A 57,671-nucleotide genomic window follows, 5' to 3' on the forward strand; every position below is an offset into this window, starting at 1 on the left:
AATCGTCCTGAAAACTCACTTCCGCGCGTGACAGCATCGCCATTGTAATCAAAACCAATACACTGGACCATCGAAAGAACATAACACACCTCGTTTGTTTTATCATATTGATAGGAAATCGCTTTTTAGGCGATTCGGAGACACCCCCGAAAAGGTCGGTTTCATGTGAAAATTATAGTGAAAGATGTAGTGGGAGACTTGTTTTTTTGTCAAGACTGGCATCAGATCACTCAGCAAGGCCGATCGGATCGGCCCGCAGGCGGGCGATGCCACAAACGCGTTTTCGAACACCAAACCGTCCTTCGCCAAAGACGCCATCATCGGCGTCCGAACCTCGGAATTTCCATAAACGGAACATTCCGCCCGCCCATGATCATCCGCCAGATAAATAACGATGTTGGGCTTATCCGCTCCGAATGCCGACGAGACATACCATAGTGCAAAAAGAATTTTGGTATACATACGCATGAGAGTCATCCTTCATTCCTGTTTGAATTGAAACACCAACTAAAAGAATAGAGCGTAACATACAATTTGGTGTAAATCTTGTCACACAAACTAACGACAAGCCACCAAGGCTGTTCACCTGATCAAGCAGAGAATTAATGGCCTTCCGGACTTCGGGTGAGTTGACGAGGTTGTTCTTTTCGCCAGGATCACGATCGAGGCGGTAGAGGGCATGCGGCTTGCAGGAACCGTCAGACTGATCAACCGCAATCAGCTTGTTACCTTCGCGATCAAGCACCCCGTTGTTACGCATAAAATAACGACTCGGCTGACAAACACCGCCAGCGCAGTGACCGTTGGTAAAGAGCGTCCCCTCACCCTCCAGTTTCTGAATGTTCGGGGTCTGTAACCGATGTGCTCCAGCTTGATATCGAAAAAACGAAGATACGGCTGGTCGTCGCCAATCTAACGGTCACGCATCAAACACCGATGATTGATCGGTGGGGCGGTTGGTACGTTACTGGTCGAACGGGTAATGATGATCATCAAGGCAATCTACCCGACGATGACGCAGTACGAACGGATGCCCGTTTTCCACAATCGTCGCGTCAGACAGACCCGATCCATCGAACCAATGTACTGCGGGATCGTTTTGAAGATATTGCGAACCTGATGGCGTCAGCACGACCGAGACCGGCTTGATGATCGTATTCGCTGAAGCAATAGCCGCAATCAAACCCACGAAGAACAATATGCATACTTTTTTATTCATACCTATTTCCTAATTTACACCGAATCAGCACAATACCGTAGACCACTGCCAACCCTATTCGCTCAATAAAATTCCTGCTAATGTAGCACGATGAAGGGATTGAGCATATACTGCCTTTATTCAACCCGTTGACCGGCCCTCCACGCACCACCGACCATTCAACCGGAGAGTCGCGCGCCGCGCGACCGGGCAGACAGCGTCGGCCCCTCCACGCACCGCGAAAATAAACCGGGATATCTCCCGACCGAAAACAAAAAAAACACCGGCTCAAATGAACCGGTGTTGTCATCATATTCTTAGAATACGATTAGATCATTAAACGGCGACGGATGAATAAAATTGCACCGCCAAATGCTCCAAGCAGACCGAGTGTAGCCGGTTCCGGAACGGCGACCATTCTGATTTCAGAAAATGCCACAATAGACTTCGTTGCATCAAAATTGTCGAGCGCCATACGGATATGAGTAACCCCGGGAAGGCTCGTGCCGAGCGTTTGTTCTTGACCAACGATTTGTGCTATTACATTCGGGGTTTCCGCGAACGAGAGCGTTTCAGCGGAAAAAAAGTTAATTCCATCCGAAGACCAGGAGATTGCTGCGTTTTCAACACCGCGAACTGTTGAGCCAATGTTTCCGTAGTTCCAAAGAATCATCCCGCCAACTTCATAGGTTCCACCAAGATCAAACGTGAGTTCTGCAAGGCCATCTGTCGAATAACGAATCCTGGCCATACGACTAAAGTTTTCCCCATATTGATGCGTTGGTAAAACAGCGGGGACTGTATCTCCGTTTTCAACAATCGTCGCGTCAGACAGACCCGATCCATCAAACCAAGCGTCTCCGCCGGCTGTTTCAATGACATTGTCATTTCCATTATCCGTAAGTACCACGGAAATTGGAGTGATGATCGTATCCGCCAAAGCGGCACCGGCCACCAAGCCTGCCGCGAGTATCATGATGTATCTTTTCATTTATTTCTCCTTATTTAGGTTTACTATACCTGCTTCATGAGAACCCTTTCCTCATGTTCTGAAGAAACAGTAACTGAGGACGACGTCTTTGTCATGTCACCTAAACACATTACACCGCCTGGTAGACTGTAAATCTAACTGTCCGAAATTGGAGAATGAAGAGCCTCATGCCAAAATGAACCTTTTCTCCATCTACCAAAAACAAAGAAAAGGGACATCGGTATGAGGCAAACTAAAGATATCAACCAGACACGGAAGAACAAGCATTTGAATTGGGAAGAGCGCATTCAGAGAGAGATACGTCAGCGAGTGGGGCTCTCCACAGTTCAAGTCGGAATGCGTATTGGCCGTCCCGCTCGTACCATCCACCGCGAGATCCGGCGCGGCTGGATACTCCATCGCACGGGCAAGTATACCGTGCAGGAGCGCTATAGCGCTGACCGGGGCGCAAAGAACTCATAAACCGGCGGACGCAAGGACCGCCGCCGACTTAAAGTACCCGGCTCTCCCGGTGGTTCCTATGGGAGAGTCAGCTGGTAATAGCCGTGTGAAAAGGCCGGATCGAGTGGAATGGAATTGCTGAAGCTGCCGGCCTCGTTGATCGAGTCCGACTCGATGATTGTCCAAAGATCGACTGACTGGTTGAGGTTGGTCGATCCGACCACCGTATACGCGGCGCCGACCGTTCCGGTGCCCGTGATAATGAACGCACTTCCCTGCACATTCACTGATGTGATCATCGCATTCGCTATTTTCGGGAATATCCTGATAGCCGAAATCTGTCCTTCTGATCTATCTGGAATACCTCCCAGATCTGTTGAGTAATAAGTGTAAAATAGGGACTCGCTCCCATCGTTATCGGCAAAATATGACGGCTGACCCAAAGAATTCGGGTCAGCGTAGAGAACCGGGTCAACACCTTCCGGATGAGCAGCCGCTACGGCAGCGTTGATCTGGTCAACAGTAACAACGATGTCGAACATGTACTCGCCCGATCCTTCGTCGATAGCCACTGTCCAATCCTGAAAATCATCTTCGCTGAGATCCAGCACTATGCGATATATATCAGCGAAACGATAACTCGGATCATGGCTGACATAGAAGTATATCTCCAGCAGTTCCTCGTCGGCAAGCAGGTTAACCGACGTATGATTCATACGTTCAGGAGGGATATATATACCTGTCGCTTCCAGTATGCCGGCCGAATCGGTGGTGCCAATAGACAGTATCGGCACTCCAGGGTTAAGGTTATTGGGATGTCTTTGAAACTCCGACGAGGCCAGGAATGTGCACGCCGGTGAAAGGTATGGGGGCTCATTGTATGTGAACCAGTCGTATGCCAAATAATTGTAAATGGCATCATTCAAATAAAGGGAGGATTCTGTATCTTCCACCAACCATGATAAATAGTAGGCTGGCTCATATATATCTGTCAACACGTCGTCTGCATTAGTAGGCTTCCAGGGATCATCTGGGTCTTCTGCTTTACACAGAACTCCACGTTTTGAAACCGAATAGTACTCTCCCTTGTATTCAAAGACAGGATTCATGGCTGATGCGCACGGCGAGGTAACGCCTTGCAAATAAAATAAATACCATTTTATGCGGGACAATTCCGGCGCATTTCTTTTTACTCCCGGCATGAAAAAGAACATTCAAATGCCGGATTCCCGCGAACAACAGATCCTTGAGGGCCTGGAAATTCGTCTCACCCGAAAGGATGAGCAAGATTGCTATGAGCAGTTTATCGATGAACAACACTATCTAAAAAGCGCCCAACTCGTAGGCGAACAGCTTCGCTACGTGGTTGAGTATGAAGGTAAATGGCTGGCACTGCTCAGCTGGAATGCGGGAAGCTACCATCTGGCAGATCGGGATAAATGGATCGGATGGAGCGATGCGCAGCGGCGCATCCGCCTTCCGTTTGTTGCCAACAACAGCCGATTCCTGATCCTTGAAGGAAAGGGGTGCCCCAATCTGGCCAGCCGCGCCATGAAGCTATGCATGCAGCGGCTCGGCCACGACTGGAACGAGGCCTATGGCCACGGCCTCCTCGTGGCGGAAAGCTTTGTCGATCCCCAGCTTTTCCGTGGCACGGCCTACAAGGCGAGCGGCTGGACGTTATTGGGGGAAACCAAGGGCTATGCCCGCGCCCGCAAAGAATACTATACCGAGCACAACAGTCCCAAGCAGCTCTATGCCCGGGCGCTGCGCCCGGACGCCCTCGAACTCCTTTGCGCGGATCAAATGCCCGAACCGTGGTGCGACGGCGAACTCGAACCCAAGGTGCGCTGCCGCACGAAGAGCGCCGAACTCTGCTCGATCCGCGACATCTTCGAGGAAACCGAAGACTACCGAACCGGCGCCAACTGGAGCTACACCATTTCCGGTCTGCTGACTCTGATCCTGTGTGCAACCCTTGCCGGCATGGCATCCGGGCAGCGCGATCTCGCTGAATACGCACAGGATCTCTCCCAGAGCCAGCTCCGGGCCCTGGGCTTTCGCCGCAACCGGAAAACCGGGAAAATCCCCGCGCCGAGCGAGACCTCCTTCTTCCGCCTGCTGAAGAACATTCCGCCTGATACTCTACAGGAAAAACTGCTCGCCTGCCTCGACCACCTGCTCGGCCCCGCCGCCCCCCGGCTGATCATTATCGACGGGAAAGAACTGCGCTCTTCGCAAGGCCTCCAGCTCGTCAGCGCCTTCTGCGGAGAAACCGGTCGCTTCCTCGGAGCCCAGGCCGTAGAGAAAAAAACAAACGAAATCCCTGTCGCCCGGGAACTCATCAAGGAGTGCGCCGAAGATGGCGCGATGCTTCTTGTCGATGCGCTTCATTCCCAGAACAAACTGGCAAGAACCAGCGTTCAGGAGTGCGGGGTCGATTACTTCATGACCGTGAAAAAGAACCAACCCGCCCTGCGCGAAAGACTCAAAACCACCTTCGAGTCGCACAGCGAATCTTTTTCCCCCTAAGCTCGACATCAAACAAACCACCGAGAAAAACCGGGGGCGGATCGAAGCCCGGGCCGCTGCGGCCTTCGAGGTGGCAAGCGAGAAGGTCTGCTTCCCCCATGCCCGGCACGCCGCCATGCTCATGCAGGCGACCGACGAAAAAAAGGCGGATCCCAAATCAGCGGACGATCTAACCGTCTACCTGCTCACCAGCCGGGGCGGACTCGGAGCCGAAGAAATGCTCTCGTTCAAGCGAGCCTACTGGGATATCGAAAACGGTGCCCACCAGCGGCTCGACTGCTCCCGACTTCAGGAAGACAAGTCGCGCGTCCGGACACGGAGCAACGCCCACAACCTCGGCCTGTTCCGCCGAACCGCTCTATCGCTCGCCCGCCACTGGATCGAGCACCAACCCAACGCCCGCAAGGCAACCACCAACGGATTTATCGCCGCCATGCGCAAAGACAACTCCGAACTCGCCTTCCGGTTGGTAACGGCAAAAACCCCAAAGTGGTTGCCTTCAATCACAAAGGAAACCACATGAATCAGCCATGGACAGGATTCAAAGACACGCTGATACTCTTGACCTAAATTAACTTCGCGCGTATATTAATCGATAGCCACACTCTCCGGCCCATACCCGGCTACACCGCCGCCTTCGGCCAATATCGCAGCGTTCGTGAAATTATAGGAGGTCAGCCCTACCACGCTGACGTTGGGGCCATCGGCTAATTTCAGTTCATTTCCAAACACACGCGTGAGCGCGGGGAGCGACACGCTTCCATCCGTCTCGCTATAGATCATCGGCGCAGCCAGGCCACCCATGCCATCGGCGAGCGCGTCGATATCGTTGTCGTCCGCTCGGTCGAAATTGTCCTGAAAACTCACTTCCGCGCGTGACAGCATCGCCATTGTAATCAAAACCAACACGCTGGACCATCGAAAGAACATAACACACCTCGTTTGTTTTATCATATTGATAGGAAATCGCTTTTTAGGCGATTCGGAGACGCCCCCGAAAAAGTCGCCCTAAAGTCGGTTTCATGTGAAATATTATAGAGGAAGATGTAGTGGGAGACTTGTTTTTTTGTCAAGACTGGCTTCTGCTCCATCCGGGGCATGCCCGGGATGGAACAGAACGGCGGGTGACTAGCAAATCAGTCTCGTTATAGACAAACCTCCCCTATCGCGAACGCTCAGGCGTTCGCGCAAAGGTCGTAGTCCATAACCGGTTCCATGCTGCCACGTGACAACAGTGGTCACGGGATAGTCTGGGAATGGATCTTCGGGAAACAACTCCATCATCCCCTCGCCCGTCGACGGGGCACGGGCGGGATTCAGGCGGGTACCCTCTTCCCACAGGCTCAGGTAACACAGGATGCGTTCAATGACCTCGCGTTCGTCGATGAGGGCGACGATGGCATTTCGCACGAACATTTGGGGCATAGCATGGGATCGGCCTCCCTCACTTTCTTGATGAGCTCGCGCCACTTCTTTGAGGGCATGCAGCGGGGGCGGTGTTCGGAGACGTCGAGGATTTCCACCTCACTGCCGGGCGGCTCCCCTGCCCCGTTTTCTACCTCGGCCAGCAGAGAATTAATGGCCTTCCGGAATTCGGGTGAGTTGACGAGGTTGTTCTTTTCGCCAGGATCACGATCGAGGCGCTAGAAGGCATGCGGTTTGCAGGAACCAACAGACTGATCAACCGCAATCAGCTTGTTGCCTTCGCGATCAAGCACCTGCAGACAGGGCTGCTCCATAGCCAGTGAAACAGTAAACAAAAATGCAGGTTCTCGACCAAATATGTTCTTTTCTTCATGCTTTAGAAGCTATCGTCGAAACAGAAAATATGGCATATCACCAAAACTAATAATAAGCGCTGTAGTTACTTTAGGTGACGTGACAGGCGGGATATTACCTGCTTAACTGCGCTTTTAAATAATTATTGGAGATATCAACCATGCACCGTATTGCCTCGATTTTATTACTATTGGCCACAACTACATTTGCCGGCTCCAAGGATTGGAAACCGGCGGAAAACACCATGCTCACCCCGTGGGGTGAGAAACTGGACCCTGACCATGTCTGGCAGGAATATCCCCGCCCACAGATGGAACGGGTTAACTGGAAAAACCTGAATGGGTTCTGGGATTATGCCGTTGCAGGAAAGGACGCATCCCAACCTGCTGCATGGGATGGCGATATTCTTGTACCTTTTGCTCTGGAAGCGCCCCTCTCCGGAGTGGGCCGCAAACTTCAGGCGTCTGAAGCTCTTTGGTATAAGCGCTTGTTTACACACAACGTCTCAAAAAACAGCCGACTGCTGCTTCATTTCGAGGCGGTCGATTATAAGACTGAAGCCTGGGTGAATGGTGAGAAAGTCGGAGAACATATTGGCGGCAGTCTGCCCTTCAGTTTCGACATTTCCGATGCGGTAACATCCGGCAACAACACCCTCATCGTCAAAGTGCTCGATGCCACCGATCAGCTCGGCACCTATCAGCTACGCGGCAAACAGGTACAGAAGAACCGAAGCATCTGGTACACCCCCGTCTCCGGAATCTGGCAAACAGTATGGCTTGAAACAGTTCCGCATCGTTATATACAGTCCCTGAAAATCGACACCAAAATATCCGGAAACATCTCCATTAAACCGACTATTTCAGGTAAAGGGACCATTAAAACCACCGCTTACCTAGACGGGAAGGAAGTTGTTTCAGGAACAGAAACCCTGAACGTTAAATCTCCACAGCTCTGGTCTCCCGGATCTCCGACACTCTATGACCTTAAGGTTGAATTGGTCGATGACTCGGGCAAGACCTTGGATGTGGTTACATCCTATTTCGGCATTCGCGAAGTCGGCAAAAAGAAGGATGCAAACGGCAACTGGCGCCTGACGCTGAACGGCAAAGAAATTTTCCACTTGGGTCCGCTCGACCAGGGTTGGTGGCCCGATGGATTGCTGACGCCGCCCTCGGAAGAAGCCATGCTGTTTGATATGAAATATCTCCAGGATGCCGGATTCAACATGATCCGCAAACACATCAAGGTTGAACCCCGCCGCTATTACTATCATTGCGATAAAATGGGCATGCTGGTCTGGCAGGATCAGATTTCCGGTGGAGCCCAAGGTGGTGGCAAAAAAAATAAAGCTGAATGGCCGAAATGGAAACGACCCACCCAACCCAACTCTCCGATCACGAAGCTTGATCAGGACTGGCCGGACTGGGCCCATGAACAATGGATGGCTGAGCTCAAAGGGATGATTGATCAGCTCTATAACCACCCTTCCATTGTCGTATGGGTTCCGTTTAACGAACGTTGGGGACAACACCGTACGATGGCAATTGGTGAATGGATCGAAGCCTATGACCCAACCCGCACGATCAATATTGCCAGTGGCGGAAACTTTTTCCCGGCGGGGGATATTGCTGACCATCATGAGTATCCCCATCCGATATTCCCGATGGATGATCCGGAATTCGATGACTACATTAAAGTGGTCGGCGAGTTTGGGGGACACGGCTGGCCAGTCAAAGGGCACCTGTGGAATATCCAGACCCGTAACTGGGGCTATGGCGGCCTGCCGAAAACGATCGATGAATACAAGGAGCGCTACGCGAAGTCCATCCGCATGCTGGGCGAGCTGAAAGAACAAGGCGTTGGCGCCGGAGTCTACACGCAGACCACCGACGTCGAAGGGGAAATCAACGGACTCATAACCTACGACCGCAAAGTCATCAAGATTCCAGCAACAAGCCTAAAAGCCATCCATGCCCAAAACAGGCTGCTTGACTAGCCGCTATTTAAATCCTGTGAACTTGGCGACCGCTTCGGAGCGGTAATAAGCATGGAACTTTTCGTAGATGCGCCGGAAGTAGGCGTGTAGGGAGGAGAAGCGGCCGCGGTTTCTAACCCCGTCAACAGTCCTATATAAGACTAAAGATCGTAAACGGGTAGATGTGTCGGATAAACGGCTCAGCCTAGAGATACTATTTAACAAATGGAATTCGCCGTGAAGAGAGCCGAGATGCCCCAAATAAAAAAGTGGACGATAAAGTCGTGCTGGAGGTTGTCGTACCGCCCAACACCACAGCCACCATCGAATTTCCGAGCGATCGTAAATCAGAAACCGTAGTGGCGGGAGCCTATCAGTTTGAGTTGGAGATGTAGCCATTCGAAATTCGACGGGATATTTTGACGGAAGTTTTTTGGTGAAACGATAGGCTACTCAAGGAGATTGTTATGAGTTGGAATAAATGGATGGGTTCGATGTCAGCTGTTTTGCTGTTTGGGGTATGTGCTGCACCGGCCGCCGAGCGACCGAATATCCTGCTCATCCTCAGTGATGATCAGTCTTGGACCGACTATTCATTCATGGGACATCCGGACATCAAGACGCCTCACATCGATAAACTGGCCGAAGGCGGTGTGCTTTTTCGTCGGGGGTATGTCGCGACACCGCTGTGCCGCCCGTCCTTGATGAATCTTGTCACCGGGCACTACGGTCACCGTAACGGGATTACCGGGAATGATCCTTCAAAGGAGCGCTACAACACATCGCCGGAAGCCTACAGAAAGGCGAAGGCTTCCCTGATATCCAAGATCGACGAATTCGATACGCTGCCTGAGCTGCTGGTTCGCCAAGGGTACCTGACGCATCAAAGCGGAAAGTGGTGGGAAGGCAATTACAGGCGTGGCGGTTTTACCCACGGCATGACCCGCGGATTCCCGCAAAAAGGGGGGCGTCATGGCGACGACGGACTGAAGATCGGCCGTGAAGGAATCCAGGAGTGCACCGACTTTATCGATATGGCCTTGGCCGAAGAAAAGCCCTTCTTTATGTGGTATGCACCCTTTATGCCGCACTCGCCGCACACGCCGCCTGAACGACTGCTGAAGAAATACAAAGCTGAGCACCCGTTGTCCGTAGCCAAATACTACGCTATGTGCGAATGGTTCGACGAAACCTGCGGCGAACTTCTCAGCTATTTTGAGCAAAAGGGCATTCTGGAAAACACCCTGGTCGTCTATCTCAGCGACAACGGCTGGGTTCAGCGCACGAACAGCAATAGCTATGCGCCACGCTCCAAACGCACACCCTACGAAGCCGGTGCCCGTCAGCCGACCATTTTCAGCTGGCCAGCCAAACTCAAGCCGCAGGATCGCCCGGAGCCGATTATCAGCCTCGATATTTTTCCGACGATCCTCGCTGCGGCCGGTGCCAACCCGCCTGCCATTCCTGTTCCGGGATTGAACCTGCTACCTGAAATGGAAAAACAGAAGCCTATTAAACGTAAAGCAATCTTTGGAGAATGCTTTGCTCATGATATTGCGGATATTAAAAACCCCGAAGCTTCGCTACTGTATCGCTGGGTCATTGAAGGCGACTGGAAACTGATGCTTACCTACGATGGCAAAGGGCGGGACAACCGTAATCACAAGGCCAATATGCTTGGCCCGCAACTCTTCAATCTTAAGAATGATCCAAACGAAAAAAATAATCTAGCCAGTGGTAACTCGGAAAAAGTCAGCCATCTCTCCACGCTTATTGAAGGCTGGTATCCGCTCAAAGAACGGAGGGTGAATTCATGGTAAAACGCTTCATTGCTGTCTTGACTGTTTTGTTGCTTCTCGGTGTAGCTCAGGCAAAGCAACCGCCCAATGTAGTGCTGATCGCCATCGACGATCTGAACGATTGGGTCGGTTGTCTGGGCGGGCATCCGCAGGCCATAACGCCAAACATTGACCGCTTGGCCGAGCGCGGCGTGCTCTTCAATAATGCCCACTGTCAGTCGCCGGTATGCAATCCATCGCGCGCCAGCATGATGAGCGGGCTCTACCCGGAAACGAGCGGCATCTATTTTCTGAATCCGCCTCCCGCGGAATCGCCGGTCATTATGAAAAGCACATTGATGCCGCAGCGTTTTCTGGACGAGGGCTATCATGTGACGGGAGCCGGGAAGCTGTTTCACAGCGGCAGACAGAACGAGGCCTACACCCCGAACTATGGCGGTGGTTTCGGCGGTTTCGGGCCACTGCCGGAAAAGAAGCTCAGCCCCTTTGTTGGTAGTCCGCTCTGGGACTGGGGTGCCTTTCCCGCGCGCGACGAGCAGATGCCTGACCATCAGATTGCGAACTGGGCCGAAGCGCAGCTGAAGCAGGAACATAATGAACCGTTTTGGCTGGGGGTCGGGTTTTATCGTCCCCATGTGCCGCAGTATGCGCCGCAAAAATGGTTCGATCTCTATCCGCTCGAAACCGTACAACTGCCCGCAGTGCGTGAAAACGATCTGGAGGATGTGCCTGAGTACGGCATCAACCTGACTCGACTGAAACACATTGCCCCAACCCTGGAATGGGCGAAAGAAAACAACCAATGGAAACCGCTGGTGCAGAGCTATCTGGCATGCGTTAGCTTTGTGGATCATCAGGTTGGCCGCGTACTGGATGCGCTGGATGCTAGTCCTTATGCGGACAACACCATTGTCGTGCTCTATACCGATCATGGGTTCCATCTGGGCGAAAAGGAGCGCTTTGCCAAACGAACCCTTTGGCAGGACGGCGCGGGTGTGCCGCTTATCATAGCCGGCCCGGGAATGGCTAAAGCTAAAATCTGCGGCAAGCCCGTACAACTGCTTGATATCTACCCAACGCTGCTTGACTTGACCGGGCTTAAAGCCGACCCGAAACTCGAAGGGCATTCGCTGAAACCGTTGCTGGAAAATCCGAGTGGAGAATGGCCGCATACGGCGCGAAGCAGTTTCGGTCCTGGCAACGTCGCCATCGTTTCCACGGAGTATCGCTACATCCACTACAACGATGGATCCGAAGAACTCTACGATCGACTGGCCGATCCGAACGAATGGAATAACCTGGCCGGTAATCCGGAAAAGAAAAATGTACTGGAGCAACATCGTGCTGCGATACCGATCACCTTTCACCCGATTCTCGGGAAAAATTCGACTGGACACAAGGCCTACACGGCGACTGAAAAGAGAAGTCAACCATGACGGAAGAAAAGCAAGAAAAACATGGTGAGTTCGAGCGAGAGCCCGTTCCTGTGTCGAAGACCCGGGGACTCAAGGCCTTTGTGGGCATGTATGCCGGCGAGCATTGCGCCGGCACGGAGTTAATGATTGGACCTCTCTTCGTCGCGGCAGGCGTGAGCGCCTTCGATGTGCTCGGCGGTTTGTTTCTGGGAAACCTGCTGGCGGTGCTGAGCTGGATGTTCCTCTGCGCGCCGATCGCGGTGCGCGCGCGGCTGACGCTCTATTACCAACTTGAAAAAATCTGCGGTCGCAATCTGGTCACGCTCTACAACCTCGCCAATGGCGTCATGTTTTGCTTCCTGGCCGGATCCATGATCACGGTGTCGGCGACGGCCCTGGGCGTCTGGTTTAATTTTCCGATGCCGGGACTGAACGATTTGCTGCCCAATAGTGTGGGCTGGGTGCTGGCCGTGCTCGGCATTGGGACGATCATCTCCGTGGTTGCTGCCTGCGGCTACGATACCGTATCGAAAGTGGCCAACATAGCCGCACCGTGGATGGTGCTGGTATTCTTCGGCTTTGGCATCATTGGCCTGCGCCAGTTTATTGAAGTTACGGGCGCGGAAGTAAACTCGCTTTCCAGCCTTTGGGAACTCTGCACGACCTCGATCTGGACGGGCGGCGATCCGCTGCCGGGTCAGATTAAGTTTACGTTCTGGCACGTCACCTTCTTTGCCTGGTTCTGCAACATGGCGATGCATGTCGGCATGTCCGACCTCTCGGTGCTGCGCTTTGCTAAAAAATCATGGCACGGCGTCGCCTCTGCCTCGGGCATGTATGTCGGCCATTTCATGGCGTGGCTTGCGGCGTCGATCCTGTATGCCCTGCAGTTGCATATGGATCCAACGAACACCAACGTATTGCCCGGTCCGCTGGCCTATCGCGCTGCGGGCGTCGCCGGGCTTGTCTGCGTGATTGTTGCGGGCTGGACGACGGCCAACCCAACGATCTACCGCGCGGGGCTCGCGTTCCAGGCGATCATGCCGAACAAGTCGCGCTTCGCCGTCACGATCGGTACCGGGCTGCTGGCCACGCTGGCGGGCATGTTCCCGGCCATCGCCATGCGGCTGCTTGGTTTTGTTGCAATCTATGGATTGATCCTCATGCCGATGGGTGCCGTGATCTTCGCTGATTTCTGGATTTTGCCAAAGCTGGGGTTGAAACAATACTATGCCGAACATCGGAGTCTGAAGATGAACTGGGCGGCGGGCATCGCCTGGATCGCCACATTGACGATCTGCGTCGCGTTGGTTCTATCCGGTAAACCTCAGTTCCAGATTTACTTTGTTTCGCTGCCCGGCTGGTTTATTGCCTCGGCGCTCTACATCGGTCTAAGCAAGCTTCAGCAAAAGGGAGAGGCCTAATGAAAAAAATAATGGAAATTATCTCTTACCTAGCGCTTGTGCTGCTCGTGGTCGCGCCGCTTCTTTTCTATGCGGAAAAGATCACGCTTGAATTGAACAAAACGCTGATGCTCGTCGCGACCATCGCCTGGTTCGCCAGTGCGCTCTGTTGGATGGGGCGGAAGAGCGAAAGCTGAAATGATTAATTAAGAAGATAAAAAAAAGGAAAAAAACATGAACAAAATACACTTAATTAAAACTGTGGTTTTATCAACTACGATGTTATTCGCCGCTTCCTGTAGGGCCTTAAGCAATCGTGTTGCTGAAAAGCCAAACGTTATCATCATTTTCACCGATGACCAGGGCACGGTTGATATGAACATCTACGGTGCCAAGGACCTGGCGACGCCACATATGGATTCGTTGGCTAAACGCAGCGTGCGCTTCACGCAATTCTACGCCGCCGCACCGGTCTGCTCGCCTTCGCGTGTTGGGCTAATGACCGGTCGCACACCACAGCACGGCGGACTGAACGGTAACGTGGGCCTCGACAGTGTCGGTATGCCGTCGTCCCAAGTGACGATCGCGGAAGAACTCAAGAAAGCCGGCTATGCCACGGCCCAGATTGGCAAATGGCATCTCGGGCATTCGGAGCAGACCGTCCCTAACGGGCAGGGGTTCGATCACGCCTTCGGACATCTGGTCGGGTGCATCGATAACTATTCGCACTTCTTCTATTGGAACGGCCCGAACAAGCACGACCTCTGGCGTAACGGCAAGGAAGTCTTTTATCCCGGGCAGTTCTTCCAAGACCTCATGGTCAAAGAAGCTAGCGAGTTTATCGACAACAACAAAGACAAACCATTCTTTGTCTACTTCGCGATAAACGGGCCCCACTACCCTTACCAGGGAACACCTGAATGGCTGGAATACTATAAAGATCTTCCTTATCCGCGCAATCTCTATGCGGCGTTTCTCTCAACTACCGACGAGCGAATCGGCGCGTTACTCAAGAAAGTTGATGATCTGGGACTCACGAAAGATACCATTGTGATATTCCAGTCCGATCACGGAGCATCTAAGGAGGTTCGCGCCCACGGTGGCGGCGGAAGCTCCGGTCCGCATCGCGGTGAAAAATTCAGCCTTTACGAAGGCGGACTGCGCATTCCGGCCATCATCTCATGGCCCGGACATCTGCCCAAAAATAAGGTTCGCAACCAAGTGGCTACGGGTTGCGACTGGTATCCGACGATCCTGGAGCTGTGCAAACTCCCACCTGCAGACCACAAAATTGATGGCAAAAGTCTGATGCCAATCATCAAGTCTGCGGATGCGCCCTCCGCTCACAAGAGTTTTAACTGGAAATCAGGAAAGACCTCGGCCGTCCGCGAAGGGAAATGGAAGCTGGTTGTAACAGGCAAGAAGACTGAACTCTACGATATTCCTAACGATCTGGGTGAGGCAAAGAATCTGATCGAAGAATACCCTGAAGTCGTTGTTCATCTCAAGAAGGTGAGTCAGCAATATTGGAAGAGTGTTACCCAGAAGAAATAATGCACCTTATTAAATAAACGTAAAAAAATGACCAAAATACACTTAATTAAAACTGTGATTTTTTCAACTACGATATTATTTGCCGCGTCCTGTACGGCCTTAAACAATCGTGCCGCTAAAAAACCGAACATTATTTTCATTCTAACCGATGATCAGGGTTGGACACACACTTCGCACCGAGCTGACCCCAATATCCCGGAGTCGAAAAGCGATTATTTCGAAACGCCAAACATGGATAAACTGGCTGAGTCAGGAGTATTGTTTATTAACGGTTATGCACCGAATCCAATCTGTGCGCCTAGTAGAAATAGTTTAATGTTCGGGCAAAATGCGGCAAGGCATATCTACAATAAAGATTCCGATTGGTACAAAAAAACAGCGGACTGGTTAACGATTCCACGAGCCATTAAAAAAGCTGATTCCAATTATAAAACTGCTCATTTTGGGAAATGGCACATTGCCATGCATCCCAAAGATGCCGGTTTTGATTACGACGATGGAATGACATCTAACAGCGGTGGCGAGATTTTCGGCGATGGATTTTTGAATATTAAAGAGTATACGAAAGCTACCGATGAATACATGAAAGAGAACCATATTGGAAATCCTTCAAAGAGTAAAAGCGGGGGTAAACCCAGTGGGCATTGGGACGATAAAAATGCCAAGGATATTTTTGGAATTACAAGCCGTGCAAAAGATTTTATGAAAAAGAGTATTGCTGAAGGGAAGCCCTTTTACGTTCAGCTTTCGCATTACGCGGCACACCTTTCTTTGGTTTCACGAAAAGAAACTTACGAGTATTTCAAAAACAAAAAACAGGGTGAACGACATACCAATCCTGAATTTGCAGCCATGCTTAAAGATTTGGATACCGGGGTTGGAATGATTATGGATTTTGTAAAAGATCAGGGGATAGAAAATGATACTTATATATTTTTAATGGGGGACAATGGAGGAAGGTTATCGTTAAACCAAATTGCCGTAATCGACGAAAACAAAAAATTGGTTGAAGCTTATTATTCAACCCAGCACAACCGGAATATTCCTCTGCGTGACGGAAAACACTCCTTTTATGAAGGTGGCTTGCGGGTTCCGTTTATGGCTGCCGGCCCCGGAATTAAAGAAAATAGAGTAAGCAGAATACCAGTGTCTGGATTAGACTTCCTGCCAACATTTACCGAACTGGCAGGCGGAAAGGTTGAAATGACAGAAGTAATTGATGGCGGTAGTATGGTTCCATTACTTCTGGATGAAAGTATTGAAAAAGTAGAACGAAATAGCGAGTACTTCATTTATCACCAATCATCGCATCGATTACCCCGAAGTGCTATTCGCAAGGGAGATTTTAAATTAATTAAATACTGGTCGAAAGAAACAAAATATAAAACCACACCTAAAGTAGAGCTGTTCAATATTGCTGATGATTTGGGAGAAACCACCAATGTTATAAGGGACAATCCTGAGATTGCAAAAGAATTAGAAATTGAACTAGGCAATTTTCTGAAAGACGTAAATGCTGAAACAGGGATAAGAAATATCGAAGGACCATTCGTTCGTTTAATGGATGACTGAGCGAAGTAAGGGTAGGCATTCGTAAGAAATAACCTCACAAAGTATTCAGATCCCAATATAGAGGCAAAGTATATGAACAAACAAGGCATTATAAAGTCGATTAGTACCTTATTCCCAACTGAGTGGCATGGCGCGTTAAAGTTTGGGGTGACCCATATTTTGATTTCAATTGCCATGTCCTCTTTTTGTGGAGTAACCGCATCTGCAATTTCAGAACCAACTCCAACTCCTACCCCCACTTTTAAAAGTGTCATAAAGGGTGCAATGCCGGTAGAGATATTTGTTTCTGACACCGCACAAAAAGAGACGCCATTGGTATTTTATTTAAAAGGTTTGCCTCATCACAGTGGTGAATACAACAAAGAGATAATAACCTTGCTGACTGAGGGGGGGTGTCATGTTGCAGTTGTTGATTACCAAGAGGACCAGCACGCCGAGGTACCCACTATCAATAAAGATGTTCTTGCTCTACGTCATTTTGTAAACACGCTGCAAAAAACCTACGCGTTTAATATCGATAGAGTATTTGTGATACCGGAGGGCTATACTATTGCTTTTAATATAGAATATTATAAAAATGAGACTGGGAGCCACGCAATGGACATTTGGTATCCCTACAAGAGCAAGGTGGCCGTGCCATTGGTGATGCAATCATCACACAGCAAAGATATAAGGATGTCCAATGAGCAATCCACCAAATATGATGACGCACTGATAGAAGGTTTTGCAATCCATGGATACGCTGCGGCAAAAATAGATCATCCCGCCCAGGAGAATGATGTTATGCCCTCAGCAAAGATAAAATCCGCAGTGAGGGTATTGCGTCATAATGCCCACCAGTACCATATCGACAAGGATAAGATAGGCGCCTTTGGTTTTTCCAAAGGGAGTTCTTCTGTTTCATTTTTAGCCTTTGATCATCAAAAAGCCACGGACAAAGGGGGGTATTACTATGAAGAAAATGAGAGTATACAAGTTGCTTTGCTTTTCGCCTCTCGCTTTGACTTGGTGCAAGCAGTAAGAGATCCGCTTACACGTGAAAAATACAAAGACAGTCTGATAGAAAATTTCGGTAACTATACGCAAAACCCCGCGTTGTATTTACGATTTTCGTCCATAAGCTACGTCACTCCACAAGCTCCCCCCATCTTTTTATCAACCGGAGCGGCAGATGCTGACCGGGTAGAGCAGGCAAGAGCACTGTCACGAAAACTCAAAGAGAACAGCGTTCCCTTTATCTATACCCAAGAACCGTTTGACGAACATCAGACAACGTCTAATCCACACACATTAAAAGCGATATATAATTTTTTTGATGAGTATTTGAAATAACAAACTCAAGCGGTAGCACTCGGCTAACACCCTCTATGGGATGACACTGGAATATGTATATGAATTATTATCTAAATATCATGAATAAAAATAATAAAGCACCTACGACCAAGAGGGTCGAGGTATTGACTTTTTGTTGGGTATAAGGCAGCGACCCAGAGGGTCGGGGAATTACACCCTCCTTTGATTAAAAGTAAATTTTACGCAAGGGCATTAACAACAACGTGATTATCTGCGAATTCTGCAACCCGCCTTTATCCAGCATTCCACTCAACTGCATGCAGATCGGTCAGCAGGCCGCGGTTTCGCTGAACGAACTCATGACGTCCCGCAAGAAAGAAAAAGTCCACGAATCGGAAAAGATCCAGCCCTTGTCCATGGAAACCAGAGGCTCCGTATCCTACGATATAGGGGGCATACTGATCGCAACCGGCATGCTTTCGGTGGTGTACGTCGAAAAGGAGCAGGCCGAGAAAATGATCTCCGCCGGCCTATTAACGCTCGTTGCCGGCGCCGGCATCGCCCTCGCTGGATTCGCAATGACCACCGCAGGAGTTGTGGCGGTGGTCGCCGGCTCCGGGGAGGCCACCAAGGCAACCGTGATGGAAATACTTCGGCGAAAGATAGAGAAGCAGATGCGCGAAAAGAGCATCTCCGAGCTGATCGGCATATCCCGCCAGCTCAACGGTTGACCGTCCGGCTCAATACCGGGTCGTCAGTTCTTTATTAGATAGCTAAATATGCCTTATTTAAGTGTTACGTCCCTGCCTCGCAATAATCAATTCGTTCTCACATAGAACCTGTTTAAAAGAGCGGTAACTGCCGGGAGCTTTCAGCAGAAAAAGCTAGGCAGATGATGCAGAAATAAACTGCTTGAAACCCATAAGGAGTACGACCATGAAAAGAAAAACTATCACCCGCCTGCTGCTGGTCACCGCACTCGCCTGCAGCGCCGGCACGATGTTCAAATTCCGCTGCATGCACTGCAAAGGCACCGGCTTCCACGCCGGCACCAACATCGTTTGCATCTTTTGCTGTGGGCAGGGATATAAATAGCGCATCTCCCTGTTCTTTCGTATGCGTCTTTTCGAAGTCCCCCTTGACGGAGTTACTCGCAGGTGGTTTCGCGGTTTGATTTCCAGCGGGCAGGCGTCCAACTGGCCGCTTCGGATTGATTCATGGTCGGTAAAGCCGTAAGGACTTCACGAAGGTAGACTGCCGGATTGATATCGAGCTTTCGGCAAGTTTCAATGAGGCTATAGATAACAGCGCTGGTCTGGCCGGAGTCAGGGCTGCCGAAAAAGAGAAAATTCTTTTTTCCGATGGCGGTCGGCCGAATGGCGTTCTCGACAAGGTTGTTGTCGATTTCGAGTGTGCTATGTTCGAGGTAAAGATTGAGTGCATCCCAACGTTCGATGGTGTAATTGATCGCTTTACCGAAGTTGCTTTGCGGGAGCTGGCGCGGTTTTTCCTGATCGAGGATTTTCTTTATCTGTTCGAGATGGGACTTGGCATGTGCCTGGCGGTAGGCGGCGCGGTCGAGCTCCGGTTTGTCGCGCAGGGCGGATTCGATCCGGTAAAGTTTGGCGATGAGTTTTACGACGGTCTGGGCGACGGGATGGCCGGGGACTTCGACGAACTTGCGGCGGGCATGCGCCCAGCAGGCGGCATGGATGATCGCGGCTTTTTCGGCGCGGTGTTTCTTTTTATTGAGCCAGCTGGTGTAGCCGACATAGCCATCGGACTGCAGCAGGCCTTTATACCCTCCAAGCATGGTGTCAAGGCATTCGGCGGCACGACTCGGATACCATTCAAAGAGTACGCCAACCTGCGGGGTGTGATACGCCCATAGGTATCCGTTGGGACAGTAGTCCTTTTTCGGATCTTGATATTTGATAAAAGTCTCGTCGGCCTGAATGTATCCGCTCGCGCGGATTTCATTTCGAAGTGCTTCATAGATCAGAGATAACCATTGGGCTACGAGATACATCCATCCGCCCATCGTTTTCCGACTGATCTCAACTCCAAAGCGTTGCTTAAAAATTTGTTCCTGCCGATAAAGCGGGAGGTGGTCGCAGTATTTACTCAGGATGATATGAAGAACCAGTCCGGTGGAAGCGTAGGAGTTTTCGATCAGTTGCTTCGGCGCGGGAGCAATCAGCGGAGCAATGGAACGGTCGTCGCGCTTCTTGTATTTGTTGCGAATGATGACCGTGCGAAAGAAGCGCGTCGGCGTGACATCTAGTTTTTCGGTGCGGACTTCGGCAATCTTTTTGTACAGCTCCGGATGGGCAAGAACTTCATCTGGATCAATAATAATGGTTTCGGTCGGGAGGTCTTTGGGAATGCGCGCATCGAGCCCCTTGCGCTTCCCTCGTTTTGATTCCTTCTGTTCTTCTTCGGCCAACTCGGCTTTCGTTTCGGCCAGCTCCAAAGCCTCTTGCAGTTCGCGAAGTTCTTCAAGCTCGAGTTCCAGCTGATCGGGGCTGAGTTTTTCCGAACTGCGCCCGAATAGCTTCTTCATCAGGCACTGAACTTTTTCCTGAAGCAGGTTTACCTCGCTCTTTAGACTCGCATTTTCGGCGAGCAGTTGATTGAAATTTTCACGCGTATAAACCATGCCGCACATTATATCAAAATTCGGAAAAAATGGCCTCTTCACGGAAGAGCGACCTGACCGATCTCGTGAGTCTGGTCGGAAATGGTCAATTTCTTCCGAAGGAAGGATACGGACTCTCCGCCGGAGGGGGGAATGCAGATCAAGAACCATCTCGTATAAGTGCCCGAAGGGCCGAAGCGAAGCGGCGTTATGCCGAGATCGTTCTTGAGCAGAGTGGAGCGCTCTGGCCCGCCGCTCGGGTTTTTCGGTCTCGAATGGTTGAAAAGAGGCGCTGATTAACGTTTCCTTCCCAGCTCTCAAACCCAAAAGGAAACCTATGTTAATCAGCTCGCTCCATCATACTCAGGGAATCATTGGCTACAACTATCAAAAGACGGAACGCGCCAAGGGCACCGAAATCTACTACCTGCACTCCAAGGCGAAGCGACACGTCTGCCCGCAGTGCCGCTCATGGAGCACCTCGATCGTAGAAACGGGGAAGACGCGTGATATCCGAGGCCTTTGCATCGGTTTTAAAAAACGCTGATGCGCGTCGCCGTCCGTCGCATCCGCTGCCGCGACTGCGGGGCGTCGAGCCACGAGCCGATCACGTTCTGCCCCGATCCGTACGTGCGCTACACCAAGTGGACGGCACGGTTCGTTCTGGCCCTTCGGACGGAAATGTCGATATCAGCGGTTGCGAAGTTCACCGGCTTGCACTGGGAGACCGTCAAGAACATCGAAAAAGCCTGGCTGGAAAAGAAATACAAGCGGGTGCGTCTCGATGATGTCGCCTATCTGGGCATCGACGAGGTCTACCTCGGGAAACGGCTCGGCTACATCACCGTCGTGCGCGACATCGACTCCGGCGCCGTGCTCTTCATCGGCAAAGGCAAAGGCGGCGACGCGCTCAAAAAGTTCCGCAAACGCATCAAGCGCAAGGCCAAACAGATCAAGGCCGTCGCCATCGATATGGCCAACTCCTACAGCGCATGGGTCGCCGAGGTGCTGCCGGACGCCGACATCGTCTACGACCACTTCCATGTGATCAAATCCATGAACGACAAGCTCAACACCCTACGACGAAGCACCATGAACCGCCTGGAGGACGACCAGAAAAAGGAGCTTAAGGGCAAGCGCTTCCTGTTGCTGCGCAACGAGGAATCTCTTTCAGAAGAATCGAAGGAGGAGCTTGAAGAGTTGCGCGAACGTTTCGAGGATCTCGGCCTGGCTTCGGCCATGAAGGAATACCTGCGCAACATCTACAGGATCGCCCCGGGCGCAAGCATCGCAAAGCTTGCGTTCGAGAAATGGTGCGTCATGGCCGACGAATCAGGCATCGCCTGCCTGAAAACCATGGCCAAAACGATTCGGCAACGAATAGAAGGCCTGTTGGCCTACTGGAACCACGGTTGCCTGACCAGCGCCAGCCAAGAAGGCTTCAACAATAAGATCGGATGGTTAACCCGACAGGCCTACGGCTACCGAGATGAAAAATACCTGCATCTGAAGATCTATGATCTGCCCCACCTATCGACAAGACGGCATCTCTGAAAACGCTCTTCCGAGAAGAACCGCAATTTTATTCAGTTCTGGTCAGACCATATTGACACTCATCACTAAAGGACTTGTCACAACAAAAACAAGGACGACCTAAATAATGGGGGTATCCGATCCGACACCTACCAAAACACTTATAAAGCTCCGTGCCCACTTTATTTTAAGGTGATAAAAATGACGAGAGATATGAAATCTATATCAGGTCTGCTTGTGATTATGTTGGTTTTGCTTACAGGTTGCGGAGAAAATGGTTCGATCAAAGACAATACAACCAACGTTTCTACACCAAAGAGCTTCAGCTTGGTCGTCCAATGCGGGAATACCCCCGAGCTACCCATCCGCATTACGGGGGATGCCCACGTGGCGATGCCAGACTTCATGCGAAGCAATTGCTCCCTTCATGGCAATAGCGAGCAAATCGCAATACGATGTCCCCAGGATTTTTCGGCCTTGGAACCAGCCATTGATAGAGACGATTATCCCAGAAAGGGACAAGATTGGAATTCATGAAACAACAGGAGTAACATTATTCAAAACAAACCAATCACGACGAACTGGACCTTCATGTGCCAAGGCGTGCCTTCACTCAAAGACGTCATCCGCCCCGACCTAAAAAGCTTTATCCAATAATCTTTTCAGGTGATTTTCTACTCGAATTTTATGAGATATTAGCAAGAAGAATGGAATTATCTTTAAGCGATCAGCTAGTCAGTGAATTTTTAAGCGGTCTTATTGCCGTATTTTCGATCGTGGCCGTCGGCGGCGCCCTTTCGCTGGTGCTGTCGGGCATGGCCAAACACTTTCCGTACACCCGCCTCGCATTAGTACTCGCCCTTGCCCCGCTCACTCTAGTGCGCCTTTTGGAGTCGGTGGGCAGCTCCAACCTCTACTTCTACTCCATGATCGTCGTCTTGCTTGGCATAACCATTGACGGCATCAGCCATTTGCTGGAGCCCAAAGCACAACCACAAGAGAAGCCAGAGCCCAAAAGCGCACCCGTCGAAGAGGAAGAAAAGGAAGCCGAACCTCCTCCGGGCATGATTGTCTGGGAAAAAGCCGAATAACGCCTACTTTTCCATTCGCTTATAAAAGTGCGGCGCATCGCCGCGTTCATTGAATCCGACCGTTTCACCGATCCCCTTGATGCGTCCGCTTAGGCACCCGCGACACATCGACGAATTTTCATCCGTACACGGCTTGTTGTCGTAGAGCTGGTATTTGGAGCGATAGTCCGTTTCGGTCACATTCGGCATAATGACGTTGGCGCCGCAAAGAAGCCCTTGCTCGCGCCCCGTGTATTCCAACGCCTGCAGCGCCGTTGCCGCCGCAATGTTGATGTCCCTGAGCACGATGCGGGTGACAGCAATCATTTTGAGGCCCAACTGCAACGCTTCCTTTTTCTTCTCGTCCGTATAGGCAGGGATCTCCTGCCCCATCGGCGTATCGCCGTGCGGGATGTAGGGCCCCATGCCGACCATGTCGATATCGATCTCTTTCAGGAAGAGAATATCGTTCGCCAAATCCTCCATGGTTTGGCCTGGAAGCCCCATCATGACGCCGGTTCCGACTTGATAGCCGGTGCGTCGCAACGCCGCAAGGCATTCCTTGCGCACCTCCATGCTGTGGTCGGCCGGATGGATCCGGGCATAAATCTCGGGATTGGTGGTTTCGATGCGCAAAAGATAGCGGGAAGCGCCGGCCTTTTTCCAGCGGGCGTAGGTTTCTTCCGTCTGCTCGCCCAGCGAAAGCGTAATGCCCAACTCGCCCTTCGTCGCTTCCTTGATCCGCCCGACCACGCGCTCGATCATCGAAATATAGACTTCGTCCTGGCGCTCGCCCGACTGGATTACGCAAGAGCCATACTCCGCTTCAAACGCCCACACCGCTTCCTTGAAGATTTCATCCTCGTTCATCAGGAAACGCTCAACGTTTGTATTGCTCTTGCGAATGCCGCAGTAGTAGCAATCCTTCATGCACAAGTTGCTGCACTCGATGATGCCGCGGAAATAGGCGATCTTTCCGACATACTGCTCCTTCAAAAAATAGGCGCAGTCGTACAACGCCTGCAGTTCGTCCGGGTCCGTGATCGATAGCAGCGTCGCGATTTCCTCTAGGCTCAACTCTTCTTTGCGCTTTGCCTTCGCTAAAATTACATCTGTCATATCAGTCCAATCCATCCGATTAAAAATATAAGTCGCGTGCGCCTTGCTTGACCTGCTCAATGCGCTCGGTCAGCTTGTCTTTCTGGTCGCCTTCCGGCATGCGATCCAGCTCGCGCTCAATCTGCTTCATACCGACTTTCTTGGTTTCGGGAGAAGAATAATCCTCCATGTACTCAAGAAAGGTCAACACGGCGTTCGGCGTGCAAAAGCGCTTCACAAATCCCGGAACCGCAAACTCCATAAAGTGCTCGCCCGTTCGGCCTAGGCGATAGCATCCCGTGCAGAACGACGGAATAAAATCGGCTTCGCACAGCTCGCGGATCACTTGGTCCAGCGAACGGCCATCGCTCAACACAAACTGGCTTTTCTTGTAGGATTCATCGCCCTGCGTAGAATAGGCGCCCACCCCAATATCCGACCCAGCATCGATCTGCGACACCCCGAACTTGATGATTTCATTGCGCAGCTCCACCGATTCGCGGCACGTTAGGATCAGCCCCGTGTACGGCACCGACAGGCGCAGAATCGCCACCAGCCGCTTGAAGTCGTAATCGCTTACCCCGGGATAGTCCGAGGTGTTCGTTCCAATCGCCGGTTCGATGCGCGGGAAGGAAATTGTGTGAGGCCCAACGTTGAACCGCTCTTCCAAATGAATCGTATGGTAAAGCAGCGCCATCGTTTCAAATCGCCAATCGGTCAAGCCCATCAGCGCGCCGATTCCGACGTCGTCGATCCCGGCCTCTTGCGCACGGTCGAGCCCGTGCAGGCGCCAGAGGTATTCGCTCTTCGGCCCCGATGGATGCTGCTGCTTATAGGTGGCCTGATGGTAGGTTTCCTGAAAAATCTGATAAGTGCCGATGCCCGCCGACTTCACCAGTTCAAAGCCTTCGCGGTCGAGCGGCGCAGCGTTGATGTTCACCCGGCGGATTTCTCCGTTGCCATGCTTTTGCGCATACACTTCCTTAACAGAATCGTGAATAAACTGCGCGTCATAGTTCGGATGCTCGCCATAGACAAGAATCAAGCGCTTGTGGCCGCGGTTGACCAGCGCTTCGATTTCGTTGTCCAGCTCGGGCATGGTCAGCGTTTTTCGCGCCACTTCCTGATTAGAGCAACGGAAGCCGCAATACTGGCAGTTGTTGATGCACTCGTTGCCGATGTACAGCGGCGCGAACAGCACAATGCGGTTGCCGTAGACGCGCTCCTTCAGTTCGCGCGCCCCCTCGAAAATCTCTTCCGCCATTTCCGGCGAATCGGCATTGATCAGCGTCGCCATCTCTTCCGGCTCAAGACGGTTTTTATCCAGCGACCGCTGAATGATTTCCCGCACGCGCTCCGGCGTCGGGTTTTTCGTTTTTTCCAGCCATTGGAAAATTTCATCTTCAGGAATGAAGCTCTTCAATCCTTCAACATTCACTTTGGGTAATCCACGTTTCATTTTTTTCTCCAGAGGGTGACGTTTAAAACGTGAGGCGTGATTTTCTTGGTCACGCTTCACGGCTCGCTCATCACGCATTCTCATAAGCATCCAGCGCGGCTGGAAACGGCGACAAAACTCTTTTCAATACGCCCTGCGTTTGGGCAATGCACATTCCATAGTTCGTAATCGGCACGCCGGCCGCTTCGCATTTTTCAATTCTCGAAAGCACTTCGCGACGGTTCTGCATGCAACCACCGCACTGCACCGCCAGCTTGTATTCAGAAAGGTTGTCTGGAAAGTCGCGCCCGGAATAAACATCGATCTGCATATCGACGCCGACATACTGCCGAAGCCAACGCGGAATCTTCACGCGGCCAATATCATCCTCCAACGCATGATGGCTGCACGACTCGGCAATCAGCACCTTGTCGCCCGGCTCCAGCAGATCGATCGCCGCCGCACCCATGGCAAACTTGCGCAAATCGCCTTTGATGCGGGCAAACAGGATCGAGAAGGTCGTACACGGAATATCCGGCGGTGTGTCGGCCACCATCTTGAGCACCATCTGCGAATCGCAGATCGCCACATCCGGCTTTTGCTTCAAGATCGAAAGCATGTGGGCATATTCGCGCTCCTTGCAAACGAGCGTTGCCGCATCGTTGTCGAGCGCATCGCGGATCGTCGAAACCTGTGGAAGGATCAAACGCCCTTTCGGCGCCTGAAGATCAATCGGAACCACCAGCATCGCCAGCCCGCCCGGCTTCACCAGATCGCTCATGAGTGGCGGCGGCGTGATGAACTCGTCGGGGCAAACCCGCAGGAGCTCGGCCTTGAGCGCGGCCAGCACCTTGTCGCGCGAAGCGAGGTCTGTGCTGTTGCAACGTATGGGCGACATGCATGTCGCCCCAACCGGCAAGACATCCGCTTTGTTGGCAATTTTAATGACCGGGATCTTCTTTTCTTCTGCTTTCGCTTCCACCGACTTTTCAAACTCGGTGACCTGATCGCCTTCGTGCAGCAACAAGATCACATCGGCGCGGTCGAAAACTTTCTCGGTCCGGTTCACTCGTTTTTCGCCCAGCGCCGTTGTGTCGTCAATGCCGGCCGTATCGAGGAAGACCACTGGCCCGATCGGCAGCAGCTCCATCGGCTTTTCCACGACGTCGGTCGTAGTGCCCGGCTGCGACGAAACAATCGAGACATCCTGCCCCGTCACGAGGTTCAGGAAACTAGATTTCCCCACGTTGGTTCTTCCGAACAACGCGATGTGTAGTCTTAAACTCTTTGGTGCTGTTTTCATTTTTCGTATTGCGTATTTCGTACTGCGTTTTGTTCAGGTTTCAGGTTTCCCTGTGCCCCATAGCCATCAGGTTTTGCGGAGAAAGGATTTTTAAAACGCTTTCTTCTCCGAGCTCTTCAATTAAATAGGTCTTAAAGTCAGTTCGGTTGGCCTGTTTGAACTTTTCAACCAACTCCGTTGCACGGTCGTAACCGATTACCGGAAGAAAGGCGGTTACGATTTCAACCGATGAATTAAACTGCCGTTCGCACTCGCCTTCGTCGGCCGTGATGCCCTCGGCATGCTTGGCCAGCATTTCAGACGCCGCGCCGAGCAGCTCCATCGACTCCAGCAATGCGGATGCGAGCAACGGCATGAACTCGTTGATCTGCAACGAGCCGCGCGAGGCGCATTCGGTGACGATAAAGTCGTTGGCCTGCACTTTGATGCCAATCTGCATGACGCTTTCGAGGATGACCGGATTCACCTTGCCCGGCATGATCGACGAGCCAGCCTGCACGGCGGGCAGCTTGATTTTCTTGATCATGTGCAGCAGCCGCAGGTCGTTGCAAATTTTTAGCAGGTTGGAGGCGCACGCCTTCATGATGCCGGAGACCTCTACAAAGGCGTCGGCGTTGGCGGTTTGGTCGACGAGGTTTTCGCCCCGGCTCAGGCCGAGGCCGGTCACTTCCCGCAGCTTGTCGGTGACGAGGAAAATATAGCTGCGCGGCGCGGTCAGCCCGGTGCCGACGGCCGTGCCGCCCAGATTGACGACGCGCAGGCGCTCTTCGCATTTAAAGGTGCGCCAGCGGTCGCGAGCAAACGCTTCGGCGAATGCGCCGAACTCGGCGCCGAGGGTCAGCGGAACAGCGTCCACCAGCTCGGTTTTTCCAATCGTTGGAATATGCGCGAATCTGTTTTCCAACCGCTGGAAAGCGCCCTGAAGCGCTTCCACCTTTTCGGCCAGTTCGCGCAGGCCATAAATGGCCGCCACCTTGACGGCGGTCGGATATACATCGTTGGTCGACTGATGCAAATTGACGTCTTCGATGGCGTGGATTCCGTTGCCCGCTTTATTGGCAATCAACTCGTTGAGCATCATGTTGGTGGAAGTTCCTGCGCCGCCCTGAAGAGCTGAAAGCCGAAACTTGAAACCTGAAACTTGAAATGCTTCGCAGGCGGAAATGATGGCATCGGCCTTTTCCGAGGACAGCAGGCCCAGCTCCTTGTTGGCGAGGGCGCAGGCTTTCTTTACTTGGGCCAGCGCGGAAACCAACAAAACGGGGACGGGACTTCCAGGGATTGGAAAGTTTTCTAGCGCCCGCGCCGTGTGGATGCCCCACGGTGCGTCGGCCGGGATTTGCTTTTCACCTAAAAAATCTTTTTCAGTTCGTGTATTCATGAGAGCGCGCAGATTACGTAGAAGGAGGCAAAGGTTCCTTGATGCGGGTCAAGCATGCTGCATTTTACTGAGCATGGATTTAACGGAGACGCCGGCAATGCGGCCGAGCCGGCCGGTCAGGGAGCCGAGCTGGTCGGTGGAGGCGTCGATGACGAGGGTGATGGCCGAGCAGTTGCGCTCAGGGCACGGAACGCCGGTGCGCGAAAGAATGATGTCGCCGAATTCGGACAGCAACATATTGACATTTGCCGCGTTATGTTCGCGGTCTTCAATGATCAGGCCGACAAAGCCTAGACGCTTTTCCATGGGGTCTCCTCTGTTCCGTTATACGAAACCTTCAGAATATTTTTTACAGATCCCTTCCAATCCGCCGTAGCCGATTGCGCAGGAAAGTCGCCACCCTACTTAAGGGCGCAGGGATGGCAAGGCCTTTTCTGGTACGCCGGCTTATCTAGACGGAGTACCAAAAAGAGCCCCCTGCAATCCGGTGTTCTTTGCGTTCGAGACACCGGATAGGAATCCGGCGCCACGAAGCTCTAGCTGCGGGGCTTGAGCTGCGGGAAGAGGATCACGTCGCGGATCGCGTCGGAGCCGGTGAGCAGCATGAGCAGACGGTCGATGCCGATGCCCATTCCGCCGGTCGGAGGCATGCCGTATTCAAGCGCGGCGAGGAAATCCTCGTCGATCTTCGATCCGTCGCCCGCAGCCTGCTCTTCAAAACGCTTGCGCTGCTCGATCGGGTCGTTGAGCTCGCTGTAGGCCGGCGCGATTTCCTTGCCGCCAATAATCAGCTCAAATACGTCCACCAAATCGGGATCGTCGGCGCAAGGATTGGCGAGCGGAACGAGTTCTGCGGGAAGACGCGTGATGAAGGTGGGCTGAATGAGCGTGCCTTCGATCGTCTTGTCGTAGATTTCGTGGGTGACCTGCTTAAAGTCGGCGCCCTCTTCGATGTGGACTTCGAGTTCGGTGGCCTTGGCCTTGGCTTCGTCGAGGGTCTTTTCAAACCAGTCGGCGCCGAGATGCTCCTTTACGAGATCGTGGTACGGCACTTCGCGCCAAGGGGTCTGCATGTTGATGGTGTTGCCCATCCACTCGAATTCCATTTTCTTGAAAATGGTTTCAGCCAGATGCGTGAACAGGCTCTGGATCAGCTCCTGCATGGTGCGCATATCGCCGTAGGCCTCGTAGATTTCGAGGCAGGTGAACTCCGGGTTGTGCGTGCGGTCGAGCCCTTCGTTGCGGAAGTTGCGGTTCATTTCGTAGACGCGGTCCATCCCGCCGACAATGAGACGCTTGAGATAAAGCTCGGGCGCGATGCGCATAAAAACGTCGACGTTGAGCGCGTTGTAGTGCGCCTTGAACGGCTTGGCCGCCGCGCCGCCGGCGATCTGCTGGAGCATCGGGGTCTCGACTTCGTTGTAGTCGCGGTTGTCGAGGAAGCTGCGGATTTCACGCATCACCTGCGTGCGCTTCTTGAAGATATCCATCACTTCCGGGTTGGAGATCAGGTCAAGCGAGCGCTGACGGTAGCGGGTTTCCACATCTTGGAGGCCGTGAAATTTTTCGGGAAGCGTCAGCAGCGCCTTGGAGAGCAGGCACCAGCTGCCAACGCGGACGGTCTGTTCTTCGGTGCGGGTGATGAACAGTTCGCCTTCAACGCCGATAATGTCGCCGAGGTCGAGCAGCTTGAATGCATCAAACGTTTCGTCACCGAGAATATCCTTCTTTACCATAAGTTGGAATTTCTCCGAACCGTCCGAAATATGGGCGAATGCCATCTTGCCCATCTTACGGATCGCTACGATGCGTCCGCAGGCCTTGACCACCTTCCCCTCTTCAAAGGAGGCGTGCAGTTCATCGAGTCGCGCGGTGCGCTCGAACGCTTTTCCAAAGGCTGGAAACCCGACCTCTTCGAGCTTGTTCATGTTTTCGATGCGCTGCTGGCGGTATTCGTTTCCTGATAGTTCTTCGCTCATGGTTTTCTCCTAAAAATTGGCAGGAAACCATACGAATTCACCCCCACCAAGTCAACAGGCATCCCGTCGAAAGGCCAAAAGGAGCCAGAGCATTCAATCTGCGTGCACTTTCCCCATCTTGATGTCCCAAACCTTGCATGCGGTATTCATGCCCCCCATTGAAAACAAGCAGGCTTTATCAGTATCGAGCCTCAGTCCTTGAAATTCTTCATGCATTACATGCTCGCCGTCCACTAAGAAACGGACGTCATCGCCATTGCGCGACACCTCCACCTCATGCACGCCGCCTTGCCCAACATAGATATAGTAGTCACGATGATCCTCCTCATGATTCGGAGGAATCAATCGCGGGCAGATGCGCTCGCCCGCCAGAACCTCGACTTTGCATGTCACCGAAAAGTCGCCCATCAATAGCGGCGAGCATGGATAGTGCCCAAAAATCTGAGGAGCAAAAGCATAGTACTTCACCTCGCCAAATTCCCCTCTGGCAATAGTTCCTTCCTGATTCAGAACGCCCCACCGTTCCACCTTCAACGCCGATGCATTGAGCGGAACCTTTTCCTCGAGCGAACCGAAGCGGGCTTCCACCCGTTCCCTGAGCCCCGTTTTGGTTTCCTTGCAATCGATGATCCGGCCTTGGGCGTTGTAGGCCACCAACAGTCCCCCAGCACACTCGAGTATCGACTCACCTTCGACGGGAACAACGCCTTCCGGCACCTGACCGTCGGCAATGCGAGCGGGCGGTGTTTCCAAGGCAAGTTCTTGGTGGCCGGCCTTAAACCCGTCGATCTCCAAATGCTTTTCATTAAAAAATACGAGTGTATCACTGCGGGGATCGTTTCCGAAAAGAAGCATCCAAAAGCCTATTTTCCCGCCAAAGGCATCGGTGCTGGTTTTCTTGATTGCCGCGTGGCACTTGGCATCGGTCCGCTCAAGAATCACCGACTTGGTTCCCGACCCGCCCCGAGCCTCGAACGCTTCGAACGAGCCCTCGGAATCCTCTTGGATTTCCAGCGCGAACTTGAACTGCGGAGGCACGGACAGCTTAATGTATTTTTGATCCTTGGCGCTCAACTTGGAGACCGGAACCTTGACCGACTTCCCATCGCGCTTGCGAAGCTCGGCCCGCCCCCCTTTGACCGAAACCAGCTCCGCCTCCACCACGCTCCCATTAGAGCCTTCCCACACGCGGAATTCCGCAGGGGCAACAGCACCCAGCAGCAAAACCAAACCTAAGATCCATTTCATCCTCCCAACACCTCTGCTCATCGAACCTCTCCAAATCGACTTATTTTAATTTCACATCCACCTTGTAAAACCCGCCATCCTCCGCCGCATGCACCGTATCGGTATAGCTGTTTTGCGGATGCCCGATTCCGGTTTCCAAGGTCTGGAAACCGGTCATGAGGTTGGTGCTCCACTGGATGCTGTAGAGGCGGTCGGGGATGGAGATCCATTCCACCACGAAGCAGTTGGTGCTGTTTACTTCGGCCACCGAATTACCCGCCGTGAAGAACGAGGTTTCATTGGTTGGATCGGTTCCGGCAATGAATTCGGACATATTGTCGTAGCCATCATGGTCGCCGTCTGCAAACGCATCCGCCACGACGTACTGGCTTTCCCAGTCGTTCGGCAGCCCGTCGCCGTCGGCATCGTACGATGCGAGCATAACGACCACGCGGTAGTAGCCGGACGACTCGGCATAATGCACCGAGTCGGTATAGCTGTTTTGCGGATGCTGGATGCCAATTTCCAGAGGCTGAAAAGGCTCCATCAGCGACGGCGTCCAAAGCACGTTGTACACACGCCCCGACACCGACTGCCACGATATAATCAATCCCTCGGATTCCTCCGCCGCCGCCATCGCCATATAACCTACGCTCAACGGAGCGGGCGCACCCGCACCTGTCGATGTTGGCGCCAGCTTTGCGGCAAAAACCGAGGCTCCGTTGGTCGGATCCATGCCCGCGATATATTCATCGCGGTTCGACTGCCCATCGCCGTCGGCATCTCCGTCTTCTTCCACCATGCCGTCAAAGAACTCACGCTCCCACGAGTCGTCATAGCCGTTGTCATTCTGGTCACCGCCCAGCCCAACGCTGCCTTGGTATTCATAGCAACCCATATCGATATACTCTTCAACGATGCGCGGATTTCCATCCAGATCCACCGAGTTGGTTGCAAACGCATTGTTGCCCCAGTTGATGCAGGGCGAGCTCGACATCAACCGGTAGTCCCCTGCGAGAGGATCTACGAACATTGGATTGTTGGTGATGCTTCCCGCAATCCCATGAGGCACATCAGGAGCACAGTTGTTGATCACATCCCAAACGGTATGGACGTTGGCATTGGTTGGTGCAGAGTTGTGCCAGACAATGCAGTTGCGGTCTACACGGGTGCCACCCTTCGAAGTGCCCCCACCAACGCCGCCCGCTTCATTGCCCACGATGGTACAGTTTATCGCCATACAACTACTGCATCCTCCTCCGTCAGTTACGGCCTTGTTCTTCACAACAAGGCAATTGAAAGCCTGTCCGTTATGAATACCGCCCCCTACCGATCCAGCAGTATTACCCTCAACAACAGAATTAAACACATCGGAAAAATATGTTCCTCCTCCCTGGTTCGAAGAAATATTATCGGCAACCCTACAGTCATAAAGAGTACCCTTTTGAACGCCACCACCATTGTTGGCAGACGTATTCGCTATTATCACGCAGTTCGTAAGAATTGCACTCAATGATGAGGCATAGACTCCACCCCCATTGCCTCCCGTGTTTCCGTTGGTAATAGTGAACCCGCTAATGGTGCAGTCACTCAATCCCAGATAAAAACATCGGTTCGATCCTCCCCCGTCGATAATGGTTGCACTTGGACCGTCAACACCCTGAATCAAGATGGATTTACCGACCGCGATCTCGGGGCTGGCTGTATATGTACCATTCGTCACTTGAACCCAGCCTCCCGGCAAACAAGTATCGACCCCCTCCTGGATAGTTGCCTTGGCGGACACCCAACTTGCACCATCGTTAGAGTCATTTCCCACTGGCGACACATATACAGTCGCTTCCTCCAGCGTCAATACCTGCACGGACTGGGTTGCGGATATCCCGCCCGGATAGGTTTCGTTATAAGCCGTCAAAACCACTTCGTAGGTGCCCGGGGAATCCCATGCGTGCACCGGAAGAGGATTGTTGGGTTCCATCGCACCGTCGCCAAAATCCCATGTATGCATGAGAACGGCTCCCTGAATATCGGCATACCGTGCCGACGGGTAGCCTGCCACAACAAAGAAGTCACCGCCAATGGCCACAACCAGAGAGCCAGTCACGGAACCAGCACCGTGGTATTCGTCGCATCCCATCGATGGTGGATTCAGCCACGCTTCGCCATCGATATCGGTTCCACTTGCGTATGTAGAATCACCGATACCACGACAGGAAGAAGTAGGCAATAGATGGGCAAGCGAAACCAAGCCTGGATTGTTGGTGACGTTTCCATCCACTCCGTGAACCAAGTCGGGAGAACAGGAATGGGCGATTGGCATTGGATGCGTATTGCCGGAAGTAACGCCATAATCCATGGAACTGCTGTTCGATGAACGGTTGCCGAAAACAACCGTGTTCCTGACTACGTAGTTTGTATTGTTGTTCAGCCAAACCCCGCCGCCATTCCCCCCAGCTTCATTTGCTGTAACCGTACAGTTGTACAATGAGCAAGCATCCGTTCCGCCACCATTGTTCACCGCCGTGTTGTGGTGGATGCTACAGCCATACAGCTGCGCACTATTGGCTCCGCCGCCATATCTGGCACTGGAGTTAAAACATATTTCGGAATTGATGACTATTCCGCCGTTGACGCCACCAGAATGGTTTTGGGCATGGTTACCGCGAATAATGCAGTTCGTCGCAGTTCCATTCTTCACCCCCCCTCCAATATTGCCTGCTATGTTATTTTCTATCAGGCAATAAGAAATATCCGACCATTCAACACCCCCCCCATTGTTCGAAGCCGTGTTAGAGGAAAACGTGCAATCAAAGGCAATCCCGTTGTTCAGGCCGCCGCCATGATTGAAAGCCACGTTATGGCTTACGGTGCAGTCGTACATGGTTCCCTTGTTCACCCCGCCACCTTCGTCGCCAGCCGTGCAACCGACAATACTACAATTTGTGATTGCCGGCGTGGTGTCGTCGCACGAAATCCCACCGCCATCCACCGTCGCATAGCCGTTTGTGATGGTGAAGCCGCTGATCGTGCATGAGCTGGACCCAAGATTGAAACAGCGGTTGCTCCCGCCTCCATCCACCATGGTTGCATCGGAGCCATTGACGCTTTGAACCGTGATGTCTTTATTCACCACAATCTCATTCGTCACGGCATAGGTGCCGTTGCTTACGAGCACCACCCCATATTCAAACATCTGCGCATCAACCCCCGCCTGGATCGTCGCCTTGGCGGTCGCCCAGCTGGAGCCGTCGTTGGACTCGTTGCCGGAAGGCGAAACATATATGGTCGATTCCTCCAGCGTCAGAACATGGATTGTTTGCGTGGCGGAAACCCCGCCCGGATAGGTTCCATTGAATGCCGTCAGCACCACATCGTAATCGCCCTGCACGTTCCAGACATGCGACAGAAAATGATTGTTTGTTACATATGTGCCATCATCAAAATTCCATATCAACATCGTCGCGACGCCGTCGATCATTCCCGTCAAATCCAAAGGGTATCCAGTCACAACGTTGGTATCGCCTCCAATAGCCACCTCAACGTTGCCGATTGCGCCGTCGTGGATTTGGTATTCAATCACATACCCAAAGGTATTCTGGTTCGCTGACTTGTCGTTCCAAACAGTTGATTTCTGCCACAACTGGATACGGTCTTCAGTCCCTCCACCATTATTCGGTTCGTTCGCATTCCAGTTCACAAACCCCCATGATTCCATGGAAATCCACTGCCAACCACCATTTGGCTCCAAACTTCCTGACGGCTGGAACCCGCCCAGCCATGGTCCATTGCCCCCTCTCCAGTAGTTTGTGCCTTGAACCATGCTATATATAAAATTGTTTTCCGCTTCGAAGGTGGCTGTTGCCAAATAGCCCCCTCGTGCCACAGCATCGGCTTGCGCATCTGTCCATGTGATACCATCCGGAGCGGAAACCACTTGGTAGCGATGGTCATTTCCACTCCATGTCACCGTAGTGCCATCCGCACCAGAATAGGTCTCGTAAACCGCATTGACTACCAAGTCGGTAGTGACGTTACTGAAGTCAGCATCCCAGCCAGCAAACAACCATCCTTCATTCGGCAGCACGGCAGGTGCAACGGCGGACTGCCCTTCATCCACCCCCTGTACCAAGTGGCCACCGCCGGTGCGAACGCCATTGCTCCCCAGATCGAAGGTAACAAGAGAACCATCGTATTCGACTACATAGCCACGTGCGTCATAATCCGAGTTCTTATCGTTCCAATCAGGGGAGTTCTTCCAATAGTGTAAGCAGCTTTCGTCTCCCTCGCTGTTGTTAGGCTGATCAAATGCCCATTTTTCATACCCCCAAGGTTCTCCGGAAACCCACTGCCAATTCCCCCCAGGCTCAGGACTTCCATCAGGTTGCCATCCGCCAATCCAGGGGCCGTAAATTGCACCCCATGCCGAATCCTGCCAATAATTGACCGATTGAATCAGACTGTAAATGAAGTTGTTTTCCGACTCGGAAACAGCCGTTGCCAGATACCCTCCACGAGCCATGGCATCGGCCTGCGCTTCCGTCCAAGTTATTCCGTCAGAAGCAACCATTGCCTGATAACGGTGCTCGTTTCCGGCCCAAGAAACAACCGTTCCACTAGCACCTGAATATGATTCATAAACTGCCTGCACCGCCGTGTTGCTGGAAACATTGTTGAAATCCGCATCCCAGCCCTGGAATAGCCAACCTTCATTCGGTAGCACCGCAGGAGCTGCCGCGCCTTGCCCCACCTCCACCGCCTGCATCAGTTCGCCACCGCCAGTGCGGGCTCCATATTCTCCCAAATCAAACGTTACCGAATAGCCATTGATCACATGGACCGTTTGGGTTGCGACAACCCCGCCCGCATGGGTTCCGTTGTATGCCGTCAGCACCACGTCATAGTCGCCCGGCGCACTCCATGCATGAGAAGGGAATTGGTTGTTCGTGGCAGACGATCCATCAGCGAACTCCCACACCAGCATTGTTGCAACGCCATCGAGCTGTCCCGTTAACTCCAACGGGTATCCAACCAAGACATTGGCAACTTCACCAATGGCCACAAATAACTCACCGGTTGCGGAACCATGGATCTGGTATTCGATAATATATCCATAGACTGCGTATTCTGCAGGAGCATCGTTAATCATATCATTCCAAGTGGGAGCTCTTGTGTCTTTAGCGGAAGAATACTGCAAATAATTCTCAGGCTGACCCAACCAATAGCCCCCAGTTGGCTCCCCAGTGCCAGCAAACCAAGCGGTATAAGAAAAATCTTCACCAGTCACCCAAAAGAAATCGCCATCAACTTCATAACGAAAACCACCGAGCCAAGGGCCACAATTGTTAGGGTCAGGAAGTTGGTGCCAGTACTGGGCGTCATCAACCTGTGTAAAGACAAACTCATTTTCTTCTTCCGTGGTAGTGGTTGCCAGATATCCCCCTCTCGCCACGGCATCCGCCTGCGCCGCCGGCCATGTAATGCCATTCGTTACGGCAACCGCCTGATAAAAATGGCCATTGCCACCGGAAGCAACCGCCCATTCCGTGATTGGGCCATAACTCTCTGCAGCCACTGCCTGAATACCCAACCCCAATACGAATCCCAACAACCCCTTGCATATTTTCATTTCAACCACCCTGTTTTCTTTTAATGCCTCTTCTTAAAGCGGAGACAGATCTCCGCACTCCAATCCAAACGTTTTTGACCGTTGTAATTTTTCCTATATTAGCGCCCCGTGCACGGCCTCGACTTTTTTACGAAGACCGCGGTAGCTTTCCTTCACGGCAATGGCCTTGCCGTTGGCATCGGTTATCAACAAAATGCAACCGTCAAAGATAACGGGGGCGTAGCGCTCATGGAGCGGAACACGCTGCATTGGCCCAGTACAGCTCTTAAAGCAGTGCATTGATTTGCTTTTCAGTTCGCAGGAGAAGCTTCCTTTTCCCAACCGCCAGAGCGTCTTTTTCCTGTGATCAAGAATTTGTAGTTGATCCGAAATTACGTTGTCGCCAATGCAAAACAGATGGACATCGAGCGGGGCCGGATATGGGGCGTCCGAGCTTTTGTTGATCGCGACTTTGCACTCGATAACTTCCGTGCCTCCCCGTGGCAAGAACTCCCCGGTCTTATTATCGACCTTCACCTTCAGGTCGAATTCCGGGGAAACGGCGAGTTCAACATAGCGATGGTCGTCTTCGGACAGCTTCGACTTTGGAACCTTGACGGTCTTGCCATCACGCTTGAGCGACAGCACGCGGTCACCCGCAACTGACACAAACTCGGCCTCGACCACGTTGCCGCCTTGCCCCGTCCAAATGTGGAACTCCGCCTGGGCGGCGCACACAACGATAAAAAAAAGTCCCAGCCATTGCCTGCATAGCATCATCAAACAAGCCCCCTTGTTGCCTTACTGCGAAACGCACGTTCGAGAACGTACCGCTTAAGCAAATACACTTCCATGAAATAAGCGTTTTATCTCGCGCACTTACAACAGGATACGCATGCCGGAATGAAATCTTACACAGAGATCAAATAATTCCACCTCGACCGGTCTGCCCGCTTTAGCGCCACCTGGTGCGACGGACAAGTTGGTTGCCACAGCACTCCAGATTGATTTACGCTCTGCGCCATGTTTATCATCAACAGCATCGCCCCGATTTTTTTGCTGATTGCCCTTGGAAAAGGGCTGAAAGCGATGGGCTTTTTGCCGGAGGCCTTTTTTAAGGGGCTGAACCGGTTTGTCTTTTGGATCGCGCTGCCTTCGCTGCTCATCAGCAGCATCAGCACGGCCAAGCTGGAGTTCGATACCATCTCGCAGATTGTATTGCTGTTCAGCGTTGGCACACTGCTAAGCTTGGCCTTTGCCTGGGTCGTGGCGCGTTTTCTCAAACTGCCGGGGCCGTCCACCGGTTCGTTTATTCAAGGTTCCTTCCGGGGCAACGGCGCATTCGTGGGATTGCCCGTGATTGTCTATTCCCTCGGCTCGCTCGACCCGCGGGCCGAAATGCTCGGCACCGTCATCCTTGCTCCGGTTGTGGTGTTGTTCAACATTCTCGGCGTCTCGGTCCTCACGCACTACAGCAAGCACAAGAGCGGCACCGGCGCATCGGTGCTGGCTTTCTTCACCGAGTTGATTAAAAACCCGCTGATCCTCGCCTGCGTCATCGGCCTTGCCCTCAACCTGACGGGCACTGCTCTGCCCTTGTTCCTTTACCGCCCGATCGACGCCCTTGGCAGTTCCGCGCTCTCGCTCATACTGCTGAGCACCGGGGCCTCGCTTGAGTTCGAAAAACTTCGAGGAACGGCATCGCCCACACTGATTGCTTCGCTCATCAAGGTAGCTGTCACCCCCGCGATCGGGTTCCTGATTGCGGGACTGTTCGACCTCGGGACAACGGAAAAAATGATTGCCGTGTTCTATCTCGCCTGCCCCGCCGCCGGCATGTCGTATGTGATGGCTGAGGTGATGGGCAACGACGGCCCGCTCGCCGGCCGGATTGTTGCGCTGAGCACCTTGCTCTCCGCCGTCACGCTGCCTATCATCATCGCCATCGGTTTATAGGCAGAATAATTTGGTGGCAGAATGATTGCTTCTCACATGCATAGGAATAATTATTCTGCCACAAAATTATTTTGCCTAATTTCTCATGATTGAATTTAAAAACATTACACTGAAGGTGCATCGGCAGACACTGCTGGATGGTGCGAACCTGTGTATTGCCAAAGGCGAAAAGGTGGTGGTGCGCGGGACGTCGGGTTGCGGGAAAAGCTCGCTGCTCAAGTGCGCCCTCGGAGCGCTCCCGCTTGCGGGCGGTTCGGTGCGCCTTGACGGGCTCGAACTCTCTGCCGCAACCGTGGCCGAGATCCGCGCCCGCATCGCATTCGTCGGGCAGGAGCCCGTGCTCGGCGCGGAAAGCGTTCGCGAGGCTTTGCAGCTTCCGTTCACGTTTAAAGCGCATCGTGGAAACGCACCGACGGACGAACAAATCCTGCCGTTGCTGGAGCGTTTGCATCTTTCCGCGGCTATTTTGGAGAAGCCCTGCAAACATATTTCCGGTGGCGAAAAGCAGCGCATCGCCATTGCCAGAGCCCTTTTACTGAATAAAACCGTCTTTCTGGCCGACGAGGTTACTTCCGCCCTCGACCCCGCAAGCAAGGCGGCGGTCATGGAAGAGCTATTCCGCCCGGAAATCACCCTGCTCTCGGTCTCGCACGACCCCGACTGGATTGGCCAATGCAACCGGGTGGTTGGCATTGTAAACCACCAACTTACGGAGGAGAACGCATGACGGCTGACCTCTCGATTTCGGCCATGGTTTCAATGTATGCGCTGATGCTGTTGCCGCTGGCGGTCTTCTTCTATCTCCAGCTCGGGCTCATACGCGATACGCTGCTTGCCATGGTGCGCATGACGGTGCAGCTCATCCTTGTCGGTCTCTACTTGAAATATATTTTCCAGCTCAACAACAGCTTCATCAGCCTGCTTTGGGTGGCCGTTATGCTGGTGGTGGCGAACCTCAGCATACTGAACAAGGCGGGACTGAAACGCGGACTGTTTTTCTGGCGGTCGCTCGCCGGAGTGGCGGGCAGCACCTTGCTGGTCGGCGGCTGGTTCATCCTTGTGGCCATCCGCCCGGAGCCATTCTATGATGCGCGCTACATGGTTCCAATCATTGGAATGATTCTTGGAAACTGCCTACGCAGCAATGTGCTTTGCCTGGAACGCTTCTTCAGCGGCATCCGGAAAAACGAGCAGGAATTCATGACCTACCTCATGCTCGGCGCCACCCTGCGCGAGGCCACGCGACCGTATCTGCGCGACGCCATCAAAGCCGCCGTCAACCCCTCCATCGCCACTATGGCCACCATGGGAATCGTCTCGCTGCCCGGCATGATGACCGGCCAAATTCTAGGCGGGGCCATGCCGATGGCGGCCATCAAATACCAGATCGGCATCATGATCTGCATCTTTACGGCCATGGTGATCGCCGCCATGGTCAACATACTGCTCAGCCTGCCTATCGCCTTCGACGATCACCAGCGTTTGCGCCCCGAGATCTTTTCACGCTAAAAAGGCGCTACTCTGGATCCTGTTTTTTCAGGGCGCTTTCGGCGATGCGCCGAATGCGTTTGTCTCTCGAAGCAGCAAACGCCTTGAGCAAGACGAGGTCTTCTTCGGTTCCAATTTCGCCAAGGGTGGCGATGGCCGCGCAGCGGAGCATGGTGGTGTCGCCATTGCGGGAGAGATCGCGGACGGTTTCTAGAGCCTGGATATTATTCCGTTCCCCGCATAGACGCAGTGCTGTAACGCGGTTAGCCAAAGTGGCATCGTTATCCTGAGCAAGATTGAACATGGCGGCATTGATGTCGTCCTTGCTGAATTCAGCATGGTTTCGGGAGAGTTTGTCCAGAGCCAGCAGCGCCGTACCGGCGTTGGAATTGTCGCGTTCGCCCAATGCATCCCAAAGGGCATCCTGAATCGCTTGGAGTTCTGGAGGGGCAACGTCCCCGTTGCCTGAGGACGCAGAGGACAGCATTCCTCCACTCGCAACCTCAGACTTCAAACTTAGCTCTTCAAACTGCTTTTCATAGAACGGCTCCATAAACTGGACGCAATAGTTGCGCCACATGTCGTCATGGCTGGGATCGTTGTAGACGCTGATTAACAGTTCGCCCATGCCCTCATGCATTTTTTTCTGACGGAGCAAAATCTCAAGGGCATCATTGCGAATCGAGTTGAATGACCGGGAACCCAGCTTTGAATCGTCCGGCATCGGCGCATTCAGGAATTTCATCAAGGCCGTCACATCCTGGGGGAGACGTCGTATCCCAGCTTGCGCATAGCTTCCAGACGGGTTTTATACGCCGAATCCAGATCGATGAGAGTCATCACCGCATCCGACACCACATTGGTAGCTGTGGCGGACTGTTCCGGCACCGGCAGCATGTCCACCACATCCTCGACCTTGACTAAATCATTAAATACCGCTTCCCCGACAGGTTCATCCCAGTGGCCAAACTGGAGGACGGTACGCTCTCCAGCTCTTTTTTATGCCCAACAAAAAACACCACGCCCATAACAATCCATATAATCTTCTTCATTGAATCACCCTTAGGGGTCAGTCCCGTAATCTAGTAATTTTACGCAGCTGTTCCCGTTTATTAATCAGTTCCCGATCCTCCGTTTGCTCTATCCGCTTCGGATAGCGCGACAAACAATCCGCCCGTCCCATATCCAACCGTCCAGCAATCCAAGCATTGGAAACCGCACAATGCTTCCTCAACAGCCAAGCAATCAAGGCCTTTTCATCCGCACCCTTGCGCAACGCAACCAGTTCCGGCTCTGCCATTCCCAAAACCGCCACCCCAGCCTTCAGAAGATGCTCAGCCTCGCCCTCGTCATGCAACCCAACTTCTTCGCCCGAAAACGATTCCCGCTTCCCCGACAGCGTTTCGAGCCGCTCCAGCATCTGTTCTCGGAACCGCTCCGAACCCAGGCACCAGCCGCGCCGTATGCCCGCCCACGATCCATCAGCCTCCATCGGCTGAGCGCTCCCCGCAACCTCCCCCACCCGCTTCCGCATATAGTCCGCAAAACGCCGCCGACCGCGCGTATCGTCCTGCACGCCCAAACAACCCAGCGTACGATCCACCCGCAGCCAAACCGGACGCTTTGCAGGCTTCAAATACAACGGATAACTGCTCCAGCGAAAATCCGACAGCTTACCCTCCAGCAGATCAAAACACTTCGCCCGTGCCGGATTCAGATGGATGTAGCTGCTCACCGCCGAAAAATAGTCGCCCCCCGAACCATCCACCAACAGCGCCTTGTACCGCCCCTGCAGCAAATGCCCCCAAAGCTTATGCCGACTGTTAAAACGCTGCGTATACGTCCCCTGCAGCCACTTCATGCCCACCACCAGATTCGCCTCCGGCGTCTCAAGCAGCAGATGATAATGATTGCCCATCAAAACAAAGGCATGCACCAACCAGCCGGTCTTTGTGCATGCCTCATCCAGCGTATCCAGAAACGTCTCGCAATCCTTATCATCCAGAAAAATCGCATCGCCGCGATTCCCCCGGCTCATGATGTGATAGATCGCACCTTCAAACTCGACTCTCGGCTTTCTGGGCATAGTGGTTTTATGCCGTTTTCTGCTCTAATCGTCAACCAAATTTACTAGATTACGGGACTGACCCCTTTTTTCGCATAGCCCTTTGCACTCCGATGCTGCCGCCCGCCAGCGTTCCCCGCTTATTGATCAGCATATTTGCAATGCCGAGCAGATCGAGTTTATCCGTACTGGCCTGATGGTTCTCCCGTTGCTTCGCCGCATCCGCCGCATTTACGCCGACCACAAGGAACCCACGGTCTCTTAGACTGTAAATCATATTCAGGGCGAATGTTCCGCAATCCTCTCCTCCGAAGAAGACGTGTTCCTTGTTGATCTGATGCTTCCGGCAAAGCTTGTCTACGGTCTCGAGCAAAAGCACCAGTCCGGCCGGATTGTTCTTCACGGGGAACGGATTCTTAACCACCTTGCCGGTTCCGTTGCAGCAAAGCGCCGTATGCGTAATCTTCGCGTAATCAAGTACAACGCAGAGCACTTTCCGGGGATGGCCTGCCTGCTCAAAGAGCTTGAGGATAGTTTGATTCTGCCGGGAGAATATGCTTTTGTTCTTCATGGTTTTGAGACCTCCGTATGTATCAATTATGAAAACGGTGACCTCAGTGTCACCATCTTCATCTTACAACGGAGGTCTCTCTTTTTTTTTTGCGGCCCCCGACCTGAAATCCGGGAGTTTCGCGGAGCGGAGCTTAGGCTCCACTCAACTCCCGAATATTCAGCTCGTGGAAAGGTGCCAGTCCTTGAATATTAACATTCAAAAGGGGCCAAAAACAAAATGGCAATTGCTTGGTTAATCCGCCGAAATACATGCGTTAAAAATAGTTGGATATCAGATTTGTTAACGATGGGGCATCCGAGCAGTGTTTCGAGAAACATTAAATTAATGGAGAGTGCAACCAAGGGTGAGTTATGGACGCTGAAGCAGAAAATGTTAATATTCAAGGACTGACCCCTGATTCGGATGATTCAGAGCTACCTCCATTATCAGTGGCCTGTCCAGTTGCCTTCTTTTCTTGCTCTAAGCAAAAATCCATCATCTCCCGCACATCCTTTATGAAACCTTCAGATATTGTATTATTGTTGATTTTCTTTAGTTCCATTCGGGCTTCTGTGTATTTTCCAAGAGAAGCGAGTGCCCGAGCCTTATGATAGCGTGCAAGATATTCTTGAAACCCCTCGTCGGGCGCCATTTCAATGCATTTATCATAATATTCGACTGCGGTGTGGAACTCACCTAGTTTATCATAAGTTTGGCCAAGTTTACGTTCGACACGACCTTCGTTCGATTGAGGGAGGGCCCTTATATACTCATCTCGTGCTTCTTTATAACTCTCCAAGCCAAAATAACTCTCCCCACGAAGCTCATGCATATACTGAAGCTGCCATTCTTCGTTTTGAATTTTTTTATTAAGCATTTGGAGGGCATTCGTGTAATTCTCACTTTTCAGTTTGGCCAGCACTTCATCAATATACAATTGATCCTGATCATGTGCCACACCGATGGATACACCAAGAAACAACATTCCTATAACAATCCAATGTTTCATTATTTAACTCCAATTTATAAAGATTCTTCTCGCTAACGGCTTCCTGATCCAACCCTCTGCTGGGTTTCAGCATTTTGCTTAAATTCCTGAGCTCCACGGGCTACACCGATAATTCCACTGCCCGGAGGATTTCCTGTAATCGTGTCACCCACGGCGTTCCCAACATTAACAGGGTTTACCCCTCCCAATGCGGTCATTACATCACCACCGGCTGAAACAATCGTGGTGAATGTTTCGGTGGGTGTCGGTGGCGGATACGTTACCCCGGTTGCCGCGTCTACAATGCGGTTTTCCACCCACCATTGGGCTAGTTGATCCTCGTCAAATTGTTTCTGACCTCTAGCAGCCGGAGAGCCTTCAGGTGGTGGCGGGTACACTCTGGGATTTAGATAAACATCTGGATCTATCTGTTGTTCCCTCTGTTGATTTTGGGTACCCACACCAGCCTCATTTAAAAGCTTTTCATTTTCCCTCGGAGTATCTGATGCAGTGCCACTAACACTTCCATCAGCTTGCTGGCTGCTCGACTGCGCCTCTGCAGCGGCAATAGTTGGACCATATTGAGGTGTCTGTGGTTCTGGCACAAACGAGGGAGCCGTTTCCTCCGTCAAGGCATCAACGGCACTCAATGTTCCATCCTGTGTTGCTGCTGCAGTTAATGAGTTGTCATCTGAGACAGCCTCTTCTTCTAATCCAAGCGCATCGAAGTGCGTAATCGGATTGCAGTGCACGTAGCAGTAGACGTTGGGGCCATCTGCGTACCCGATCGGGTCTCTCGTCAGGAAGGTACCGGTTTCGAGGTCGCGGTAGCGCATGCCTTCGTTGAGCAACTGTAGATCGGACTCCTCTTCCTTGGTGTTGGCTTTCTGGCGGTCGGGATCGTCGCCCCATTCATAGGGCCGTGTTCCGTACGCCTCGTACAGTGCGAAAGATGTCAAAGAACCACTTGCGTTACTGCGGGCAATTACATCACCGCGGTGGTTGGCGTGCGAGAATAAAGGAGTTTGAAGTTTGTTGTTTGGAGTTGGGAGTTGAGGATCCTCGGAGCGTTTGATGGAGTAAACCATGCCGCCAACGCCGCCGCCCATACCTTCGCCTCGTACAAACTCCGTTTGTACCGTGTTAAGTGTTAGGGGGTTAAGTGTTAAGTCCGAACTGGCGGTCTCGTGCTCCTGGATGGAGAGGCCGCCGTCGAAGACACAGAACATATGCGACGTGGTCGGCGTGGAACGGTAGTAGCGCCGCGAGCGGTAGTCGTAGGCGAAGGTGTGGGTGGTCGCCGATCCATTGAGCGCCGCGGCCACCAAACGGTTGTCCTCATCATAGGTGCAGGCGGACGAGGCAGGCGAGCCGCCTGCGATACTAACGGATTTATTCGTGCGTGATCCGTTGGCGTCATAGGCGAAAACAACGTTGGTAGTGGCGAGGCCGGGGGCCTCGGCTACATAGCCGGTCAGCTGGTTGAGGGCGTTGTTGGTGTAGGTGGTCGTTGAGGCCAACGACCCTCCAACATACTTGGTCATCGAGCGGCGGTTGTCGGCGTTGTCCCAGGTGTATTCTGTGCGTGTAGACGCCGGATCGGAATCCAGCGCCACGGTTTCTGCCGTCAGCCTGCAGCGGTCGTCGTACTCCCAGGTGGTGACGGCATCCTGTGTGCCGAGAAGATTGGCCGAGGTCTGGGCCATCTTGAGCGCGGAACCAACGAGGTCGTATTCGTAGGCCATTGAGAACCAGCCGTTGTCGGCCACATTCATATTGGTGGTGGTCATGGTGAGCAGGCGTCCCATGGGATCGAACGAGCGCACTTCCTCGACCCCCGTCGGGTATTCGCGGTAAACGGGCTTTGAATTGAGGTCGTAACCGTAGGTGGTCGTATTGGTGCCTTCGACGATGGTTCCGATGCGGTTGAGCGCGTCGCAAGAGCAGGAAACGGTTGCATGGACATCGGCGGATTCCACGACGTTGGTGCGGTTGCCGACACGGTCGTAAGCGTAGTCGCGGGTGCGGTAGTCGTAGATGCTCATCGAGATGTTGCCGCTGGCATCCTTCACCCATTCGACGTTGCCGTTGGCATCGTAGCCGGTTTCGGTTTCGGCGTACGATCCATTGGCGAGTTGTGGCGAAATGGTTTTCACCGGGCGTCCAGCGGCGTCGCATTTCAACTTTGCGGCGAGACCTAACCATCGAAGCCATGGCGCAACAAAAACCGGCATCGGCTAAAAAATGATATTTTCAACAACAAATCCTAGAGGTTCTGCGTTGTTTGAGAATATTGGAGACCAGACTATGGAAAAAAGAGCATCCCTATTGATCATTGCCGCATCCGTTTTAATCGCGCTAACGAGCATTTCGTTTGCCGTAAAAGCCGGTAAACAACGAAAGCTAGCGGAAGCCGAAATTCAGGCGTTGCAGCAAAAACTGGCCGCACAAAAAGATCGCGCGCCACGCCGGCGTTCCCCGGCCCCGAAACCCGTCCTAACGGCTGAGGCAACCGCTGACGGCACCAATGCCCTAGTCGTTCTGCAGACCGCGCCGAACGTCGCGGAAGAAGAGCCGAAGAAAGAGCGCGAATCGTTCGAAGACCGGATGGCGCGAATGAAGGATGAGGATCCCGAAGGCTATGCCGAAATGATTCAAAAAAAGGAAGAGCGCCAGCAGCAGATGCGCTACAACTTGGCCGAACGCACCGCCACCTTCATGGATCTTGACACCTCTAATATGACGGAAGAGGAACGGGCCACCCACGAACAGCTCGTTGAAAAGATGGCCCGGGTGTGGGAACTGAGCGCTCAGTTTCAGGATCCGGAGCAGCCACCGGACCGAGAGGCCATGAAGGAGCTTTTCACAGAAATGAACGACGTCCGCCCGCTCTTGACTCAAGAACGCACCGTCATGTTCAAGCAGCTCGGCACGGATTTGGGCTATGAAGGCGAGGAGGCCCAGGATTTCGCCACCCATGTGGAGGACATCATTGACGCCACCTCGATTCGGATGCCTAGCGGCGGACGCGGAGGCCCAGGCGGCGGCGGACGAGGCGGTGGCGGAGGGCGCTAATCAGCCCGCCGGAAAGATGTCTAGCAGCTGCGAAGGATGATCCACTAAGTGGTCCGGATTGCAGCGGGCCAGCGCTTCAGCAGTATTGAGCCCCCAGCTAACGGCAATCACCTTGGCGCCCGCATGGCGCGCGCTCTCCACATCAACGGACGTGTCGCCAATGTAATAGAGCTTCTGGGGATCGAGCCCGTTATGGCGGATATATTTTTCAACCCGGCGCTTCTTGCTCAAAATAGCGCGGGTGGTATGCACCTCATCAAACCAGCCCATCGAATGCTCCGCCAAAAACTTCAGCACGTTTTTCCTGCGGTTCGAGGTCAGGATATCCATGCAGTAGGCGCCGCTCTCGTGAATCTCCGTCAACACCTCGACCAATCCGGCCGGCGGGTGGACGGCATGGATCTCGGAGTGCATCAACCGGCGGGCGTGGATGGCAATAATCGGAACCTTCCAACGCGGAATGCCGGTATATGCAATAAAATCAAGCATGTTGAGATGCCGCACCGTTTCAATCTCATCTTCGGGCAGGCGGCGGTATCCATAGACGGAGGACAAACGGTTGAATACCTTATAAATCAGCATCATCGTCTCGGCCAGCGTGCCGTCGAAATCAAATAAAATGGTCGTTTTGCTCTCACTCATAAAGGCTGGAACATAATCGGCCTCCGCGGTCAAAACCAGTAGAAAGCGCTCGTCTTATTTATATGCATCGGCATTGTAAAAGGGCTGTACATCGCACGGGTCAAATCGTTTAATGGCTCCATTATGAATATAAATCTCCCCAAACTCCTTCTTATGTCCTCTATTCTGGCGGCAGGGCTCTCCTCCCACGCCATTGACTTCACCGACCAAGGCGAATATCTCGGCTCGTCCGACTGCATCGGCTGCCATGAGCGCTTCTATGAATTATGGAGCACCTCGCACCACGGCAAAGCCATGGAAGCGTTCAGTGTGTCGCTGGCCAAAACCCTTGAGCCAATGAAGGAACCCATCCAGGTCGGCGAGGAAAAATTCATTGTCGAATTCGATGAGCATGGAGGCATCCTGCGCAGCATTTCACCCTGCGGCGCAGAAAAGACCTGGCGCCTGCGCTTTTCGTTCGGCGGCCGCAACGTGCGCTATTTCCTGATCCCGATGGACAAGGGAAAACTGCAGGTGGCTCCCGTTGCCTACTATGTCCACCAAGGCAAATGGTACGATTCCGCGGGAAGCATGGTTCGCAACTTCCTCGAAGGCGAGCCGCAGGACGAAGCGCTGCATTGGACGGATCGGCAGCTTACCTTCAATACCTCCTGCCACGACTGCCATGTGAGCCAGCTCGAAAAAAACTACAACCCCGAAGACGACAGCTACACCACCACTTGGAAAGAGCCCGGCATCAACTGCGAAACCTGCCACGGCCCCGCCGAGGCGCACGTTAAAGCCGCCGAAGAAGCCGCAGCAAAAGGCGAAGAACTGAAAGATCTCAAGCTGCTCACCTTCCACGGCGATCTCAATCTGGCCCAGCGCGACGCCACTTGCGGCCCCTGCCACGCCAAAGGCACCATCCTCACCCGCGACTTCACCCCCGGCGAACTCTATTTCGACCACTACGACCTGACCTCCTACGAGGACCGCGACTTCTGGCCCGACGGACGCGACCTCGGCGAAAACTATACGCAGACCGGCTGGATGGCCAACTCGTGTTCCATTGCAGGCGAGCTCGAATGCATTCACTGCCACACCTCCAGCGGGCGGTTTCGCTTCAAGGACAACCCCACCCAGGCATGCCTGCCCTGCCATAAAAAGCGCGTTGAAAACATTCACCTTCACTCGCACCATGCTGCGGAAACCGGCGTAACCTGCATCGATTGCCACATGCCGGTCACGGCGCAGGCCTTCATGTCGCGTTCCGACCACACCTTCCGCCCGCCCTCCCCGGCCGCCTCGCTCGAATTTGGCTCGCCCAACGCCTGCAACCTTTGCCACCACGACAAGGATGCCATGTGGGGGGATTTTAAAGCCCATAAAAAGGAAGATATGGAATGGGCCGACCAACATGTGAAGGAATGGTTCGGCACCGATTCCGGTGCCCCCATTCTTGAACTGGGCCGCATCATCCAGTTTTGCCGTGTCGGCAACTGGGACAAGCTGCCCGAAATTCTGACCTACCTCGACAGCCCCCAATGCGACTCCCCCTCCGCCGTGGCCATCCTGCGCCTGCTCAACAACTGCCCCCACACCGAAAAATGGCCCGCCATCCGGAAACAACTTGAAAACAAGCATGAATGGGTGCGTGCCACCGCCGCAGCCTCGCTGCAATACTGCCTTGCACCGGAAACCACCAAAGGGCTGTTAAAAGCCACCTCCGACCGCTACCGCACCGTGCGTATCCGCGCCGCTGGCGCCCTGCTCGACCGCGACCTCTCCGGTTATTCAAAAGAAGAGCAAGCGGCCTACGAAAAAGCCCACGCCGAATACTGGAATTCGCTCATCATCTTCCCCGACCGCTGGTCCTCCCACTATAATCAGGGCATCTACCACGACCGCATGGGCGATCCGGAAAAGTCGCTCGCCGCCTACGAAAAATCGATGGAGCTGCGCAACGACGTTATCCAGCCCTTGATCAACGCCTCCATGGTTCATGCCCGCTCCGGCAACAGCACCAACGCCTACGAAATGCTCCAGAAAGCACTAACAATCGAACCGGAAAACCCGATGGTCAACTTTAACATTGCCCTGCTTGATGCTGAGTTCGGCAAACTCGATGAAGCCGAAAAGCATCTGCGCGCCACGCTCAAGACTGACCCGCAAATGGCGCAGGCCGCCTACAACCTCGGCGTCCTGCTTGCTCGCGACAACAAGCCTGAAGGCTTCCAATGGCTGGAAAGCGCTGCCGTGTTGGTTCCGGGCAACTGGAACTACACCTCGTCCTACCTGTATTTCCTCAGTCAGGCCGGACGCGCCGCCGAAACCGAGTCGGTGCTGCAGAAAGTCATCGAAACCGGCAACGCCACCCCCGAAACCTATTTTATGCTCGCGAACAACTACCAGCGCGAAGGCCGCATCGCCGAAGCCATCGAAACCTATAAAAAGGCCAAGCTCAATCCGAACCTGCCGATGGAGGCCAAACGCGCCGCCGCCCAGCAGGAGCAGCAGCTCCGCGCGCAATAGATCAACCGCGCGCCCAATCCGCTATCTGTTCGATGTCGCCTGCCCCAATGATGAGAAGCAGGTCGCCTTCGCGCAACTCAAGCTGGATATCGGCCCAAGCGGTTCCCAACGATGGACACTCGATCAAGCGGCCGTTCCAATCCGAGGGAAAGCGGCGCGCCAAATCCGGCGAAGTCCCCCCTTCGAGCGGGGACTCAGAGGCGGCGTAGACCGGAGCGAGCCAGAGTTTTTCCACCCCTTGGAAACTTGAAGGGAAATCCGGCCCGAGCGCGAGCGTCCTAGTATAGCGGTGAGGCTGGAAAACGCCGAGCAACCGCTTGGGCTTCAGCTCCAGCGCCGTTTGGATCAGCGCCGCAATTTCGGTCGGATGGTGCGCATAGTCGGAAACGATACGGACCCCCCCGGACTCGAACACCGTTTCAAAACGCCGGCGAATCGGTTTCAGCGTTTCCAAAGCTTGCACAATTTCTTGCTCCGGCTTCCAGAGTTTGGCCACGGCCATGGCAGCGGAAGCATTCCACTGGTTGTGGTTTCCGGGCAACGGAAGCGATAGGCGCGATTCGGGAAAACAATACGGTTTGCACTTTGGATTGCCGGAGCACAGCTTTGATGCAATCGGGTCAGCGCCGCAGTAGAACACCGTTTGCTTGGTATTTGCGATCAGCCGGTCGAAACATCCGACGAATGCCTCTTCAGAGTCGTGATGCTCCATGTGGTCGTATTCAATGTTGGTGATCACGGCATAGTCGGGTGTGTAGCCGGCAACGGTGCCGTCGGATTCATCGGCTTCGACCACCATGATTTCGCCGTCTTGGGCCACACCCTCGATGCCGGCGATTTCGCCGCCGACGCAATAGCCGCAACCCAGCACCTGGGCAAGTACCGCTGTCGTGGTGGTTTTTCCGTGCGTGCCGCTCACGGCGATGCAGGTGCGGGCGCGCATAAGCGCCGGCAGCACTTCGCCACGGCGCGAAACAGGGATGCCCAGCTCCAACGCCCGGCGAACTTCGGGATGGAAGTCGGGAACCGCCGTGGAGCGAATGAGCCAATCGACGTTTTTATCGACATGTGATTCATGATGCCCAGCAGCAATGGAGATTCCGTTTTTGAGAAGCCATTGCGTTTGGCGGTTGCCTTGCAGATCGCAGCCGCTAACGAAAAATCCGCGAGCCTTTAGAAGCCAAGCCACGCCAGACATACCGATGCCGCCAATGCCCATCAAGTGGACGCGTCCGCCCTGTCCGATCAAAAGCTCGGCTTGATCGACCGGATTCACGGCTATGCTCCGCCCACCTGTTCGAGCAAGACGGCCAGCTGTTCCGCGGCATTGGTCTGCGCGCGTTTTTTCATGGCCACAGCCATACGCTCCAAACGCTCCGGCTTTTCCGCCACGCTAACGAGATAGTCGCACAGCCACGTGCCGCTCAGATCCTCTTGCGCCACAACATCGGCCGCGCCGGAATCCTGCAAGGCACGCGCATTGCTCATTTGGTGGTTTTTGGCGGCGAACGGATAGGGAACCAGCAGCGCGGGCACGCCGAAAACGGCCAGCTCGGCGCACGACGCCGCGCCGGAACGACAGACCGCGAGGTTGACGTTGAGGTAAATGCTCTCCATATCCTGCACAAAATGGTGGACCGTCGCTTTTACGCCGGCCTGTTTATAGACCGCCGCGACCTCTTCTGCGTTCTGTATTCCCGCAATATGCTCGATTTCCAACTGCACACCTTTTTCGGAAGCGGCGACGATGGCGCGGGGAACGGTTGCGTTCAGCGCTTGCGCACCGCGACTGCCGCCCATCACCAGAATGCGCAACGGAGTGCCTTCCTTCCATTCGGCGCGCGCCTGTGCGCTGGCCTGCTGAAGCTCTTTGCGCAACGGCATTCCCGTTGAGGAAATGTTGTCGTGCTTGAGGTAGTAGTTGGTTTTTTCAAAACTGATGGCCACGGATGCGGCCTTGCGCGCCAAATACGACACCGCCCGGCCGGGCACCATGTTGGCTTCATGCAACACATAGGGAATGCCGAGTTTCAAAGCCGCCTTGACGGGGCCGTACGACGCATAGCTGCCCATGGCCAGTACCACGTCGGGCGACTGCTTGCGCATAACCGGCAGTGCGCAGCGGTATGCTTTATAGAGCCGGAACACCGTGCGCACGCTGCGCAGCGACAAGCCGAACTGAAAGCCTTCGGAGGGAATCGTCACCACTTTGCCCGGCCAGCTTGCAACCGCATCGTGCTCCACATCCTTACCGGCCATCCAAAGCGTTACATCATGCCCGCGCTCGATCAATGCCAGCCCCGTCGCCAGCCCCGGGAAGATATGCCCCCCCGTGCCGCCGCAGGCTATTGCGATCTTCAGTTTATTCCCCATTCAAAACCACCCTCTAAAATTGAGCGAGGGTTCTAGCATGCACCCTCGTGATTGACACGCAAATTTGTTGATGAAAGCGGCCTAGAGCGCCGGCAGGCGGCTTAAAACTAAAGCAGTCCACGGTGACGGATAAAAAGCAGTACGATGGTCCAGGAGCCGATCGCCACCTTGGCGGCAATCAGGATATTCAGCATAATAATCGCCGAGGCACTGATTGGCCGGCCGAGCAGCTGCGCATCCGGATAGAGCAAAAAGGCGACTCCAAACCCCAGAATCAGAAGCACGATAAACTTTTCGACGGTGGCAATATGCCGCCGCTGATAAAATGCATACAGCGAATCGACATTGCCGGTGAGGGTAACCAGCCCGATGGCCGAACCGCCGGCCACACCGGCGGCAAACCCGCCGCCCGGCGCCAGATGCCCGCGCAGGGCGAGCTCTAGAAAAATCAGAGCGGAAACCATCGCCGCAATTCGCGCAAGAATCACCATGGAGGGATCCTGCATATAGAAAATGTCTTTTTCCGTGGTATGCAACGAAAGAGCATACTGCACGCCCAGCACCGCCAGCGTGAAAACAAAGACCTCAAAAATGGTATCGTACAGGCGGTTCCGCAACAGAATTCCTGCCACGCTGTTTGGAACATGAGCCTCCTGAACAACCATCTCGGCAATGCCGGTCTGCATGGCCTCGCCCGCTGGCGGGGGCAGCACGGCCAGCCTGATGAAGACGATTGAAATAATGCACACATACACCCAACGCATCATCGGATCCCCCCTCTCTCCCGATATCTCAGGCGAACGATCGGCTCGTCTTCACTCGACAGCGCGTTGAGCTTTCTTTCGTGCCACTTTCCGTGTTCTGCCAACACCGTGATGAGCCGGTCTGCAGGTTGCTCCGGAGGAAACAGCGGGTGCAGCGCCGGAGCCAAACCGAACTCAACGCATACGGCATCAACACGTCCTGCTTTGAGCGCCTCGACCAGTTCCTTTTCTCCGGGGAAGACCACCTTGCGCATCGACAGTTTATGCGTTTTGCATAACTGCTTGATCGCAACACCGGCTGCCCGATCGGCCAACAGCCCCACCCTCACCACCTGCGTGGAACGCACGGTTACAGCATAGAGAATAACGGTCAGCAGCGTACCCACCAGCGCTTCGGTCAGCGCCACATCGGGCGCACCCAGCACGGTGTAGAGCAGCACCGCCACAACACCCATCATTCCGCGCAAAACCAGCGCAGAGTAAGCCTGCGTCTGCAGTACGGCAAATAGGGCCGTAAGGGGAAGCAGCGCCACAATGAAAACTTCAATCCAGCCGTTCATTTCTGTTCCTCCCCGTGGCGGTTGCCACCCAAACGGGCCAGCACGAACGAGAACGCGGTTCCCCAGAAGGCGACCGAAGCCATGGCCAGCACAACATGCGGCCAATATTCGGTGGAATGCACAAGCGCACCGGACAGAATGAAGAGCGAGCCGACCGTATCCGAAATACCCAGCGCATGGATTTTCCAGAAATAGCTCTTCTTTCCAGTCAGACAGACTGCACCCCAGATCCAGAGAAATGCGCCGATGCCCGCCAGCAGACTTGCCAGGATTAATCGCATTCGTCCTCCATTCCTTTAATCAGCTGGGCCAGCAGCAGAAGTCCTGAATTTCCGACGCAAAGAACAATCACCGCCACCAGCCCGATCATGACATCGTGACGGTAGCGCGAAAAGATGATCAGAATTACGGCCGCGCGGGTGGATATGCTGGTGTAGCACAACATCCGCTCCCAGATGCTTGCGGTACGGAACGAATGCACCACCGGGAACAGGAGCGAAACAAGCATGGCGACCAGAAGGATGGTCATGGTCTCTTCTCCCGTTCCAAAGAGTGAATACGCAACTCTTTGTCGTCTTCGCTGATGACCAGCGAGCGGGGCGTGAAAGTAATGATAAAGGTCTGGCAGAACACCGACCACCGGTTTTCCGGTTCATGCAGCTTGCGGGCCGAAATGCGCTCATTTGGATGGGGAAGAAAGACAATGCAGAACGATTCCCAAAGCGCCATCGGCACCCGGATTAATGTAGACAGGATCAGTCGGGCCAGCTGCCAGGCCGAAAAGCGATGCCGGGGCAGCAGCGAAACCAGAGCCGCAGCAAACACCCCCACCAGAACATTGGCCCACGAAAAGTCCGCCGTAAGCAGCATCCAGACGCCGAAGGCGAGTATGAAAGGGCCGCTCATGGCAGATACACCGCCGCGATCAGCAGAATGAGAGCAACGCAGGTCATGCCCACCACATGTTCAAGTTTTTCCCAACCCCCCGGAAGCGTAAACGCGAACAGCCGCTGCAGGAGCGTTTTGTGCAGCAACATGCCTGCCGCCAGAACACCGACCGACTTCAGCAAAGCTGAAAGGTGATATGGGCCGGAAAAAAATCCGCATACGAGTAAAACGACGCCCAGCAGGGTCGGAGCCTGCCACCAGGGCGATTTCCTCCAGGAAGCGGACTTTTGCGGAATGAGAATAATCGGCGTCAGAATTGCAGCCGTACCGACCGAGGCGAGCAGTACGAGCCCGTAGGCCCGCTCCGACAGTATTGCCCCGACTGAATATTTGGCAAAAAAGCCGAACAGCAGCGGACACCCGGCAATCGACAAGGCCGCCAGCACCATCGGCAGGGCAATCGGCCGATCCACGCCTTTTTCCTTCAGTTGCTGCAGATCACGATCAGGCAGGCGGCCTGCACATAAAAACAGGCTGGCCTTGGCAATGCCATGGGCAAAGGCATACACCGGCCCCGCTGCAGGAGCAATCAGCACAAATCCCACCTGCGAAATGGTGGAACAGGCCAGCAGCCGCTTGATATCCCGCTGAAAAAAGGCCAGCGCCAGTCCGGTAAAAATGCCGCCGAAGCCCACCACCCGGATCACAGTTTCCACATCGGGAGAACAGGCCTCCAGCCGGATGAGCGGCAGCAGCCCGATGTTTACCACCACCCCGGAAAGGAGCGCGGAAACCGCGGCATCCGCCTCCGCATGCGCCTGAGGCAGCCACAGGCCGGGCAGAAAAACGCCCCCCTTGACCAGCAGCCCCGTAACAATCATCGCCCGCGCGGTGGGCGGCGCCTCGACTGCACTGGCAAACGAAAAGTCGCCGGCCGATTCATAGACCAGCAATACACCCAGCAAATAAAAGAGCATGCCGACATTACTCAGGAAAATGTAGCGCAACGCATTCCAGAGGTGCCGGGTCGACATCCCCTGCCCGATCAGCAGAAAGGCACAGATGGTGGTCAGCTCGATGACGACATAGAGATTAAAAAGATCGTTGCTGACAAAGCAGGCATTAACACAGCCGTGCAGCAGCGCCAGCAGAATAAAGAAATAGTGATGCCGTCCCTTATACCGCTCATGCCAGGCCACCGCGATCGATACAATCGCATTCAGCAGAATAAACCAAGCCGCAGTCTGATCGAGCACCAGCGAGACACCGAAACTATCGACCAGATGCATGGTCAACGCGGAATCCTGCACAAGAACACTGAGGCTCACTGCGGCAGATACGAGATAGGAAAAAACAGGAATGGTGCGCTTAGCCCCGATTTCAGGACCACCGGCTTAAGTGGAATCTGCGTCCTTAAAATGATAAAAAAGGACGCATGGATATGGGAAGAAAACGTAGGACATTCACGGACAAGTTCAAGGCCAAAGTGGCTGTTGAAGCGATCAAGGGCATCAAGACTCTCAACGAGCTGGCTTCGGAATATCAGGTTCATCCGAACCAGATTTCGGACTGGAAGAAACAGTTGCTTTCAAATGCTCCAGATCTTTTTGCATCGGGAAAAAAGAAGCAGGCAAAAACTGAAGAGGAGCTGACGGCTCCACTTTACGAGGAAATCGGTCGACTGAAGATGGATGTGAAGTGGCTCGAAAAAAAGCTCTGAGCCTGCCGCTTTCAACACGTCGGAGCTGGGTGGCCCCCAGCCCCGATTATTCGGTTCGACGACAGTGTCGGCTGGCAGGCGTCCCGAGGTCGGGCCTCTACTATCAACCCGCACCGGAAACAGCGGAGAATCTCCGATTAATGCGACTCATTGATGAGCGATACCTGTTGCATCCTGAATATGGTTATCCACGCATGACGGACTGGCTTCGAGAAAAGGAAAATGAGGTCAGCTACAAGCGGGTGGCCCGTTTGATGCGGACGATGGGGCTTCAAGCTATTACCCCCGGGCCGCACACGAGCAAACCCGCGTCAGGGCATAAGATATACCCGTATTTATTACGTAACGTGGAGATTGAGCGAGTGAATCAGGTGTGGAGTACGGACATCACCTATATCCCAATGCGTAACGGATATATGTATTTGGCTGCCGTGATCGACTGGCGCAGCCGCTATGTGCTCTCCTGGGAGCTTTCAAGCACAATGGATAGCCTGTTCTGTATCGATGCTCTTGAATGCGCTCTGCGGCAAGGAACGCCTGAGATATTCAACACGGATCAGGGGGCACAATTTACATCGAGCGGCTTCACGGGCGTATTACTCGACAAAGAGATCACCATCAGTATGGATGGGCGCGGACGGGCGCTGGATAACGTTTTCATCGAACGACTCTGGTGGTCCGTGAAATATGAAAAGATTTATCCTCAATCCTATAGCGACGGACATTCATTACACCAAGGGCTAAGCAGCTATTTTGAGTATTACAATAACGAGAGAAAGCACAGTGCTCTGGACAAGCGAACGCCCGTTGAGGTATTCAAGGAAGGAGCACTCAGCACATGATCGCAAGTGATGCCGTCGC

At 53.4% G+C, this 57,671-nt stretch carries 55 protein-coding genes (1 of these 55 running past the window's edge); 22 read left to right on the forward strand and 33 right to left on the reverse strand.

Features of this window, described 5'->3' with window-relative positions; all coding sequences use genetic code 11:
• The 5 genes from SCARR_RS26305 to SCARR_RS26330 form a co-directional block, all read right to left on the reverse strand.
• A protein-coding gene (locus SCARR_RS26305; RefSeq protein WP_168433636.1) for a sulfatase-like hydrolase/transferase crosses the window boundary here: on the reverse strand, positions 1-82 show its 5' end (the start). It extends 2,711 nt beyond the left edge of the window; 82 of the gene's 2,793 nt are visible here — the first part of the coding sequence; the start codon lies at positions 80-82; its stop codon lies beyond the left edge, outside the window.
• 20 nt (positions 83-102) lie between these two features.
• Entirely contained in the window at positions 103-477 is a 375-nt protein-coding gene (locus tag SCARR_RS29650) for a sulfatase-like hydrolase/transferase (RefSeq protein WP_136065430.1), read from the reverse strand.
• 487 nt (positions 478-964) lie between these two features.
• Complete coding sequence (locus SCARR_RS26315) at positions 965-1,219, reverse strand: hypothetical protein (protein ID WP_136065432.1); 255 nt, start codon at positions 1,217-1,219, stop codon at positions 965-967.
• A gap of 307 nt (positions 1,220-1,526) precedes the next feature.
• Complete coding sequence (locus SCARR_RS26320) at positions 1,527-2,189, reverse strand: PEP-CTERM sorting domain-containing protein (RefSeq protein ID WP_136065434.1); 663 nt, start codon at positions 2,187-2,189, stop codon at positions 1,527-1,529.
• 518 nt (positions 2,190-2,707) lie between these two features.
• On the reverse strand, positions 2,708-3,844 hold the full coding sequence (locus SCARR_RS26330; RefSeq protein WP_168433637.1) for a hypothetical protein: 1,137 nt from the start codon (positions 3,842-3,844) through the stop codon (positions 2,708-2,710).
• Here SCARR_RS26330 and SCARR_RS26335 point away from each other — a divergent pair.
• Positions 3,831-5,162, forward strand: coding sequence for an ISAs1 family transposase (locus SCARR_RS26335; RefSeq protein WP_168433638.1), 1,332 nt, complete (start codon positions 3,831-3,833; stop codon positions 5,160-5,162). The genes SCARR_RS26330 and SCARR_RS26335 overlap by 14 nt on opposite strands.
• 70 nt (positions 5,163-5,232) lie before the next feature.
• Entirely contained in the window at positions 5,233-5,685 is a 453-nt protein-coding gene (locus SCARR_RS26340; RefSeq protein ID WP_136065442.1) for a hypothetical protein, read from the forward strand.
• 65 nt (positions 5,686-5,750) lie between these two features.
• On the opposite strand, the gene SCARR_RS26345 is transcribed toward SCARR_RS26340, so the two are convergent.
• Together SCARR_RS26345 and SCARR_RS26350 are read right to left on the reverse strand one after the other, a co-directional pair.
• Complete coding sequence (locus SCARR_RS26345) at positions 5,751-6,092, reverse strand: hypothetical protein (protein WP_136065444.1); 342 nt, start codon at positions 6,090-6,092, stop codon at positions 5,751-5,753.
• 198 nt (positions 6,093-6,290) lie between these two features.
• A complete protein-coding gene (locus SCARR_RS26350) occupies positions 6,291-6,587 on the reverse strand; it encodes a hypothetical protein (RefSeq protein ID WP_136065446.1) in 297 nt (98 codons plus the stop codon).
• A 514-nt stretch (positions 6,588-7,101) separates the two neighbouring features.
• Here SCARR_RS26350 and SCARR_RS26355 point away from each other — a divergent pair.
• The 11 genes from SCARR_RS26355 (at position 7,102) to SCARR_RS28465 (ending at position 19,050) form a co-directional block, all read left to right on the forward strand.
• Positions 7,102-8,940 carry a glycoside hydrolase family 2 protein gene (locus SCARR_RS26355; protein WP_136065448.1) on the forward strand — a complete coding sequence of 613 codons (1,839 nt, stop codon included), beginning with the start codon at positions 7,102-7,104 and terminating at the stop codon, positions 8,938-8,940.
• 248 nt (positions 8,941-9,188) lie between these two features.
• On the forward strand, positions 9,189-9,314 hold the full coding sequence (locus tag SCARR_RS28455) for an alpha-L-rhamnosidase C-terminal domain-containing protein (protein ID WP_168433639.1): 126 nt from the start codon (positions 9,189-9,191) through the stop codon (positions 9,312-9,314).
• A gap of 72 nt (positions 9,315-9,386) precedes the next feature.
• On the forward strand, positions 9,387-10,739 hold the full coding sequence (locus SCARR_RS26360) for a sulfatase family protein (RefSeq protein ID WP_222846479.1): 1,353 nt from the start codon (positions 9,387-9,389) through the stop codon (positions 10,737-10,739).
• On the forward strand, positions 10,733-12,154 hold the full coding sequence (locus SCARR_RS26365) for a sulfatase (protein WP_136065450.1): 1,422 nt from the start codon (positions 10,733-10,735) through the stop codon (positions 12,152-12,154). Before SCARR_RS26360 ends, SCARR_RS26365 begins: the two co-directional genes overlap by 7 nt.
• A complete protein-coding gene (locus SCARR_RS26370) occupies positions 12,151-13,557 on the forward strand; it encodes a purine-cytosine permease family protein (protein WP_136065452.1) in 1,407 nt (468 codons plus the stop codon). Before SCARR_RS26365 ends, SCARR_RS26370 begins: the two co-directional genes overlap by 4 nt.
• A complete protein-coding gene (locus SCARR_RS28460) occupies positions 13,557-13,733 on the forward strand; it encodes a hypothetical protein (protein ID WP_168433640.1) in 177 nt (58 codons plus the stop codon). The genes SCARR_RS26370 and SCARR_RS28460 overlap by 1 nt, the downstream gene beginning before the upstream one ends.
• 37 nt (positions 13,734-13,770) lie before the next feature.
• Positions 13,771-15,090 (forward strand): sulfatase-like hydrolase/transferase, encoded by a 1,320-nt coding sequence (locus tag SCARR_RS26375; protein WP_136065454.1) that lies wholly within the window; start codon positions 13,771-13,773, stop codon positions 15,088-15,090.
• A 27-nt stretch (positions 15,091-15,117) separates the two neighbouring features.
• Positions 15,118-16,662: a sulfatase gene (locus tag SCARR_RS26380; protein WP_136065456.1), complete on the forward strand. Its 1,545-nt coding sequence runs from the start codon at positions 15,118-15,120 to the stop codon at positions 16,660-16,662.
• 72 nt (positions 16,663-16,734) lie between these two features.
• Positions 16,735-17,994: a prolyl oligopeptidase family serine peptidase gene (locus tag SCARR_RS26385; RefSeq protein ID WP_136065458.1), complete on the forward strand. Its 1,260-nt coding sequence runs from the start codon at positions 16,735-16,737 to the stop codon at positions 17,992-17,994.
• 224 nt (positions 17,995-18,218) lie between these two features.
• The gene (locus SCARR_RS26390) at positions 18,219-18,686 is read left to right on the forward strand and encodes a type 1 periplasmic-binding domain-containing protein (RefSeq protein ID WP_136065460.1); all 468 of its coding nucleotides are present in this window, start codon (positions 18,219-18,221) and stop codon (positions 18,684-18,686) included.
• A 205-nt stretch (positions 18,687-18,891) separates the two neighbouring features.
• Positions 18,892-19,050 (forward strand): hypothetical protein, encoded by a 159-nt coding sequence (locus SCARR_RS28465; RefSeq protein ID WP_168433641.1) that lies wholly within the window; start codon positions 18,892-18,894, stop codon positions 19,048-19,050.
• Between the two features lie 52 nt (positions 19,051-19,102).
• Here the strand turns inward: SCARR_RS28465 and tnpC are convergent, their stop codons facing one another.
• Complete coding sequence (gene tnpC, locus SCARR_RS26395) at positions 19,103-20,764, reverse strand: IS66 family transposase (RefSeq protein WP_136065462.1); 1,662 nt, start codon at positions 20,762-20,764, stop codon at positions 19,103-19,105.
• 166 nt (positions 20,765-20,930) lie between these two features.
• Between tnpC and SCARR_RS26400 the strand changes: the two genes are divergently transcribed.
• The 3 genes from SCARR_RS26400 (at position 20,931) to SCARR_RS26410 (ending at position 23,217) form a co-directional block, all read left to right on the forward strand.
• A complete protein-coding gene (locus tag SCARR_RS26400) occupies positions 20,931-21,140 on the forward strand; it encodes a hypothetical protein (protein WP_136060895.1) in 210 nt (69 codons plus the stop codon).
• On the forward strand, positions 21,140-22,147 hold the full coding sequence (locus SCARR_RS26405) for an ISL3 family transposase (protein WP_136065464.1): 1,008 nt from the start codon (positions 21,140-21,142) through the stop codon (positions 22,145-22,147). Before SCARR_RS26400 ends, SCARR_RS26405 begins: the two co-directional genes overlap by 1 nt.
• Positions 22,148-22,833: 686 nt before the next feature.
• Positions 22,834-23,217 carry a hypothetical protein gene (locus tag SCARR_RS26410; RefSeq protein WP_136065466.1) on the forward strand — a complete coding sequence of 128 codons (384 nt, stop codon included), beginning with the start codon at positions 22,834-22,836 and terminating at the stop codon, positions 23,215-23,217.
• Between the two features lie 3 nt (positions 23,218-23,220).
• On the opposite strand, the gene hydE is transcribed toward SCARR_RS26410, so the two are convergent.
• The 9 genes from hydE to SCARR_RS26455 form a co-directional block, all read right to left on the reverse strand.
• The gene (gene hydE, locus SCARR_RS26415) at positions 23,221-24,315 is read right to left on the reverse strand and encodes a [FeFe] hydrogenase H-cluster radical SAM maturase HydE (RefSeq protein WP_136065468.1); all 1,095 of its coding nucleotides are present in this window, start codon (positions 24,313-24,315) and stop codon (positions 23,221-23,223) included.
• Between the two features lie 19 nt (positions 24,316-24,334).
• Positions 24,335-25,753: a [FeFe] hydrogenase H-cluster radical SAM maturase HydG gene (gene hydG / locus SCARR_RS26420; RefSeq protein ID WP_136065470.1), complete on the reverse strand. Its 1,419-nt coding sequence runs from the start codon at positions 25,751-25,753 to the stop codon at positions 24,335-24,337.
• A 70-nt stretch (positions 25,754-25,823) separates the two neighbouring features.
• Positions 25,824-27,035 carry a [FeFe] hydrogenase H-cluster maturation GTPase HydF gene (hydF, locus tag SCARR_RS26425; protein WP_136065473.1) on the reverse strand — a complete coding sequence of 404 codons (1,212 nt, stop codon included), beginning with the start codon at positions 27,033-27,035 and terminating at the stop codon, positions 25,824-25,826.
• A gap of 40 nt (positions 27,036-27,075) precedes the next feature.
• On the reverse strand, positions 27,076-28,416 hold the full coding sequence (locus tag SCARR_RS26430) for an aspartate ammonia-lyase (RefSeq protein ID WP_136065475.1): 1,341 nt from the start codon (positions 28,414-28,416) through the stop codon (positions 27,076-27,078).
• Positions 28,417-28,464: 48 nt separating this feature from the next.
• Positions 28,465-28,722 carry a TM1266 family iron-only hydrogenase system putative regulator gene (locus SCARR_RS26435; protein WP_136065477.1) on the reverse strand — a complete coding sequence of 86 codons (258 nt, stop codon included), beginning with the start codon at positions 28,720-28,722 and terminating at the stop codon, positions 28,465-28,467.
• A gap of 230 nt (positions 28,723-28,952) precedes the next feature.
• Positions 28,953-30,395 (reverse strand): lysine--tRNA ligase, encoded by a 1,443-nt coding sequence (gene lysS, locus SCARR_RS26440; protein WP_136065479.1) that lies wholly within the window; start codon positions 30,393-30,395, stop codon positions 28,953-28,955.
• Positions 30,396-30,488: 93 nt separating this feature from the next.
• The gene (locus SCARR_RS26445) at positions 30,489-31,643 is read right to left on the reverse strand and encodes an SHD1 domain-containing protein (RefSeq protein WP_168433643.1); all 1,155 of its coding nucleotides are present in this window, start codon (positions 31,641-31,643) and stop codon (positions 30,489-30,491) included.
• Between the two features lie 40 nt (positions 31,644-31,683).
• Positions 31,684-37,248, reverse strand: coding sequence for a PKD domain-containing protein (locus SCARR_RS26450; protein WP_136065483.1), 5,565 nt, complete (start codon positions 37,246-37,248; stop codon positions 31,684-31,686).
• A 93-nt stretch (positions 37,249-37,341) separates the two neighbouring features.
• On the reverse strand, positions 37,342-38,007 hold the full coding sequence (locus tag SCARR_RS26455) for an SHD1 domain-containing protein (RefSeq protein ID WP_136065485.1): 666 nt from the start codon (positions 38,005-38,007) through the stop codon (positions 37,342-37,344).
• A 243-nt stretch (positions 38,008-38,250) separates the two neighbouring features.
• Here SCARR_RS26455 and SCARR_RS26460 point away from each other — a divergent pair, with 243 nt between their 5' ends.
• The 3 genes from SCARR_RS26460 (at position 38,251) to SCARR_RS26470 (ending at position 40,692) form a co-directional block, all read left to right on the forward strand.
• Complete coding sequence (locus SCARR_RS26460) at positions 38,251-39,183, forward strand: AEC family transporter (RefSeq protein WP_136065487.1); 933 nt, start codon at positions 38,251-38,253, stop codon at positions 39,181-39,183.
• Between the two features lie 85 nt (positions 39,184-39,268).
• Positions 39,269-39,910, forward strand: coding sequence for an ABC transporter ATP-binding protein (locus SCARR_RS26465; RefSeq protein WP_136065489.1), 642 nt, complete (start codon positions 39,269-39,271; stop codon positions 39,908-39,910).
• Complete coding sequence (locus tag SCARR_RS26470; RefSeq protein ID WP_136065491.1) at positions 39,907-40,692, forward strand: ABC transporter permease; 786 nt, start codon at positions 39,907-39,909, stop codon at positions 40,690-40,692. Before SCARR_RS26465 ends, SCARR_RS26470 begins: the two co-directional genes overlap by 4 nt.
• A 7-nt stretch (positions 40,693-40,699) precedes the next feature.
• Here SCARR_RS26470 and SCARR_RS26475 read toward each other — a convergent pair whose 3' ends face one another.
• The 7 genes from SCARR_RS26475 to SCARR_RS26495 all read right to left on the reverse strand — a co-directional run bounded on the left by SCARR_RS26475 (position 40,700) and on the right by SCARR_RS26495 (position 46,433).
• Complete coding sequence (locus SCARR_RS26475; protein WP_136065493.1) at positions 40,700-41,416, reverse strand: HEAT repeat domain-containing protein; 717 nt, start codon at positions 41,414-41,416, stop codon at positions 40,700-40,702.
• Between the two features lie 8 nt (positions 41,417-41,424).
• Positions 41,425-41,559: a hypothetical protein gene (locus SCARR_RS29175; RefSeq protein WP_281281244.1), complete on the reverse strand. Its 135-nt coding sequence runs from the start codon at positions 41,557-41,559 to the stop codon at positions 41,425-41,427.
• A 32-nt stretch (positions 41,560-41,591) separates the two neighbouring features.
• Positions 41,592-41,723, reverse strand: a complete 132-nt coding sequence (locus SCARR_RS29180) for a hypothetical protein (RefSeq protein ID WP_281281245.1) — start codon at positions 41,721-41,723, stop codon at positions 41,592-41,594.
• A gap of 17 nt (positions 41,724-41,740) precedes the next feature.
• A complete protein-coding gene (locus tag SCARR_RS26480) occupies positions 41,741-42,757 on the reverse strand; it encodes a transposase (RefSeq protein ID WP_136065495.1) in 1,017 nt (338 codons plus the stop codon).
• Between the two features lie 49 nt (positions 42,758-42,806).
• Positions 42,807-43,307: an IS110 family transposase gene (locus tag SCARR_RS26485; RefSeq protein ID WP_136065497.1), complete on the reverse strand. Its 501-nt coding sequence runs from the start codon at positions 43,305-43,307 to the stop codon at positions 42,807-42,809.
• A gap of 382 nt (positions 43,308-43,689) precedes the next feature.
• Positions 43,690-44,298, reverse strand: coding sequence for a tetratricopeptide repeat protein (locus SCARR_RS26490; RefSeq protein WP_136065499.1), 609 nt, complete (start codon positions 44,296-44,298; stop codon positions 43,690-43,692).
• A gap of 32 nt (positions 44,299-44,330) precedes the next feature.
• Positions 44,331-46,433 carry an RHS repeat-associated core domain-containing protein gene (locus tag SCARR_RS26495; RefSeq protein WP_168433644.1) on the reverse strand — a complete coding sequence of 701 codons (2,103 nt, stop codon included), beginning with the start codon at positions 46,431-46,433 and terminating at the stop codon, positions 44,331-44,333.
• A gap of 151 nt (positions 46,434-46,584) precedes the next feature.
• On the opposite strand from SCARR_RS26495, the gene SCARR_RS26500 reads away from it, so the two are divergent.
• Complete coding sequence (locus tag SCARR_RS26500; RefSeq protein ID WP_136065503.1) at positions 46,585-47,352, forward strand: hypothetical protein; 768 nt, start codon at positions 46,585-46,587, stop codon at positions 47,350-47,352.
• On the opposite strand, the gene SCARR_RS26505 is transcribed toward SCARR_RS26500, so the two are convergent.
• The gene (locus SCARR_RS26505; protein ID WP_136065505.1) at positions 47,353-47,994 is read right to left on the reverse strand and encodes an HAD hydrolase-like protein; all 642 of its coding nucleotides are present in this window, start codon (positions 47,992-47,994) and stop codon (positions 47,353-47,355) included.
• Between the two features lie 123 nt (positions 47,995-48,117).
• Between SCARR_RS26505 and SCARR_RS26510 the strand changes: the two genes are divergently transcribed.
• On the forward strand, positions 48,118-50,505 hold the full coding sequence (locus SCARR_RS26510; protein WP_136065507.1) for an ammonia-forming cytochrome c nitrite reductase subunit c552: 2,388 nt from the start codon (positions 48,118-48,120) through the stop codon (positions 50,503-50,505).
• 1 nt (position 50,506) lies between these two features.
• On the opposite strand, the gene SCARR_RS26515 is transcribed toward SCARR_RS26510, so the two are convergent.
• From SCARR_RS26515 to SCARR_RS26550, 8 genes are all read right to left on the reverse strand, one after another.
• Positions 50,507-51,781, reverse strand: a complete 1,275-nt coding sequence (locus SCARR_RS26515) for a UDP-N-acetylmuramate--L-alanine ligase (protein ID WP_136065509.1) — start codon at positions 51,779-51,781, stop codon at positions 50,507-50,509.
• 2 nt (positions 51,782-51,783) lie between these two features.
• Positions 51,784-52,878, reverse strand: a complete 1,095-nt coding sequence (gene murG / locus SCARR_RS26520) for an undecaprenyldiphospho-muramoylpentapeptide beta-N-acetylglucosaminyltransferase (RefSeq protein ID WP_136065511.1) — start codon at positions 52,876-52,878, stop codon at positions 51,784-51,786.
• A 107-nt stretch (positions 52,879-52,985) separates the two neighbouring features.
• Positions 52,986-53,645, reverse strand: coding sequence for an MnhB domain-containing protein (locus SCARR_RS26525; RefSeq protein WP_222846480.1), 660 nt, complete (start codon positions 53,643-53,645; stop codon positions 52,986-52,988).
• Positions 53,642-54,202, reverse strand: coding sequence for a hydrogenase subunit MbhD domain-containing protein (locus SCARR_RS26530; RefSeq protein WP_136065512.1), 561 nt, complete (start codon positions 54,200-54,202; stop codon positions 53,642-53,644). The genes SCARR_RS26525 and SCARR_RS26530 overlap by 4 nt, the downstream gene beginning before the upstream one ends.
• A complete protein-coding gene (locus SCARR_RS26535) occupies positions 54,199-54,483 on the reverse strand; it encodes a monovalent cation/H(+) antiporter subunit G (RefSeq protein ID WP_136065514.1) in 285 nt (94 codons plus the stop codon). The genes SCARR_RS26530 and SCARR_RS26535 overlap by 4 nt, the downstream gene beginning before the upstream one ends.
• A complete protein-coding gene (locus SCARR_RS26540; RefSeq protein WP_136065516.1) occupies positions 54,474-54,731 on the reverse strand; it encodes a hypothetical protein in 258 nt (85 codons plus the stop codon). The genes SCARR_RS26535 and SCARR_RS26540 overlap by 10 nt, the downstream gene beginning before the upstream one ends.
• On the reverse strand, positions 54,728-55,108 hold the full coding sequence (locus SCARR_RS26545; protein WP_136065518.1) for a Na+/H+ antiporter subunit E: 381 nt from the start codon (positions 55,106-55,108) through the stop codon (positions 54,728-54,730). Before SCARR_RS26545 ends, SCARR_RS26540 begins: the two co-directional genes overlap by 4 nt.
• Positions 55,105-56,379: a proton-conducting transporter transmembrane domain-containing protein gene (locus SCARR_RS26550; RefSeq protein ID WP_168433645.1), complete on the reverse strand. Its 1,275-nt coding sequence runs from the start codon at positions 56,377-56,379 to the stop codon at positions 55,105-55,107. Before SCARR_RS26550 ends, SCARR_RS26545 begins: the two co-directional genes overlap by 4 nt.
• 152 nt (positions 56,380-56,531) lie before the next feature.
• Here SCARR_RS26550 and SCARR_RS26555 point away from each other — a divergent pair.
• Positions 56,532-57,652, forward strand: a protein-coding gene (locus SCARR_RS26555) for an IS3 family transposase (protein WP_407984754.1) whose coding sequence is annotated in 2 segments (ribosomal slippage) — positions 56,532-56,795 and positions 56,798-57,652 — 1,119 coding nt in all. Because the reading frame shifts where the segments join, the coding sequence is not laid out codon by codon here.
• The last annotated feature ends 19 nt before the right edge of the window (positions 57,653-57,671 follow it).

The organism is Pontiella sulfatireligans (genome assembly GCF_900890705.1).
Taxonomy (GTDB): domain Bacteria; phylum Verrucomicrobiota; class Kiritimatiellia; order Kiritimatiellales; family Pontiellaceae; genus Pontiella; species Pontiella sulfatireligans.

Coding starts and splice junctions, on each gene's coding strand:
- SCARR_RS29650 (WP_136065430.1), bottom strand. CDS start 477: ATGACTCTCATGCGTATGTATACCAAAATTCTTTTTGCACTATGGTAT.
- SCARR_RS26315 (WP_136065432.1), bottom strand. CDS start 1,219: ATGAATAAAAAAGTATGCATATTGTTCTTCGTGGGTTTGATTGCGGCT.
- SCARR_RS26320 (WP_136065434.1), bottom strand. CDS start 2,189: ATGAAAAGATACATCATGATACTCGCGGCAGGCTTGGTGGCCGGTGCC.
- SCARR_RS26335 (WP_168433638.1), top strand. CDS start 3,831: ATGAAAAAGAACATTCAAATGCCGGATTCCCGCGAACAACAGATCCTT.
- SCARR_RS26330 (WP_168433637.1), bottom strand. CDS start 3,844: ATGTTCTTTTTCATGCCGGGAGTAAAAAGAAATGCGCCGGAATTGTCC.
- SCARR_RS26345 (WP_136065444.1), bottom strand. CDS start 6,092: ATGTTCTTTCGATGGTCCAGCGTGTTGGTTTTGATTACAATGGCGATG.
- SCARR_RS26350 (WP_136065446.1), bottom strand. CDS start 6,587: ATGCCCCAAATGTTCGTGCGAAATGCCATCGTCGCCCTCATCGACGAA.
- SCARR_RS26355 (WP_136065448.1), top strand. CDS start 7,102: ATGCACCGTATTGCCTCGATTTTATTACTATTGGCCACAACTACATTT.
- SCARR_RS26360 (WP_222846479.1), top strand. CDS start 9,387: ATGAGTTGGAATAAATGGATGGGTTCGATGTCAGCTGTTTTGCTGTTT.
- SCARR_RS26365 (WP_136065450.1), top strand. CDS start 10,733: ATGGTAAAACGCTTCATTGCTGTCTTGACTGTTTTGTTGCTTCTCGGT.
- SCARR_RS26370 (WP_136065452.1), top strand. CDS start 12,151: ATGACGGAAGAAAAGCAAGAAAAACATGGTGAGTTCGAGCGAGAGCCC.
- SCARR_RS28460 (WP_168433640.1), top strand. CDS start 13,557: ATGAAAAAAATAATGGAAATTATCTCTTACCTAGCGCTTGTGCTGCTC.
- SCARR_RS26375 (WP_136065454.1), top strand. CDS start 13,771: ATGAACAAAATACACTTAATTAAAACTGTGGTTTTATCAACTACGATG.
- SCARR_RS26380 (WP_136065456.1), top strand. CDS start 15,118: ATGACCAAAATACACTTAATTAAAACTGTGATTTTTTCAACTACGATA.
- SCARR_RS26385 (WP_136065458.1), top strand. CDS start 16,735: ATGAACAAACAAGGCATTATAAAGTCGATTAGTACCTTATTCCCAACT.
- SCARR_RS28465 (WP_168433641.1), top strand. CDS start 18,892: ATGAAAAGAAAAACTATCACCCGCCTGCTGCTGGTCACCGCACTCGCC.
- tnpC (WP_136065462.1), bottom strand. CDS start 20,764: ATGGTTCTTGATCTGCATTCCCCCCTCCGGCGGAGAGTCCGTATCCTT.
- SCARR_RS26400 (WP_136060895.1), top strand. CDS start 20,931: ATGTTAATCAGCTCGCTCCATCATACTCAGGGAATCATTGGCTACAAC.
- SCARR_RS26405 (WP_136065464.1), top strand. CDS start 21,140: ATGCGCGTCGCCGTCCGTCGCATCCGCTGCCGCGACTGCGGGGCGTCG.
- SCARR_RS26410 (WP_136065466.1), top strand. CDS start 22,834: ATGGAATTATCTTTAAGCGATCAGCTAGTCAGTGAATTTTTAAGCGGT.
- hydE (WP_136065468.1), bottom strand. CDS start 24,315: ATGACAGATGTAATTTTAGCGAAGGCAAAGCGCAAAGAAGAGTTGAGC.
- hydG (WP_136065470.1), bottom strand. CDS start 25,753: ATGAAACGTGGATTACCCAAAGTGAATGTTGAAGGATTGAAGAGCTTC.
- hydF (WP_136065473.1), bottom strand. CDS start 27,035: ATGAAAACAGCACCAAAGAGTTTAAGACTACACATCGCGTTGTTCGGA.
- SCARR_RS26430 (WP_136065475.1), bottom strand. CDS start 28,416: ATGAATACACGAACTGAAAAAGATTTTTTAGGTGAAAAGCAAATCCCG.
- SCARR_RS26435 (WP_136065477.1), bottom strand. CDS start 28,722: ATGGAAAAGCGTCTAGGCTTTGTCGGCCTGATCATTGAAGACCGCGAA.
- lysS (WP_136065479.1), bottom strand. CDS start 30,395: ATGAGCGAAGAACTATCAGGAAACGAATACCGCCAGCAGCGCATCGAA.
- SCARR_RS26445 (WP_168433643.1), bottom strand. CDS start 31,643: ATGAAATGGATCTTAGGTTTGGTTTTGCTGCTGGGTGCTGTTGCCCCT.
- SCARR_RS26450 (WP_136065483.1), bottom strand. CDS start 37,248: ATGAAAATATGCAAGGGGTTGTTGGGATTCGTATTGGGGTTGGGTATT.
- SCARR_RS26455 (WP_136065485.1), bottom strand. CDS start 38,007: ATGATGCTATGCAGGCAATGGCTGGGACTTTTTTTTATCGTTGTGTGC.
- SCARR_RS26460 (WP_136065487.1), top strand. CDS start 38,251: ATGTTTATCATCAACAGCATCGCCCCGATTTTTTTGCTGATTGCCCTT.
- SCARR_RS26465 (WP_136065489.1), top strand. CDS start 39,269: ATGATTGAATTTAAAAACATTACACTGAAGGTGCATCGGCAGACACTG.
- SCARR_RS26470 (WP_136065491.1), top strand. CDS start 39,907: ATGACGGCTGACCTCTCGATTTCGGCCATGGTTTCAATGTATGCGCTG.
- SCARR_RS26475 (WP_136065493.1), bottom strand. CDS start 41,416: ATGAAATTCCTGAATGCGCCGATGCCGGACGATTCAAAGCTGGGTTCC.
- SCARR_RS29180 (WP_281281245.1), bottom strand. CDS start 41,723: ATGAAGAAGATTATATGGATTGTTATGGGCGTGGTGTTTTTTGTTGGG.
- SCARR_RS26480 (WP_136065495.1), bottom strand. CDS start 42,757: ATGCCCAGAAAGCCGAGAGTCGAGTTTGAAGGTGCGATCTATCACATC.
- SCARR_RS26485 (WP_136065497.1), bottom strand. CDS start 43,307: ATGAAGAACAAAAGCATATTCTCCCGGCAGAATCAAACTATCCTCAAG.
- SCARR_RS26490 (WP_136065499.1), bottom strand. CDS start 44,298: ATGAAACATTGGATTGTTATAGGAATGTTGTTTCTTGGTGTATCCATC.
- SCARR_RS26500 (WP_136065503.1), top strand. CDS start 46,585: ATGGAAAAAAGAGCATCCCTATTGATCATTGCCGCATCCGTTTTAATC.
- SCARR_RS26505 (WP_136065505.1), bottom strand. CDS start 47,994: ATGAGTGAGAGCAAAACGACCATTTTATTTGATTTCGACGGCACGCTG.
- SCARR_RS26510 (WP_136065507.1), top strand. CDS start 48,118: ATGAATATAAATCTCCCCAAACTCCTTCTTATGTCCTCTATTCTGGCG.
- murG (WP_136065511.1), bottom strand. CDS start 52,878: ATGGGGAATAAACTGAAGATCGCAATAGCCTGCGGCGGCACGGGGGGG.
- SCARR_RS26525 (WP_222846480.1), bottom strand. CDS start 53,645: ATGATGCGTTGGGTGTATGTGTGCATTATTTCAATCGTCTTCATCAGG.
- SCARR_RS26530 (WP_136065512.1), bottom strand. CDS start 54,202: ATGAACGGCTGGATTGAAGTTTTCATTGTGGCGCTGCTTCCCCTTACG.
- SCARR_RS26535 (WP_136065514.1), bottom strand. CDS start 54,483: ATGCGATTAATCCTGGCAAGTCTGCTGGCGGGCATCGGCGCATTTCTC.
- SCARR_RS26540 (WP_136065516.1), bottom strand. CDS start 54,731: ATGACCATCCTTCTGGTCGCCATGCTTGTTTCGCTCCTGTTCCCGGTG.
- SCARR_RS26545 (WP_136065518.1), bottom strand. CDS start 55,108: ATGAGCGGCCCTTTCATACTCGCCTTCGGCGTCTGGATGCTGCTTACG.
- SCARR_RS26550 (WP_168433645.1), bottom strand. CDS start 56,379: ATGCATCTGGTCGATAGTTTCGGTGTCTCGCTGGTGCTCGATCAGACT.